The organism is Falsibacillus pallidus, assembly GCF_003350505.1.
In the GTDB taxonomy this organism is placed as follows: Bacteria; Bacillota; Bacilli; order Bacillales; family DSM-25281; genus Falsibacillus; species Falsibacillus pallidus.
Genome location: NZ_QQAY01000010.1, coordinates 1 through 57,671, shown reverse-complemented (window position 1 = coordinate 57,671; position 57,671 = coordinate 1). Strand labels below are relative to the sequence as shown.

General features: G+C 45.6%; 53 protein-coding genes (1 of these 53 running past the window's edge). 6 read left to right on the top strand and 47 right to left on the bottom strand.

Annotated features, from left to right (window positions below; genetic code table 11):
• The 14 genes from DFR59_RS14220 to hprK form a co-directional block, all read right to left on the bottom strand.
• Window positions 1–781, bottom strand: partial view of a tetratricopeptide repeat protein gene (locus tag DFR59_RS14220; protein WP_114746335.1) — the 5' portion only. It extends 725 nt beyond the left edge of the window; only the first 781 of its 1,506 coding nucleotides appear in the window; its start codon is at window positions 779–781; the stop codon falls past the left edge of the window.
• Between the two features lie 170 nt (window positions 782–951).
• Window positions 952–1,608 carry a bifunctional phosphoribosyl-AMP cyclohydrolase/phosphoribosyl-ATP diphosphatase HisIE gene (hisIE, locus tag DFR59_RS14215; RefSeq protein WP_114746334.1) on the bottom strand — a complete coding sequence of 219 codons (657 nt, stop codon included), beginning with the start codon at window positions 1,606–1,608 and terminating at the stop codon, window positions 952–954.
• Window positions 1,605–2,363 (bottom strand): imidazole glycerol phosphate synthase subunit HisF, encoded by a 759-nt coding sequence (hisF, locus tag DFR59_RS14210; protein WP_114746333.1) that lies wholly within the window; start codon window positions 2,361–2,363, stop codon window positions 1,605–1,607. Before hisF ends, hisIE begins: the two co-directional genes overlap by 4 nt.
• A complete protein-coding gene (hisA, locus tag DFR59_RS14205) occupies window positions 2,360–3,094 on the bottom strand; it encodes a 1-(5-phosphoribosyl)-5-[(5-phosphoribosylamino)methylideneamino]imidazole-4-carboxamide isomerase (RefSeq protein ID WP_114746332.1) in 735 nt (244 codons plus the stop codon). The genes hisF and hisA overlap by 4 nt, the downstream gene beginning before the upstream one ends.
• The gene (gene hisH, locus DFR59_RS14200; RefSeq protein ID WP_114746331.1) at window positions 3,091–3,729 is read right to left on the bottom strand and encodes an imidazole glycerol phosphate synthase subunit HisH; all 639 of its coding nucleotides are present in this window, start codon (window positions 3,727–3,729) and stop codon (window positions 3,091–3,093) included. The genes hisA and hisH overlap by 4 nt, the downstream gene beginning before the upstream one ends.
• Complete coding sequence (hisB, locus tag DFR59_RS14195; protein ID WP_114746330.1) at window positions 3,730–4,314, bottom strand: imidazoleglycerol-phosphate dehydratase HisB; 585 nt, start codon at window positions 4,312–4,314, stop codon at window positions 3,730–3,732.
• A gap of 14 nt (window positions 4,315–4,328) precedes the next feature.
• Entirely contained in the window at window positions 4,329–5,600 is a 1,272-nt protein-coding gene (gene hisD / locus DFR59_RS14190; RefSeq protein ID WP_114746385.1) for a histidinol dehydrogenase, read from the bottom strand.
• Between the two features lie 27 nt (window positions 5,601–5,627).
• Window positions 5,628–6,257, bottom strand: coding sequence for an ATP phosphoribosyltransferase (gene hisG / locus DFR59_RS14185; protein ID WP_114746329.1), 630 nt, complete (start codon window positions 6,255–6,257; stop codon window positions 5,628–5,630).
• Window positions 6,250–7,440: an ATP phosphoribosyltransferase regulatory subunit gene (locus DFR59_RS14180; RefSeq protein WP_114746328.1), complete on the bottom strand. Its 1,191-nt coding sequence runs from the start codon at window positions 7,438–7,440 to the stop codon at window positions 6,250–6,252. The genes hisG and DFR59_RS14180 overlap by 8 nt, the downstream gene beginning before the upstream one ends.
• 198 nt (window positions 7,441–7,638) lie before the next feature.
• Complete coding sequence (locus DFR59_RS14175; RefSeq protein WP_114746327.1) at window positions 7,639–8,175, bottom strand: acyltransferase; 537 nt, start codon at window positions 8,173–8,175, stop codon at window positions 7,639–7,641.
• Window positions 8,172–8,822, bottom strand: a complete 651-nt coding sequence (gene ppaX, locus DFR59_RS14170) for a pyrophosphatase PpaX (RefSeq protein ID WP_114746326.1) — start codon at window positions 8,820–8,822, stop codon at window positions 8,172–8,174. The genes DFR59_RS14175 and ppaX overlap by 4 nt, the downstream gene beginning before the upstream one ends.
• Window positions 8,819–9,763 carry a nucleoside recognition domain-containing protein gene (locus DFR59_RS14165; RefSeq protein WP_114746325.1) on the bottom strand — a complete coding sequence of 315 codons (945 nt, stop codon included), beginning with the start codon at window positions 9,761–9,763 and terminating at the stop codon, window positions 8,819–8,821. Before DFR59_RS14165 ends, ppaX begins: the two co-directional genes overlap by 4 nt.
• Window positions 9,764–9,789: 26 nt before the next feature.
• On the bottom strand, window positions 9,790–10,608 hold the full coding sequence (gene lgt / locus DFR59_RS14160) for a prolipoprotein diacylglyceryl transferase (protein WP_114746324.1): 819 nt from the start codon (window positions 10,606–10,608) through the stop codon (window positions 9,790–9,792).
• Between the two features lie 53 nt (window positions 10,609–10,661).
• Entirely contained in the window at window positions 10,662–11,588 is a 927-nt protein-coding gene (gene hprK / locus DFR59_RS14155; RefSeq protein WP_114746323.1) for an HPr(Ser) kinase/phosphatase, read from the bottom strand.
• A gap of 201 nt (window positions 11,589–11,789) precedes the next feature.
• Here hprK and DFR59_RS14150 point away from each other — a divergent pair, with 201 nt between their 5' ends.
• On the top strand, window positions 11,790–12,371 hold the full coding sequence (locus DFR59_RS14150) for an N-acetylmuramoyl-L-alanine amidase (RefSeq protein WP_114746322.1): 582 nt from the start codon (window positions 11,790–11,792) through the stop codon (window positions 12,369–12,371).
• Window positions 12,372–12,426: 55 nt separating this feature from the next.
• Here DFR59_RS14150 and DFR59_RS14145 read toward each other — a convergent pair whose 3' ends face one another.
• The 10 genes from DFR59_RS14145 to DFR59_RS14100 all read right to left on the bottom strand — a co-directional run bounded on the left by DFR59_RS14145 (window position 12,427) and on the right by DFR59_RS14100 (window position 24,571).
• Window positions 12,427–12,786, bottom strand: a complete 360-nt coding sequence (locus DFR59_RS14145; RefSeq protein WP_114746321.1) for a phage holin family protein — start codon at window positions 12,784–12,786, stop codon at window positions 12,427–12,429.
• Entirely contained in the window at window positions 12,786–12,986 is a 201-nt protein-coding gene (locus DFR59_RS14140; protein WP_114746320.1) for a PspC domain-containing protein, read from the bottom strand. Before DFR59_RS14140 ends, DFR59_RS14145 begins: the two co-directional genes overlap by 1 nt.
• Window positions 12,987–13,005: 19 nt before the next feature.
• Window positions 13,006–14,148: a DUF4097 family beta strand repeat-containing protein gene (locus tag DFR59_RS14135; RefSeq protein ID WP_114746319.1), complete on the bottom strand. Its 1,143-nt coding sequence runs from the start codon at window positions 14,146–14,148 to the stop codon at window positions 13,006–13,008.
• A gap of 27 nt (window positions 14,149–14,175) precedes the next feature.
• The gene (locus DFR59_RS14130) at window positions 14,176–14,490 is read right to left on the bottom strand and encodes a magnetosome magnetite crystal formation protein family (RefSeq protein ID WP_114746318.1); all 315 of its coding nucleotides are present in this window, start codon (window positions 14,488–14,490) and stop codon (window positions 14,176–14,178) included.
• Between the two features lie 259 nt (window positions 14,491–14,749).
• On the bottom strand, window positions 14,750–17,629 hold the full coding sequence (uvrA, locus tag DFR59_RS14125; protein WP_114746317.1) for an excinuclease ABC subunit UvrA: 2,880 nt from the start codon (window positions 17,627–17,629) through the stop codon (window positions 14,750–14,752).
• Window positions 17,630–17,636: 7 nt separating this feature from the next.
• Window positions 17,637–19,616, bottom strand: coding sequence for an excinuclease ABC subunit UvrB (uvrB, locus tag DFR59_RS14120; protein ID WP_114746316.1), 1,980 nt, complete (start codon window positions 19,614–19,616; stop codon window positions 17,637–17,639).
• Between the two features lie 241 nt (window positions 19,617–19,857).
• Complete coding sequence (locus DFR59_RS14115) at window positions 19,858–21,270, bottom strand: MBL fold metallo-hydrolase (protein WP_114746315.1); 1,413 nt, start codon at window positions 21,268–21,270, stop codon at window positions 19,858–19,860.
• A 129-nt stretch (window positions 21,271–21,399) separates the two neighbouring features.
• Window positions 21,400–21,624, bottom strand: coding sequence for a CsbA family protein (locus DFR59_RS14110; RefSeq protein WP_114746314.1), 225 nt, complete (start codon window positions 21,622–21,624; stop codon window positions 21,400–21,402).
• 94 nt (window positions 21,625–21,718) lie between these two features.
• Window positions 21,719–22,363, bottom strand: a complete 645-nt coding sequence (locus DFR59_RS14105) for an HD domain-containing protein (RefSeq protein ID WP_114746313.1) — start codon at window positions 22,361–22,363, stop codon at window positions 21,719–21,721.
• 108 nt (window positions 22,364–22,471) lie between these two features.
• A complete protein-coding gene (locus tag DFR59_RS14100; RefSeq protein ID WP_114746312.1) occupies window positions 22,472–24,571 on the bottom strand; it encodes a heavy metal translocating P-type ATPase in 2,100 nt (699 codons plus the stop codon).
• Between the two features lie 345 nt (window positions 24,572–24,916).
• Here DFR59_RS14100 and DFR59_RS14095 point away from each other — a divergent pair, with 345 nt between their 5' ends.
• Genes DFR59_RS14095 through DFR59_RS14085 form a run of 3 tightly spaced genes read left to right on the top strand, consistent with a single transcriptional unit; the run spans window position 24,917 to window position 27,267 of the window.
• Window positions 24,917–25,177, top strand: coding sequence for a FeoA family protein (locus tag DFR59_RS14095; protein ID WP_114746311.1), 261 nt, complete (start codon window positions 24,917–24,919; stop codon window positions 25,175–25,177).
• Window positions 25,161–25,895: a FeoB small GTPase domain-containing protein gene (locus tag DFR59_RS14090; protein WP_114746310.1), complete on the top strand. Its 735-nt coding sequence runs from the start codon at window positions 25,161–25,163 to the stop codon at window positions 25,893–25,895. The genes DFR59_RS14095 and DFR59_RS14090 overlap by 17 nt, the downstream gene beginning before the upstream one ends.
• On the top strand, window positions 25,867–27,267 hold the full coding sequence (locus DFR59_RS14085; protein WP_114746309.1) for a nucleoside recognition domain-containing protein: 1,401 nt from the start codon (window positions 25,867–25,869) through the stop codon (window positions 27,265–27,267). The genes DFR59_RS14090 and DFR59_RS14085 overlap by 29 nt, the downstream gene beginning before the upstream one ends.
• A gap of 68 nt (window positions 27,268–27,335) precedes the next feature.
• Here the strand turns inward: DFR59_RS14085 and DFR59_RS14080 are convergent, their stop codons facing one another.
• Together DFR59_RS14080 and DFR59_RS14075 are read right to left on the bottom strand one after the other, a co-directional pair.
• Complete coding sequence (locus tag DFR59_RS14080; protein WP_114746308.1) at window positions 27,336–27,845, bottom strand: GNAT family N-acetyltransferase; 510 nt, start codon at window positions 27,843–27,845, stop codon at window positions 27,336–27,338.
• 19 nt (window positions 27,846–27,864) lie between these two features.
• Window positions 27,865–29,409 (bottom strand): hypothetical protein, encoded by a 1,545-nt coding sequence (locus DFR59_RS14075; protein ID WP_147278277.1) that lies wholly within the window; start codon window positions 29,407–29,409, stop codon window positions 27,865–27,867.
• A gap of 166 nt (window positions 29,410–29,575) precedes the next feature.
• Between DFR59_RS14075 and DFR59_RS14070 the strand changes: the two genes are divergently transcribed.
• Complete coding sequence (locus DFR59_RS14070; RefSeq protein WP_114746306.1) at window positions 29,576–30,067, top strand: PTS sugar transporter subunit IIA; 492 nt, start codon at window positions 29,576–29,578, stop codon at window positions 30,065–30,067.
• A gap of 52 nt (window positions 30,068–30,119) precedes the next feature.
• On the opposite strand, the gene DFR59_RS14065 is transcribed toward DFR59_RS14070, so the two are convergent.
• The 14 genes from DFR59_RS14065 to DFR59_RS14000 all read right to left on the bottom strand — a co-directional run bounded on the left by DFR59_RS14065 (window position 30,120) and on the right by DFR59_RS14000 (window position 46,173).
• Window positions 30,120–31,715: an FMN-binding glutamate synthase family protein gene (locus DFR59_RS14065; RefSeq protein WP_114746305.1), complete on the bottom strand. Its 1,596-nt coding sequence runs from the start codon at window positions 31,713–31,715 to the stop codon at window positions 30,120–30,122.
• A gap of 31 nt (window positions 31,716–31,746) precedes the next feature.
• Window positions 31,747–32,028, bottom strand: coding sequence for a cytochrome C oxidase subunit IV family protein (locus DFR59_RS14060; RefSeq protein ID WP_114746304.1), 282 nt, complete (start codon window positions 32,026–32,028; stop codon window positions 31,747–31,749).
• 2 nt (window positions 32,029–32,030) lie between these two features.
• Window positions 32,031–32,639, bottom strand: a complete 609-nt coding sequence (locus DFR59_RS14055) for a cytochrome c oxidase subunit 3 (RefSeq protein WP_211318564.1) — start codon at window positions 32,637–32,639, stop codon at window positions 32,031–32,033.
• Complete coding sequence (gene ctaD / locus DFR59_RS14050; protein WP_170137282.1) at window positions 32,639–34,594, bottom strand: cytochrome c oxidase subunit I; 1,956 nt, start codon at window positions 34,592–34,594, stop codon at window positions 32,639–32,641. Before ctaD ends, DFR59_RS14055 begins: the two co-directional genes overlap by 1 nt.
• The gene (gene coxB, locus DFR59_RS14045) at window positions 34,584–35,639 is read right to left on the bottom strand and encodes a cytochrome c oxidase subunit II (protein WP_158538394.1); all 1,056 of its coding nucleotides are present in this window, start codon (window positions 35,637–35,639) and stop codon (window positions 34,584–34,586) included. Before coxB ends, ctaD begins: the two co-directional genes overlap by 11 nt.
• Window positions 35,640–35,831: 192 nt before the next feature.
• Window positions 35,832–37,124: an arsenic transporter gene (locus DFR59_RS14040; protein ID WP_114746301.1), complete on the bottom strand. Its 1,293-nt coding sequence runs from the start codon at window positions 37,122–37,124 to the stop codon at window positions 35,832–35,834.
• Between the two features lie 170 nt (window positions 37,125–37,294).
• On the bottom strand, window positions 37,295–38,566 hold the full coding sequence (locus DFR59_RS14035) for an Nramp family divalent metal transporter (RefSeq protein ID WP_114746300.1): 1,272 nt from the start codon (window positions 38,564–38,566) through the stop codon (window positions 37,295–37,297).
• Window positions 38,567–38,912: 346 nt separating this feature from the next.
• Window positions 38,913–39,761, bottom strand: coding sequence for an alpha/beta fold hydrolase (locus DFR59_RS14030; RefSeq protein WP_114746299.1), 849 nt, complete (start codon window positions 39,759–39,761; stop codon window positions 38,913–38,915).
• Between the two features lie 172 nt (window positions 39,762–39,933).
• Window positions 39,934–41,079: an ABC transporter permease gene (locus DFR59_RS14025; RefSeq protein WP_114746298.1), complete on the bottom strand. Its 1,146-nt coding sequence runs from the start codon at window positions 41,077–41,079 to the stop codon at window positions 39,934–39,936.
• Window positions 41,080–42,195, bottom strand: coding sequence for an ABC transporter permease (locus tag DFR59_RS14020; RefSeq protein WP_114746297.1), 1,116 nt, complete (start codon window positions 42,193–42,195; stop codon window positions 41,080–41,082).
• Window positions 42,196–42,212: 17 nt separating this feature from the next.
• Window positions 42,213–43,148, bottom strand: a complete 936-nt coding sequence (locus DFR59_RS14015; protein ID WP_114746296.1) for an ABC transporter ATP-binding protein — start codon at window positions 43,146–43,148, stop codon at window positions 42,213–42,215.
• A gap of 114 nt (window positions 43,149–43,262) precedes the next feature.
• The gene (locus tag DFR59_RS14010; RefSeq protein WP_114746383.1) at window positions 43,263–44,366 is read right to left on the bottom strand and encodes a sensor histidine kinase; all 1,104 of its coding nucleotides are present in this window, start codon (window positions 44,364–44,366) and stop codon (window positions 43,263–43,265) included.
• A 12-nt stretch (window positions 44,367–44,378) separates the two neighbouring features.
• Window positions 44,379–45,059 (bottom strand): response regulator transcription factor, encoded by a 681-nt coding sequence (locus DFR59_RS14005; protein WP_114746295.1) that lies wholly within the window; start codon window positions 45,057–45,059, stop codon window positions 44,379–44,381.
• 391 nt (window positions 45,060–45,450) lie between these two features.
• On the bottom strand, window positions 45,451–46,173 hold the full coding sequence (locus tag DFR59_RS14000; protein WP_114746294.1) for a DUF459 domain-containing protein: 723 nt from the start codon (window positions 46,171–46,173) through the stop codon (window positions 45,451–45,453).
• A 154-nt stretch (window positions 46,174–46,327) separates the two neighbouring features.
• Between DFR59_RS14000 and DFR59_RS13995 the strand changes: the two genes are divergently transcribed.
• Entirely contained in the window at window positions 46,328–46,864 is a 537-nt protein-coding gene (locus DFR59_RS13995) for a GNAT family N-acetyltransferase (protein WP_114746293.1), read from the top strand.
• 170 nt (window positions 46,865–47,034) lie between these two features.
• On the opposite strand, the gene DFR59_RS13990 is transcribed toward DFR59_RS13995, so the two are convergent.
• The 7 genes from DFR59_RS13990 to DFR59_RS13960 form a co-directional block, all read right to left on the bottom strand.
• Window positions 47,035–47,595, bottom strand: coding sequence for a lysozyme inhibitor LprI family protein (locus DFR59_RS13990; protein WP_114746292.1), 561 nt, complete (start codon window positions 47,593–47,595; stop codon window positions 47,035–47,037).
• Between the two features lie 130 nt (window positions 47,596–47,725).
• On the bottom strand, window positions 47,726–48,910 hold the full coding sequence (locus tag DFR59_RS13985; protein WP_245948494.1) for a PDZ domain-containing protein: 1,185 nt from the start codon (window positions 48,908–48,910) through the stop codon (window positions 47,726–47,728).
• A 148-nt stretch (window positions 48,911–49,058) separates the two neighbouring features.
• The gene (locus DFR59_RS13980; RefSeq protein ID WP_114746290.1) at window positions 49,059–50,519 is read right to left on the bottom strand and encodes a S41 family peptidase; all 1,461 of its coding nucleotides are present in this window, start codon (window positions 50,517–50,519) and stop codon (window positions 49,059–49,061) included.
• Between the two features lie 102 nt (window positions 50,520–50,621).
• Window positions 50,622–51,761 (bottom strand): trans-sulfuration enzyme family protein, encoded by a 1,140-nt coding sequence (locus DFR59_RS13975; RefSeq protein WP_114746289.1) that lies wholly within the window; start codon window positions 51,759–51,761, stop codon window positions 50,622–50,624.
• Between the two features lie 42 nt (window positions 51,762–51,803).
• Window positions 51,804–52,385 (bottom strand): peroxiredoxin family protein, encoded by a 582-nt coding sequence (locus DFR59_RS13970; protein WP_114746288.1) that lies wholly within the window; start codon window positions 52,383–52,385, stop codon window positions 51,804–51,806.
• Window positions 52,382–52,990: a hypothetical protein gene (locus tag DFR59_RS13965; protein WP_114746287.1), complete on the bottom strand. Its 609-nt coding sequence runs from the start codon at window positions 52,988–52,990 to the stop codon at window positions 52,382–52,384. Before DFR59_RS13965 ends, DFR59_RS13970 begins: the two co-directional genes overlap by 4 nt.
• Window positions 52,991–53,136: 146 nt before the next feature.
• Window positions 53,137–57,414: an EAL domain-containing protein gene (locus tag DFR59_RS13960; RefSeq protein WP_158538393.1), complete on the bottom strand. Its 4,278-nt coding sequence runs from the start codon at window positions 57,412–57,414 to the stop codon at window positions 53,137–53,139.
• Window positions 57,415–57,671 lie beyond the last annotated feature (257 nt).

Here is a 57,671-nt window from a genome sequence, read left to right as displayed (position 1 = left end):
CAAGCTTATATTGGTGTTCCTGCATCATCGGCTTCACTTTCGTTAAACCGTCCACGATTTTCTCCAACTCGTCCCGTCGTCTCTGATAATACATAAAGACGGCCAAATTGCATAAAGCATGCAGGTTCCCCGGGCTTTTTTCTAAAACTTCTTCTAACACTTCAGATGTTTTATCCATTTCCCCCAGATAGAAATAGGCAAGGGCAAGATTATTGTAGGCAGACCAAAATTCAGGATAGGTCTCCACAACCTCCTGAAGAAGTTCAACCGCCCGTTGAAAATTCCCGGATTCCAAAAGATTGCGCGCCTCTTCCTGCTTCAGGATGAGTTCATCCTGCTCATGAAGGGAGTCGATCACTTCTTCTGCATCCATGCTGATCAATTCGATCAAGTCTTCGGCATCCTCAACAAACTCTCCGTCCTCATCCTTCTCTAAATATAGAACAGAATATTTATAGGCTTCTTTAAAGAACCCGATATGTGCATAATTGTTCGCCAAAAAATAATGGCACTCCGTCATATATGGATCTATTTCAACTGTTTGATGCAATAGATCATTGGACTCGCGGTACTCCCCGATCTCCGTCAGCACCATCGCCAACTGGAACATGATCATCGGCTCCAGCGGCTCCAGCTGCATCGCCCGTGACAAATATTTTTTTGCATTCGAAAGATCCCTGCGGTGAAAGGCCTTCAAGCCTTTATTAAAGTAGTACTCACCAGTAGGAATAAAGGGTAATATTTTCGTTTTTTCATTTCTTGCTTTCGAGTCTTTTCTCATGAAAGTCCTCCAACCCCGTACATAGTTAACTTATGTAGTATATCACAGATAGAAAAAGACATTAACAGCCATTCGCCTGTTTTTGCAAAATAGCGGAAAGAAAATATTGTAAATTGGGTTGGATGAGAAGTTATATCAAAAGAAAAACACCCCGCCAAAGGGTGCCTCCTCTATTCCTGCTTCGACTTCTCTTCATGTCTCTTGGCCAAAACTTTCAGCACTTCATCAAATGCGAGGTCCTGTTCACGCAAGAGGACCATCACATGGTACAGCAGGTCTGCCGTTTCCCACTTAAGCTCTTCTTTGTCGCGATTTTTAGCCGCAATGATGACTTCTGATGCCTCTTCGCCGACTTTTTTCAAAATCTTATCTACGCCTTTTTCAAATAAGTAGGTCGTGTATGCGCCTTCTGGCCGTGTCTCTTCGCGTTCTTTGATCAGCTCTTCCAGCTTGGTCAAAATCTCAGCAGGCTGAATATCGCCCTCGACCTCGTCAATCGCTGACTTTTCTTCATATAAAGTCTCTTCGAAGCAGCTTGTCGTCCCTTTATGGCATGCCGGCCCATTCGGCAAAACCAGGACCACAAGGGCATCCTGGTCGCAGTCATATTTGATCTGGATGATGCGCTGCGTGTTGCCGCTCGTTTCCCCTTTGTGCCACAGCTCCTGTCTTGAACGGCTGAAGAACCAGGTTTCGCCGGTTTCGATGGATTTTTTCAAAGACTCTTCATTCATATAAGCGAGTGTCAGGACCTCTTTCGTCGATGCGTCCTGCACGATGGCTGGAACCAATCCTTTTTCATCATATTTAATGGATTCAATGGTCATCTCACGGCCACTCCTTTCTCCTTCAAGAATTGCTTGACTTGCTCAACGCTTGTTTCTTTATAGTGAAAAATTGATGCGGCTAATGCAGCATCTGCTTTGGCTTCATTAAAGACTTCCTCAAAATGCTGGGCGTTTCCAGCCCCGCCTGAAGCTATGACGGGTACAGAGACTGCCTCGCTCACTGCTTTTGTCAATGCGACATTGAACCCTGACTTCTCTCCGTCTGCATCCATGCTCGTCAATAGAATTTCGCCGGCTCCAAGTTCAACGGCTTTTTGTGCCCAGCCGACCACGTCCCAATCTGTGGCTTTCCGGCCGCCATGTGTGAAGACGCGCCATGTCCCAAGATTTTCATCATACTTTGCATCGATAGCGACAACGATGCATTGCCGTCCGAAATAGGCGGCACCTTCTGAGATCAATTCCGGATTCAAAAGAGCTGCGGTATTCAATGAAACTTTGTCCGCCCCTGCACGCAGAATCCGTTTCATATCTTCCAAGGAGCCGATCCCGCCGCCCACTGTAAATGGGATGGCCAATTGTGAAGCAACTTCCCGAACGACATCCGCCATTGTTTTCCTGCCTTCCTGGGATGCAGAAATATCGAGGAATACGAGTTCATCCGCCCCTTGCTCGTCATAGACTTTTGCAAGCTCGACCGGATCGCCGGCATCCCTTAATTCGAGGAACTGAACGCCTTTGACGACACGTCCTTCCTTCACATCGAGGCATGGAATGATTCTTTTTGTAATCACTTCGCCCCCACCTCTTTCAAGGCAGCACCTAAATCGATTCGATTAGTGTAGATTGCTTTCCCGATGATTGCTCCTGATACGCCTTTGTTCTCAAATTTCTTTAAGGCAAGCAAATCCTCAACAGAGCTGACTCCACCGGATGCGATAACGCTTTTTCCTGTTTCCGCCGCAAGGGCAGCGCATGTCTCAACATTTGGACCTGAAAGCATTCCGTCTGTTGCAATATCCGTGAAGATGAATGTTTCTGCCCCTGCATCTGCGAGCTCTTTTCCTATTTCAATCGCTTTGATTTTGGATGTTTCCAGCCAGCCGTGTGTCGCCACATATCCATCCTTCGCATCCAACCCGATTGCGATGCTTGCCCCGTATTTTTTTAGCCACGATTTCACAAGATCCGGATTGGTGACGGCCAGGCTTCCGATAATGACTCGATCCACACCGTTTTCCAGGTAGAAAGAAATATCATCCTCTGTACGGATTCCTCCTCCAACCTGCACCTTCACGTTCAATTTTTTTGCGGTCTGAATGACAAACGGATGATTCACCCGGCTTCCTTCTTTAGCACCGTCAAGGTCCACCATGTGGATCCATTCAGCACCTTGACCGGCAAATTGCTGAGCCATATCAAACGGGGAATCGCCGTAGACCGTTTCCTGATTGTAGTCGCCCTGGACAAGGCGGACGCACTTGCCGTTTCTCATATCGATTGCAGGATATAATGTAAAGCTCATGACTGACTCTCCTTTTCCAAAACAAGTTCCGTGAAATTTTTCAAAAGGGCCATCCCGAGACGGCTGCTTTTTTCCGGATGGAACTGCATGCCGTAGACGTTGTCTTTTTCCACCACTGCAGGCACCATTACACTGTATTGCGCAGATGCAATGAGGTCATTTTCATCTATACCATCTACAAAGTATGAATGGACAAAATAGACATTCTCTTCTTCAAGACCTTCCAACAGCTGCGAATCTCTTTTGAAAATCAGCTGATTCCATCCCATATGAGGAACTTTGAACGCTTCTCCCGCTTCATTTCGAGAAGGGATTTCCTTTACCGTCCCAGGTAAATATCCGAGTCCTTTAGAAAATCCGTTTTCTTCACTTTCTTCGAAAAGGAGCTGCATTCCGAGGCAGATGCCCAATAGAGGCTTGCCGGATTGGACGTATCCATCAAGGAAAGCCGCCAATCCAGTTTCTTTAAGTATGTGCATGGCATCCTTAAAGGAACCGACGCCCGGAAGGATTAAGCCATCCGCTGACTCAAGCTCCTCCCGCTTGCTGCTGATGAAATGCGGGACGCCGATCCGCTCGAGAGCTTTGTCGACGCTAAATAGGTTGCCCATCCCATAATCCACAATGCCGATCATTTATAACATTCCTTTCGTGGAAGGGACCCCCTTGACTCTCGGATCAATGGATGTCGCTTCATCCAAAGCCCTTCCAAGCGCTTTAAATACCGCTTCAATCATATGGTGTGTATTGCTTCCGTAATGAACGATGACATGAAGGTTCATCCTTGCCTCCAAGGCAAGCTTCCAGAGGAATTCATGGACAAGCTCCGTATCGAATGTGCCGACTTTTTGGCTTGGAAATTCTGCACGGACTTCGAGATGCGGACGGTTGCTTAAATCCACAACGACTTGAGCAAGGGCTTCATCCATCGGGACAAACGCATTCCCGTATCGCTTGATTCCCTTTTTATCGCCTAATGCTTCTTTTAAAGCATGTCCCAAACAGATGCCGATGTCTTCTGTCGTATGGTGGTCATCCACCTCTGTATCGCCATTGGCGTCGACATTCAAATTGAAATGTCCGTGCTTTGTAAAAAGATCAAGCATATGCGTCATGAACGGGACGCCTGTTGAAATTTCAGAAATCCCTTCGCCATCTAACTGCAATTCCAGCGATATATTCGTTTCATTCGTTTTTCGATCGATCGACGCTTTTCTCATTAGTCTGCAGCTCCCTATTCCTTTTTGAATCGTTCTTCTACTGCCCGCGCATGGGCTTCGAGTCCTTCAAGCCTTGCAAATGCAGCTATTTTTTCCGCGTTTTCTTCCAATGCTTTGCGGCTGTATGAAATAATGCTGGATTTTTTCATGAAGTCATCTACATTCAACGGACTTGAAAACCGTGCTGTCCCGTTTGTCGGAAGGACATGATTCGGTCCTGCAAAATAGTCCCCTACCGGCTCTGAACTGTATCGGCCAAGGAAAATGGCTCCCGCATTGCGGATTTGTCCGAGCAGTTCCATCGGTTCTTCGGTCATGATTTCCAGATGCTCCGGAGCGATGGAGTTAATGACTTCTATGGATTCTTGAAGGCTCTGCGTCAAATAAATGACACCGTAATCGTCAATGGCCTTTTGTGCGATTTCTTTGCGCGGCAGGCTTTCCAGCTGTTTCTGCACCTCTTTTGACGTTTCTTCGGCCAGTTCACGGGATTCTGTCACCAGGACGCTGCACGCGCGCATATCGTGCTCGGCTTGAGAAAGTAGGTCCGCTGCCACTTCGTTTGCTTTTGCTGTGGCATCTGCCAAGACCGCAATCTCGCTTGGACCTGCAATCATATCAATATCGACGTCGCCGAATACTTCCCGTTTCGCAAGGGCTACATATATGTTGCCTGGCCCGACAATTTTATCGACCGGCCGGATGGATTCTGTTCCGTAGGCAAGGGCTGCGATGGCCTGTGCTCCGCCTGTTTTATAGATTTCAGAGACGCCCGCTTCATTTGCCGCCACCAGCACCGCTGAAGGGATCTTCCCATTTTCATTCGGCGGTGTAGCCATGACAATTCTTTTGACCCCCGCCGTCTTTGCAGGAATGACATTCATCAAGACGGAGGATGGATAGGCCGCAGTCCCACCTGGAACATAGACGCCTGCTGAATCAAGCGGCGTCATTTTCTGGCCGAGTATGGTACCGGATTCATCCGTCATCATCCATGAATTCCGCACTTGTTTTTCATGAAAGCTCCTGATGTTTTGAATCGCTTCTCTTATAATCGAAATGATTTCCCCATCCATATTTTCATACGCTTCTGCTATTTCATCTTCTTTTACTCTCAGCTGATCCAGATCAGCTCCGTCAAATTTCTTCGTATATGTTAAAACTGCTGCATCCCCATTTTTCCGCACGTCGGAAAGGATGGACTGAACGGCTGCGCGCTGTTCCTCAGTTCCGCTGTCGATTGAACGCTTAATCGAGATGGTTTCAGTTACAGGTACAATTTTCAATGATTTCACCTACTTGCTTCTTTTTGATCAGTATTGGCTAACGACGGATTCCAGCCGGTCAACTAGCTCTTGGATACGTTCATCCTTCATCCGGTAGCTGACAGGATTGACAATCAACCTTGATGTAATCGGTACGATTTTTTCATATTCAACCAAGCCGTTTTCTTTGAGCGTCCTGCCTGAGGAAACGATATCGACGATTCGATCCGCCAGTCCAATCAATGGGGCAAGTTCAATCGAACCGTTCAATTTAATGATTTCGACCTGTTCTCCCTGTTCACGGAAATAGGAAGACGCTACCACTGGATATTTCGTCGCGATTTTCGGTGCGACGTCATTCATTTTTGTGTTCGGCAGACCTGCAACAGCGAGGTAGCAATGGCTTATTTTCAAATCAAGCAGTTCATAGACATTCCGCTCTTCTTCAAGCATTACATCTTTCCCGGCAATCCCGAGATCCGCGACGCCATGTTCCACATAGGTAGGGACATCCATCGGCTTGGCCAGGATGAAGCGCAGATTCTCTTCCGGCACCTCAATGATCAATTTCCTCGATTCCTCAAATTCTGGCGGAAGGTTGTACCCGGCCTGTCTGAGGAGTTCAAGGGCTTCCTCGAAAATCCTTCCTTTCGGCATAGCAATCGTCAAATCACTCATAACGGTCATCCTCCTTCCGTCCAGCACCAACGAGGAATGTTACATCCTTAAAAGATCTGGTAAAGGAGTCGACATCCGATACACCTGATATATCCTGAACAAGGACATTTTCCCCTTCTGTTCTTTTTTGTGCGGCCAGTTCATATGCTTTTTTCCTGTGTTCTGCACTGAACAGGATGCAGTGGATGGTTGGCGGCATTTGGCGTTCTCCAGCAGCTTCTATCATATAATCCAGACGCAGTCCGAATCCTGTTGCGGCGGTAGTTCGTCCAAATTTTCCAAGGAGGCTGTCATAGCGCCCTCCATTGCCGATTGGGGCCCCGACATTGCCGGTGTAGACTTCGAATAAAATGCCGGTATAGTAGCTCATGTGGCTGACCAATGATAGATCAAGCTTCACATATTTTTCTACGCCGTACTCTTCAAGGAGCTTCCATAACTCTTCAATTTCTTTGAGAGCTTTTTTCCCTTGATCGTTTTCTATTAAACTGTATGCTTCCTCAAGGATCTCGTCCGTTCCGCGCATTTTCAAAAATTTCAAAAGGCGCTCTTTATCGATGGAGGATAATCCAAGGGAATTCACATGGCTTCTGTAGCCGACAAAGTTTTTTTCATAAAGGAAGCGGCCCAGTTCTTCAGCGCGGGATGCTGTCCCAAGAATTTGAGTGAACAGCTTTTCCACAAAGCCGATATGCCCAACGGATATCTGGAATTCCTTTAATCCTGCGTTTTTCAGGACGGAAACCATCAAGGCAATGGCTTCAGCATCTGCACTGATGGTTGGGTCTCCGATCAGCTCAATTCCTGCCTGCTCGAATTCAGCGGGACGACCCCCTTCGTTTTGCTGGGCCCGGTACACGTTGGCGGAATACGCAAGACGCAGTGGGATTTGCTCTTTTAAAAGCTTAGATACGGCAACCCTCGCAATCGGGGCGGTCATATCCGGACGGAGAACCAATGTATGTCCCTGCTGATCCAACAATTTAAATAGCTGCTGATCTAAGGTGGCCGATGCAGCTCCCACAGTTTCGTAAAATTCAAGTGTCGGAGTTTCAATATAGCGGTATCCCCAAGTTTCAAGGGTGTGATGAATCTTCTCTTTTATATTTCGTTTTGTTTCATATATGGCGGGGAAAGTGTCCCTCATCCCCAAAGGCTTTTCAAACATGAATCGCTTCGACATCAATCTCACCTGCACAATCATTGTTTGGTTTTTTATTTAAAATTAATTTTCGAAATCCTTTAGTATGCTAATATGGTAGTAAGATAAAGAATAAATATAGTGTAACGCGCAGCTTTCCGTTCGTCAACTTTGAAAATTCGGAATCCGACATTAGTTTTAAAAATAATAAAAAAAGCCTGCGCTGCAGTAATGGCAGCATCAGGCTTTAGCTTTTCCGTATATGGGGTCGTTTACCCACCGTTGTTCGAGTTCTTCTTTACTGTAGATGGTTCGCATCGGGTTGCCCCCGACGAATGTCCCCGGGAGGACGTCTTTATGTACGAGTGTACCCGCGGATACGATGGCGCCGTCTCCAATTGTCACGCCGGGAAGGATGGTAGTATTTGCCCCGATCATGACATTTTTTCCGATTTCAACTGGTCCGAGGCGGTACTCTTTGATTAAGTATTCATGCGCCAAAATGGTTGTATTATATCCGATGACCGTATTATCACCGACCGAAATTTTCTCAGGGAACATGACATCCAGCATGACCATCAAGGCAAAGGATGTTTGATCTCCCACCTTCATCCTGAGAAAAGTACGGTACAGCCAATTTTTCATCCCAAGAAAAGGGGTATACCTCGCCGCCTGGATGACGACGAAGTTTTTGACAACCTTCCAGAATGGAACGGTTTTATAAACATGCCAAAGGGAATTCCCTCCTGAAACAGGGAAGCGCACCGTCTTTCTCATGGATTGACTCCGACAACTTTCAGGATATCGCTCATTTCATCCAGAATGAAATCAGGCTCGAATTGAAGCAGATGCTCCCTTCCTTTTGCCGTCCAAGCAACACCGGCTGTCAAAGTTCCTGCGTTCTTCCCGCCGAGGATATCATGGTGATTGTCCCCCACCATGATGGCTTCATCAGGGGACGATCCTAATTGGGAAAGTGCTAATAGGACCGGCTCCGGATCTGGTTTTGGCGCATTTACTTCATCAAGGGTCACGATGACATCGAAGAAATCGAACAAGTTCATCAATTTCAATCCTTTGATGACGCCGTTTCTTGACTTAGTTGAAACAATTCCTAGTTTAATCCCAGCTTCCTTCAATCCTTTTACAGCTTCATATGCCCCTTCGAATTCTTCCACCAAATCATCATGGTGCGTCAAATTGAAGTCGCGGTAGTGCTGAATCATTTCCTCCGTATTTTCAGGGTTCAACTCTCCGAAAGTCTCCGAGAGCGGCGGACCCATAAAAGGGAGAACGTCTTCCCGGGAATATTGATCCGGATAGTAATGGTTCAAGGTATGCATAAACGACGTGATGATTAATTCATTTGTATCGATTAGTGTACCATCCAAATCAAAAAGGACGGTCGTTATCCTTTTGTTCATGTGCTGATTCCACTTCCTTTAATTGCTTTTGCTTGTCTTCTGGACCAAATCCATCCCACAATGAGGGTCAGGATGGTAGCAGTCGCGAGCCTGATGCCGAGCAGCGGCAGGACATTGATTCCAAGCGGTACGAATATGAGGGTATCCTCAACAACCGCATGGCATGCCACCAGGAATATGAATGCAAGCGTCACATCTTTTTGGCTTACACCGTCCTCTTTGACCGCCTGGAACATAACGCCTGCTCCGTATGCCAATCCAAAAAGGAGTCCTGCAGCCAAGGTGGTTGATGTGTTCTCTTTCATTCCGAGCATCCTCGTAAATGGACTGACCCATTTCGAAAAGACTGCAAGCCACATTTTATCCTTCAAAATTTGAATGCCAATCATCAAAGGGACGACAATCATGATGAGCTGGCCGATCCCAAGAGTGGCTTTCTTCAATGCTAGCCATAGTATTTCCCAAAATCCATGGACATCTACTGCCTGCACCTTGGCAAATCCATATTGGGCAATTTCTCCTCCGCCGTGCCAAACGAGCTGGATAATGACTGCCGACAAAATGGCCAACCCAAGCCTTACAGTCAATACAATCCATGGCTTCACACCGACTTTTACTGCCACGGATGATTCAATAAGCAGATTATGGGCAAAAGATAGCATCACCGCAATGATGAAAACCTCTTTCACCGTCAAACTAAGCGACAGCACCCCTGCAATCCCTGCATATAAATTCAAAAAAATCCCCAATACAATGGGGATGGCCGCATCTCCGCTGAGTCCGAGCCATCCCATTAAAGGGGAAATCAATTTGATGATCCAAGGAAGCAATGGAGTGTACTGCAGAAAGACGACTATCAACGTGATGGGAAAAATAATTTTCCCGAGGGTCCAAGACGTTTTCAATCCAGCAAGGAATCCCCTTTGAATCGTTGCCCCCATTTGTACTCTCTCCCTTTAATGCAAGATTAATTCTCTAAATCTTTATAGCGATGACGAGCCATTCCTGTCGCTCGGCGTACAACCCATAGAATAATGCAAACGACGACAAGTACAATGGAAATGACCTGAGCCATTCTCAGTGTGTTTGTCAGCATAAGACTATCCGTCCTCATTCCTTCTACGAAGAAGCGGCCGATTGAATACCAGATGACATAGCTGAGGAATAGCTCCCCGCGCTTCAAGTTTACTTTTCTTAATGACATCAATATGATGAACCCAACGAAATCCCAGATGGATTCATATAAAAATGTTGGATGGTAGTAATGACCATCGATATACATTTGATTGATGATGAACTCCGGCAAATGGAGGTTTTCCAAAAAGCGGCGTGTCACTTCTCCGCCATGGGCCTCTTGGTTCATGAAGTTCCCCCATCGGCCGATCGCCTGTCCGATGATGATGCTCGGCGCTGCGATATCTGCCACTTTCCAAAAAGAGATGCCTTTTTTTCGGCAGAAAATAAGCGTTGTGATGATTGCCCCGATCAATGCACCGTGGATGGCAATCCCGCCATTCCAGATCTGAACAATTTCATTCGGGTGCTTCGCATAGTAGCCCCATTCAAATAACACATAGTACGCCCGGGCGCAGATGATCGAAATCGGAATAGCCCAAATGAGAAGATCTGCGTATGTATCTTTCGGAAGTCCTCTTCTTTCACCTTCACGGATGACCAGGAATAGCGCAAGTGCAATTCCGCATCCGATGATGATGCCATACCAATGAACTTCCAACGGCCCTAAATGAAAGGCAATTGGATTAAGCGGTTTTAAATTAGAATTCATTTCAAATGCTCCTTATTTGAATTTGGATAAGCAGCAGCCTTAACTAACAACAATTACTCGTCCCCGTCTTGAATGGCCCCTGCCAGCCTGTTCGTAAACTGCTCAGCGGCATTTACACCCATTCTCTTCAGACGGTAGTTCATCGCTGCCACTTCAATAATGACAGCCAAGTTGCGTCCAGGTCTTACTGGAATAGTAAGCTTAGTGACTTCAGTATCAATAATTTTCATTTTTTCCTCGTCCAGGCCGACCCGGTCATAATGTTTTGTTTTATCCCAGATTTCAAGATCGACAATCAAGGTGATCCGTTTATGGGTCCGTACTGCTCCGGCACCGAATAGGGTCATGACATTGATAATTCCGAGTCCCCTGATTTCAAGCAGGTGTTCAATCAATTCAGGTGAGCTGCCAATCAATGTGTCTGTATCCTCCTGGCGAATTTCCACACAGTCATCAGCCACAAGTCGATGTCCCCTTTTCACTAGTTCCAATGCGGTTTCACTTTTACCGACGCCGCTTTTCCCCGTGATCAGTACACCCACTCCATAAATATCTACCAAGACGCCATGGACAGCAGTGGTTGGTGCCAGCTTCCCTTCGAGATAATTGGTTAATCGGCTCGATAGCCTGGTGGTCTTCATATCGGACTTCAAGACAGGGACAGCGCATCTTTCCGAAGCTTCGATCAGCTCAGCTGGAACTTCGAGATCCCTTGTAATGATGATGGCCGGCGTCACATCCGCACATAGTTTTTCCATGCGGATTTTTCTATCGGAATCGCCCAGCCTTTCAAAAAAGGAAAGCTCGGTTTTTCCCAGCAGCTGAACACGCTCAGCAGGATAATAATCAAAAAAGCCTGCTACTTCGAGGCCCGGCCGGGATAAATCACTCGTGGTGATCGGACGGTCCACGCCTTCTTCCCCGCTGACCAGCTCTAAACCGAATGTTTCTATAATATCTTTCGCTCGAACTTTAGCCACGATGGAGACCTCCTAAATTTCAATGTTGTTTCTATGTACCCATTCTTGTTCTGCACTTTATCTATTTTAGCATTTACAGTGAAAAATAAGCCAGACTATTCACATTTCGTTTAAATTCTTTTTCACCTTGCAGAACAGAGGTGTCCTTATCCGCTTTGGATTTGTATATAGACAGTGAAAAACTTGAAAGGAGAATGATTGATGAAATTGATGCTCGATGCAGGACACGGATACGGCACCCCTGGTAAAAGCACCCCTGACGGATTCCCGGAGTATGCCTTCAATCGGAAGGTCGCCATGTATGCAAAGAATCTTTTCGAGACTTATGAAGGGATTGAAGTATATCTCCCCCACTCTGACTACGAAGATGTCCCGCTTTCTGAAAGGACGGAACGGGCAAATTCGCTGAAAATGGACTGCTATGTATCCATCCATGCCAATGCTTTTGGCGACGGCTCAGAATGGACCTCGCCTGAAGGAATTGAAACCTATGTTTATGTAACCAAACCGAAAGAGGCAATGATGCTCGCAAATGCTGTCCAATCTAAGCTGGTGAAAGAGACCGGCAGGCAAAACCGAGGTGTTAAAACAGCCAACTTCCATGTCCTTCGTGAAACGAAAATGACAGCCATTCTGGTGGAGTGCGGGTTTATGACAAATAAAATAGAAGGGTACCTCCTTCAAATGGACCCTTATCAGCAACAATGCGCCACAGCCATAGCAGAAGCCATCGCTTCCTTTTACCATTTATCAAATAAGCCAGGAACCTGTATTCCAAATTAATAAGATCTAAAGAAAAAAGCCTTGTTCGGTCAAATTCTAACCGGACAAGGCTTTTTCATTTTCGTTCTTTCCAAGGTTCCATGACTGCCTTTTGAATGATGATGTTGGCGACGGACAAAATGACTGCTGCCAATATAGCCATGCCAAAACCGTCAATTTCGAAGGCACTCCCCATGATTCTCTCCGTAAGCACCAGCGTGATGGCGTTGATGACAAATAAGAAAAGTCCCAGGGAAAGTATGGTGATCGGCAGCGTCAAGACAATCAGTATAGGACGGACAAGCACATTCAATAAGGAAAGAATGATGCTTGCTGTCACAGCTGCGCCGAACCCCGAGACATGGAATCCTTCAAAGAACCCCGCTAACGCGATAAACAATAGTGCGTTCAATAATATTCCTGCAATCCATCTCATTACCTAATGACATCCTCTTCATTCGGAAGTATAAAGACAAGCAGCCCATAGGTGATGGCCATCGGGAAAAAGCCGGTCGGGAAAAGCAGGATGATGAAAATCACCCGAAGGACGTTTGCATCGATTCCGACAGATTTGGACAATCCCCCTAATACCCCTGCAATCTTGCGGTTAGAACGTGAGCGTGCCATCTTTTTCATTACTTATCTCTCCTTCATCTTATGCTTGTTTAGGATTAAGATTCGTCGAATCCACTTTTTTTATGAATATGGATCCAGTTTTCGCATCTGCTAAGATGTGAAGAGGAGATTCTGTCAATCCTTTGCGCTGGAAGCGAAGCTGCTTTTGAGCCATTTCACTTTTCTCCTCTAGTACATTCATTCCCTCCAGCTCAAGTTTGAAACTGCCCAGATTGGTTTTTAATTCACCCTCCATGGCCAATTCATCAGGAACATAAATATCCACATTCCCAGTGACCGTTTTCACGCTGATTGAATCCGCATCCTGATTGGACAGTTTGCAAACGACGTTTCCATTGAAGGATTGAAGATCCAGCTTTTGATATTCCCCATTGACTTTCAGCGCACCATTGATGGTTTCTGCCTCAAGCTTCGCTGATTTGCTTTCTTCAATGGTAATATGGCCATTGGCTGTTTCGACCTCAAGGTTTTCGGTATGAAGACCAGTCAAATTGATTTTCCCATTGGCAGATTTAGCTGTGAAATCTTTGGCATTCAAACCTTTGCTAGAAAACGCTCCATTAAAGATGCGTACATTCAATTTTTCATATTCAGCTTTTGGAACAAAAATGGTTGTATCCACTTTCATCCATTTTAATTGCGTCGAGTAGCGAAGCTTCCCATTTTCCACAGAGAATAAGGTGTTTTTCAAGAAAGTGGTTTTCGCCTCTTCCTCATCTTCAGTCCGATAAACTTTCGCTTCACATTCGATTCGAAGATCATCCTGATCCCAGGATTGAATGTCCACCTTTCCATTTGCCACATCAATATCAACATAAGAAATGACCGCATTTTTCTCTTCAAATACATGCGAAACCTCAGCTGACTGGCCGAATTGGAAATCGAACTCGAAATCTTTTATTTTTTGAAGGGCTGTATTCATAAAATCCATTAATTTATCTTTTGCCCCGTTAAACTGCTGAGAGTATTTATCTCGATCATAGGAACTGCGTGAATCTCTTCCTTTTCTATCTACTTCACGGGAAATTTCATTGATAATATCCGATTCTTTCTGCTCACGGACTGTTTCAGCTTCTTCAAGCGCCTCTAAAAGCAGCAGTGCTTCCTTGGCAGACAGCGTTCCCTTTTCAACCATATCCAAAATACGTTTACGTTCGTTCATGCTAAATTCCTCCTCAGTATTGTCTTTTTAAATAAGTACTTTTATCCCTTTATACACATTCCAAACCACAACAGATACTGTCAGAATAAACGATACAATCAGAGAAACGATGATAAAGACTGGAAATCCCCCGTCCGGCTGAAATGCCTGCTGATCAAAAATCAAAGCGGCCAGCATAAAAGGAACAGCTGCCAGCGGAATGATATGCGAGAGAAACGATGATTTTGCATGTTTTTTCACTTCAGGATCGCTTGATACAAAAAACACAATCAGCGGCAGCAGAAAGCCTGCAAAGAAAATGCTGAAGTAGCACAATGCCGATAATGCCTTATTTGATTCCATATTTTCAACTCCTTGGTCTATATACGTCTCCCTTCTTAAAAGGTTTCAGGTATATTTTTAAAAGAGCCGCATTCCTAATATTATTCACAAACTCATTATGTCATACACTATTAAGCTCTCCATCCGCCTCGAGATGTAGTTGATAATGGACCAGAAATGTATTTCGTTTTTATACACCGCTGTTGATTTCCGTTTAACAGAGCAATTTATTAAAAAGCACCCTAAAGGAATGCGGATGCATCCTCTAAGGTGCTTATATTCAGGAAGTCACTTTATCTTTTTCTTGGGCTTCGAGCCTTTTTTTCATTCTGTCGCGATCACGCTGAAGGATCGGAGCCAGATACTTTCCGGTATACGATTCAGGGCTTTTCGCAATCTTTTCCGGTGTGCCGGTTGCGATAATGGTGCCGCCTTTATCGCCGCCTTCCGGACCAAGGTCGACAATGTAGTCAGCCGCTTTGATGACATCGAGATTGTGCTCGATGACTAAGACGGTATCTCCATTTTCGACCAGGCGCTGAAGGACCACAAGCAAACGTGCAATATCATCGACATGCAGGCCGGTCGTTGGCTCATCTAAGATATAGAGGGACCGTCCGGTTGAACGCCTGTGCAGTTCAGACGCAAGCTTCACCCTTTGGGCTTCCCCACCTGAGAGCGTCGTTGCGGGCTGGCCCAGTGTCATGTAGCCTAAACCGACATCATATATCGTTTGGAGCTTACGGCTGATTTTTGGGATATTCTCAAAGAATTCAACTGCATCCTCAATAGTCATCTCAAGAACATCTGCAATATTCTTCCCTTTGTATTTCACTTCCAGGGTTTCGCGGTTATAGCGTTTCCCATGGCAAACTTCACAAGGGACATAGACATCCGGCAGGAAATGCATCTCGATTTTGATGATTCCATCCCCGCGGCAGGCTTCACAGCGGCCGCCTTTTACATTGAAGCTGAAACGGCCTTTTTTGTAGCCCCTGACTTTCGCTTCATTCGTTGAGGCGAATACGTCGCGGATATCATCGAATACGCCTGTATAGGTCGCCGGATTGGACCTTGGCGTGCGTCCAATCGGGGACTGGTCAATGTCGATGACTTTATCCAGATGTTCAATCCCTTTAATTTCTTTATGCTCGCCAGGCTTGCTCTTAGCATTATGAAGCTTTTGGGCAAGTGACTTATGAAGAATATCATTGATCAGGGTGCTTTTTCCTGAACCTGATACACCCGTAACAGACACAAAGCTGCCGAGCGGAAATTTCACATTCACGTTTTTAAGATTGTTTTCCTTTGCACCTTTGATTTCAATGAATCTTCCATCATTCTTTCTTCTTTCGATTGGAAGAGGGATGAATTTCTTCCCTGAGAGATATTGCCCTGTCAAGGAATTATCGTCATTCATGACTTCTTCAGGCGTCCCGGCAGAAACGATCTGTCCGCCGTGCACCCCTGCCCCTGGTCCGACATCTATCAAATAATCCGCCGCAGCCATCGTATCCTCATCATGTTCAACGACAATCAGCGTATTTCCGATATCCCTCATATTTTTAAGGGTCTCAATCAGCCTGTCATTGTCCCGCTGATGTAGACCGATGGATGGTTCATCAAGGATATATAGAACCCCTGTAAGCCTAGATCCGATTTGGGTTGCAAGCCTGATCCGCTGTGCTTCTCCACCGGAAAGCGTCCCGGCAGCCCTGCTGAGGGTCAAATAATCGAGCCCGACATTCACGAGGAAGCCTAAACGCTCGCAGATCTCTCTCATAATAAGATTGGCAATCTTCATTTCTTTTTCAGATAGCTGAAGTCCTTTGAAAAATTCTTCTGCTTCTTCAATAGAGAAAGAAGTCACTTCACCAATGTGCTTCTGATCGACTTTTACAGCCAAACTCTCAGGCTTCAAGCGGTGTCCTTTACAAGACGGACAATTTTGCTGAGCCATATATTTTTCCATTTGCTCGCGGATGTAATCTGAACTTGTTTCTTTATATCGGCGCTCAACATTTGGGATGACGCCTTCAAATTGGATGTAATTTTCCCGAACCTGTCCAAAATCGTTTTCATAGCGGAAATAGATTTCGTCTTTGCCAGATCCATATAAAACTTTATCAAATAAGGACTTTGGAATATCTTTCACTGGGATGTTCATGTCGATTCCATAATGATTGCAGACCGCTTCCAGCAGCTGCGGGTAATATTGAGAGCTTGTCGGCTCCCATGGAGCAATCGCGTGTTCCTTTAGCGACAGGTCCCAGTTGGGAATGACCAATTCTTCGTCTACTTCCAGTTTTGTTCCCAATCCGTCGCAGCTTGGACATGCGCCAAACGGACTGTTGAAGGAAAACATCTTCGGTTCCAATTCCCCGATAGAGAATCCGCAGATCGGACATGCATGATGTTCGCTGAAAAGCAGCTCCTCTTCTCCGATGACGTCGATGATGACGCGTCCATCCCCGAGTTTCAAAGCCGTTTCCAATGAATCTGCAAGCCTTGCAGAAATGCCTTCTTTGATCACGATTCGGTCAATCACTACTTCTATTGAATGTTTCTTATTTTTCTCAAGTTCGATTTCTTCCCCAAGGTCACGGAGTTCGTTGTCAATCCGGACGCGGACATATCCCTGCTTTTTAATCTCTTCCAGCGCCTTGGCATGAGTGCCTTTTCTTCCTGAAACCATCGGCGCCAAAATTTGCAGTTTAGTGCGTTCAGGATGTTCCAGGATCCTGTCCACCATCTGCTCGACGGTCTGGGAAGTAATCTCAATTTCATGTATAGGACAGATTGGCCGCCCCACCCGAGCATATAGCAATCTCAAATAATCATAGATTTCTGTCACAGTCCCGACTGTGGACCGCGGATTCTTGCTCGTCGTTTTTTGATCGATAGAGATGGCCGGAGAAAGCCCTTCGATGGAGTCTACATCCGGCTTGTCCATTTGCCCAAGGAATTGGCGGGCATAGGCAGACAGGGACTCGACATAGCGCCGCTGACCCTCTGCATAGATCGTATCAAAAGCAAGCGAGGATTTCCCTGATCCGGAAAGGCCGGTCAATACTACAAGCTTATCCCTCGGGATGGTAATATCAATATTTTTAAGATTGTGAGCCCTTGCTCCTTTAACAATGATTTTATCTATTCCCATATATCGGTCATCCTTCCGCTTTCAGTTCAAGTATCGTATCACGAAGCTGTGCAGCACGTTCGAAATCCAATGCTTTGGCTGCCTCTTTCATTTCTTGCTCCAGATTTTCGAGGAGTTTTTCCCTCTCTTTCTTGGTCAGCTTCGCTTTACGTTCTGATGGTTGATATTCTTCCGTATCTTCTGCTGCATGGGTGGCGCGGATGACATCACGGATTTCTTTATTGATGGTCTGTGGTGTTACGCCATGCTCTTCATTATAGGCAATCTGCTTTTCCCGTCTCCTGGTGGTTTCATCAATGGCTGCCTGCATGGAATCAGTGATCTTATCGGCATACATGATGACGTGTCCATTGGAATTCCGGGCTGCCCTTCCCATCGTCTGGATGAGCGAGCGCTCTGAACGGAGGAAGCCTTCTTTATCTGCATCCAATATCGCCACGAGGGAAACCTCGGGGATATCAAGACCTTCCCTTAAAAGGTTGATTCCGACAAGCACATCGTACTTTCCTACCCGCAGGTCGCGGATGATTTCAATCCGTTCGAGTGTCTTGATTTCAGAGTGGAGATATTCGACTTTCATTCCGATTTCTTTTAAATAGGCGCTTAAGTCCTCTGACATTTTCTTCGTCAAGGTCGTTATGAGTACACGTTCATTCTTGGCGATTCGCTCATTGATTTCACCGATCAGGTCATCAATCTGCCCTTCGATCGGACGGATATCAATGAGCGGATCCAACAGTCCGGTCGGGCGGATGATCTGCTCGATCATTTGCGGCGTATGCTCCAGTTCATATGGACCCGGAGTCGCTGAAACGAATACTGCCTGATTGACTTTGCTCTCAAATTCGTCGAATTTAAGCGGTCTGTTGTCCATAGCGGACGGCAGACGGAATCCGTGCTCCACCAGGACATTTTTCCTCGCCTGGTCACCATTGAACATACCCCTTATTTGAGGAAGTGTAACATGCGACTCATCGATGACGATCAGGAAATCCTCCGGGAAGTAATCCAGAAGGGTATATGGAGTGGAACCCGGCGGCCTTAGGGTCAAGTGGCGGGAATAGTTCTCGATACCTGAACAGAATCCCATTTCGTTCATCATTTCAAGGTCATAGCGAGTCCTCTGCTCAAGGCGCTGCGCTTCTAGAAGCTTATTATTATCCCTCATGACTTTCAGCCGCTCTTCTAGTTCTTCTTCAATATTTTTTATGGCAACCTTCATCTTTTCTTCGCGGGTTACGAAGTGGGAAGCCGGGAAAATGGCAACATGCTCACGTTCGCCCATGATCTCGCCGGTTAAAGCGTCCACTTCACGGATCCGATCGATTTCATCGCCGAAAAATTCGACTCGCATACAGTGCTCATCCCTTGATGCAGGGAAGATTTCAACGACGTCGCCTCTTACACGGAAAGTCCCGCGGCGGAAATCGATGTCATTCCGCTCATACTGAATGTCCACGAGCTTCCTTAATAATTGGTTCCGTTCAATTTCCATCCCGGTCCTTAAAGAAAGGACGAGGTCTCTATATTCTTCCGGGGAACCTAAACCATAGATGCAGGATACGCTGGCAATGATGATGACGTCCTTGCGTTCGAATAACGAAGAAGTCGCAGAGTGGCGCAGCTTATCGATTTCATCGTTGATGCTGGCATCTTTTTCGATGAAGGTATCCGTTTGAGGTACATAGGCTTCCGGTTGATAGTAGTCATAGTAGCTGACAAAGTACTCGACAGCATTATCGGGGAAGAATTCCTTGAATTCACTGTATAGCTGTCCGGCCAGCGTTTTATTATGGGCAATGACCAAAGTAGGCTTGTTTACTTCTTTGATCACATTTGAAATGGTGAAGGTTTTCCCCGTTCCGGTTGCACCTAGTAATGTTTGGTGCTTCTTTCCTTTATTGATTCCTTTCACGAGTTCTTTTATTGCTGCCGGCTGATCGCCCTCGGGCTGATATTTGGATACAAGTTCAAATTGATCTTTCAAAACAAAGCCTCCCATACTAACCGATTTTCTTGCTTCTATATGTGTATCTAATCGTTCATTTTAAATGTAATTGACAATTTTTAGCTCCATTTCATTCTACCACAAAGCCATAGTTTCTAACCAACAAAAAGCGAACAAATTTTCGCCTTTTTCATTTTCTTCCCATTCCCATAAGGTTTTGAAGTTCATTCCCGAAGAAAGAAAAAGATCCTTCCGAAATCATGGAAAGATCTTTTTTCAGTTATCCTTTTTGGATGGGGCCGTTTTGCTCTTTCCACTCTGCGATGCCGCCTTTTACATTGATGAGGTTATTGAATCCGTTTGCCATCAATAGACCGGATGCGATTGCTGAGCGCGCACCTGATTGGCAGTGCACCAGTAATTTTTGATCTTTTGGCACTTCATCAAGATGTTCGTCCAGATGACCGAGCGGAAAGTGATGGGCTCCAGGGATATGGCCGTCTTCCCATTCCTGGTCATTCCGGACGTCTATGATAAAATATTCGCCATTTTTGGCTGGTTCTATCAGTTCACCTGCAGGGATAGATGCATACCCTTCCAACGGAGCATCCTCCCCATTTGAAATGACATCAGGTTCAACGAATGCGGCGATACGATCAAATCCAATCGATTGAAGAGCATGCTTAACTGAAGACTTTTGATCCGTCAGTACCACTAAATCTTTTTCATAATCAAGGACCCAGCCTGCCCAGTTTGTAAAAATCTTGTTGTAAGGAAGATTGATGAATCCTTTGATGTGTCCGTTCGCATATTCTTCTGCAGCACGTGCATCGATGAAGGTGGTGTGGTTATTTTGCAGCAGCTGCTGCATTCTTTCTTTTTCAGTAATAACAGGAGTCTTGGATTGTGAAAGAAGATCAGGTCCTGCTTTATTGATTTTTTTCATCATGGCGAAGTATGGCGGCGGTTCAGGCTGCCCGCTTAACAGCTTCTCGATGAATTCCTCCTGGTCTTTTATCTTCAATGCCCAGTTATTCTTCTTTTCATATCCGACGCTAGACTGCGGAACCGCCCCAAGCGATTTTCCACAGGCACTTCCAGCCCCATGCCCCGGCCAAACGAGCACATAGTCCGGAAGCTCCTTGAACTTCTTCAGGGATTCAAACATTTCTTTAGCCCCCTGTTCAGAAGACCCTTGCTGTCCCGCGGCTTTTTCAAGCAGATCAGGACGTCCTACATCTCCTACAAAAACAAAGTCGCCCGTAAAAATTCCCATCGGCACTTCGGATCCGCCCCCTTTATCAGTCAAAAGGAACGAAATGCTTTCAGGAGTATGCCCGGGGGTATGCAGCACTTCAAATTGCACATTGCCAATCGAGAAGGAGGAGCCTCCTTTTAATCCTTGATGGGAGATGCCTTCCACATATTGATATTTCCAATCAGCATTGCCTTCATCTGAAAGATAAAGCTTAGCGCCATGATTTTCAGCGAGTTCCCTGGCTCCGGATACAAAATCCGCATGAATATGAGTTTCTGCCGCTGCTGCTAGATGAAATCCCTCTTTTTTTGCCGTTTCAAGATATGGTGTTATATCCCTTGCCGGATCGATGATGATGGCTTCCCCTGTTCTTTGGCAGCCGATCATGTAGGAATATTGAGCAAGCTGTTCGTCAAAAAAAGTACGTAAATACATATTGTATTCTCCTCCCTTTATGTACCCTATCAGGTATTACACTTTGTTTTATTGTTCCCCACATGTTTCACATCAAACATATGATTTCATAAATAAAACGCCTGATCGGGATCCGATTAGGAACCTTCATCAGGCGTCTCTTTTTAATATTTTTTCTGCATAGTAGAATCCGAGGGTCAATGATGCCGCATCAACTACAATCAGCGGCAGGGTATGCGTATACCCTTTGTACGCGGATGCTGCTATGAGTGCGACCGTCAGTGCGAGTCCGATAATCCGGTTATAAGTAACCCTGGAAAACAATATGACAAGCAGACCGGGCAGAAAAATGGCGGAAATTACTTTGTCGAACATAGAAGCTCCTCCTCTATATTGACTATATTCTGGCAATCCTATTTTTTCACATATTGGAAGGAAGAAGCAACAGAATTTTAAGAATTTTTTCGTACTAGCCTTTCAACGCATCTTTGATCATTTGATTTGTGATGATATTCAATTCACTCTGCTCAATGAAACGTTCATGCTGCATGTCCGGCAAAATGCTTGTCAGGAAGTACTGGACACTGTCCATTTCCTTGAACCGCAGGATAGTCTGAAGGGCTTCCTGATAGATTTCCAGGAAGAGCGGCTCCGGATTTCCTTTTTGAATCTCCCCGAATGATTCATATAAAAGGTCAATTTTATCGGCTACGGATAAGATCTTTCCTTCCAGCGTATCATCTTTACCTTCCTTGAATCGTTCGAGATAAATGGCTTGATATTCTTCAGGAAACTCTCTTTCGATAAATTTCTTTGCCATTTCTTCTTCCACCTGGCTAAATAACTCCCTTAGTTCTTTTGAAGCGTATTTCACCGGTGTTTTGATATCCCCTGTAAAAAGCTCTGCATAATCATGGTTCAGCGCTTTTTCATACAAAGAGCGCCAGTCCACTTCATGACCATATTTCTCCTCGACAGTACCAAGAAATTGAGCAATCTTCGTCACTTTAAAAGAGTGGCTGGCAACTGAATGTTCATGATATTTAAATTTCCCCGGACAGCGGAGAAGCTTTTCCAAATCTGATAAACTCTTAAAATAATTATGCACACCCATGTTCCATCACCTATTCTCTCAGAAGTATTTCGGAGGATTTTATCACTTTTAGACATTTCTTGCAATAAAAGAAGATGCCGGGCCTTCGCACCCAGCATCTGTTCATGTCTATTTTTTCCGATCAATCATGACGGTCAAGCTGATGAGGGTGACCAGGATGGTGGCGCCCATATCGGATAGTATGGCAATCCACAACGTCAGCATACCAGGTATCGTCAACAAGAGGGCAATCAGCTTCAAAGCAAGGGCAAGCGAGATGTTCAATTTGATCACGCGATTAACCTTCTTGGCAATGGAAATGGCTGATGGCAGTTTGCCGAGATGGTCCTGCATGAGGACGATATCTGCCGTCTCGATGGCACTATCGGTTCCTTTTCCCATCGCAATTCCGAGGTCAGCAATGGCAAGGGCAGGTGCATCATTGATTCCGTCGCCGATCATGGCCGTTTTTCCACGCGCTGTCAATTCTTTAATTTTGTTTACCTTTTCATCTGGAAGAAGGTCGCCGTAATAGTCTGTTAAACCAACCGTATCGGCTACCTTTTCAGCGGTCTTGCTGTGATCCCCTGTCAGCATGATGGTTTTGATACCCATGCTGTTCAGCTGGTGAATCGTCTCTTTGCTTTCTTCTCTAAGTTCGTCTGTCAATCCGAACATCCCAAGTACACGTGTTTCATCCGAAACCACGACTAGTGTATATCCTTGTTGTTTCATCGCATCGATATCGGACTGAACTTCTTGCGGCACTTGCAGGTTTTCTAATGTTTTTTCGTTCCCGACACGGTATTCTCGGCCCTCAATAGTAGCAATTACTCCCTGGCCGGCAATAGTTTGGATATGGTCTGGCTCTGCGAAAGATGTTTCCTGCTCAGAAACTTTCCTCATGATGGCATCAGCAATTGGATGAGAAGAATTCTTCTCGATGCTTCCGGCAATTTTCAAGAAGGATGCTTCATCATATACCTTCATTTGCTCGACGGCAGGCTTTCCTTTTGTCAGCGTCCCTGTCTTATCAAATGCAATGGCCTCAATTTTACCAAGCTTCTCCAGGAATACACCGCCTTTGACCAGAATTCCATGTCTGGCGTTTCGGGTGATTCCTGAAATGATGGCAATCGGCGACGAAATGATCAAAGCACATGGGCAGCCGACAATAAGGACGGCAAGCCCTTGGTAGAACCAGCTTCCCCAGTCTCCATTGAAAAATAACGGTGGTACAACCATCACAATGACGGCAATGATCATTACAATTGGTGTATAGTAGCGTGCAAAACGGTTGATGAATTGTTCCGTCGGTGTCTTCGTTTCCTGCGCTTCTTCTACAAGATGAAGGATTTTTGAAAGAGATGAATCTTTATAGGCTTTTGTAATTTTAACTTTCAATACACCTTCATTATTGATGCTTCCGCCGAAGACAGACTCTCCTGCGAATTTTTCCACCGGCATTGATTCCCCTGTGATCGCAGCTTCATTGACGGAACTGATTCCTTCGAAAATCAATCCGTCTGAAGGGATTTTGCCGCCGGGCTTAACGAGGACAATATCGCCTTCCTGCAGTTCCTCAATGGAAACCACTCTTTCTTTCCCGCCTTCATACAAAATGGCTTCTTTCGGTGCTACTTTCAACAGCGCCTCCATGGAACGTCTTGCTTTTTCCATTCCAAGCCCTTCGAGGTATTCATTGATTCCGAACAGAATGGCAACGATCGTTCCTTCCCGCCATTCACCGATCCCGAACGCACCTGCCAGCGCAATGGTCATGAGCGTATCGATATTGAATTTGAGTCGAAAAAGGTTCTTGATCCCTTTCACGAATGTCTTATACCCACTCAATGCAGCTGCCACCAGGTAAAAAATGATAGCGACAAAATCATGCCATTGGTAGTCGATATAGATCGCAGAAGCAAAAAAGATGACAGACAACCCAATCAGGATTTTCAAGTTGTCTCCATTTGCATGGGAATGATCATGGTGGTGGGCGTGGCCATCCACTTTCCCGTGTTCATCACCGGAGTCCACAACGAGCCGCGCTCCGTCGGATGCAAGAATTTTCTCTACACGTTTTCGATCGATTTGATCATTTATGACAAGCTTGCTGCTGTTGAATAAAATCTTGGCATCTTCGCCATGTTCAAGGCGATTGATTTCTTCTTCCATCTCCCGTGCACAGTTCGCACAGGAAAGCCCCTGTATTTTATATTCAGCCATGTCCTTCCCTCCCGAAAAATGATTCTTTCTCTAGATTGTGTTTATTGATATGAAAAAATGGAATCTGATGTCCATCCATTAACTCAAAATAGTATTCCCTAACTTTTTGGATATCTCCTATATGAATATATGCTCATATTATGATTGTAGTAAAAAAAACGTGCGCAGTCAAAGGCTTTCTTTATTCGACAATAATCGAGGCTCGACTGTCACCCCACTTGTTACTACACGAATTTTCTTTGTTGACATTTTGAGTTTAAGCGCATAGGATATTGTCAAAGATGGAAGTTGGTTTAGTGCAACTTTTATGATTCGGTCTAAAATTATTAGAGGAAGTGAAAACACATGGAGTCATTGAAGCTGGTCCCTCTTAGCGAAGCAGGAACTGGAGATTTGTTTATCATTAAGAAGCTCCACTTGGAGGGCACGATGCGAAGACGATTATTGGATTTGGGGTTTGTTCCGGAGAACACAATCAAAGTCCTTCAAAGAAGCCCTTTAGGAGATCCGGTTGCTTTTCATGTGAGCGATACAACCATCGCTCTCAGGAAGGAAGAGAGCTCAAAAATCTTAGGGGAGTTGATCACTGATGGAACATCAAAATGAAGTCACCATTGCACTCGCAGGCAATCCGAATACCGGAAAAAGCACCTTGTTCAATCTCCTTACAGGATTGAAGCAGCACACCGGCAACTGGCCGGGGAAAACGGTCATCCATGCAGAAGGATTTTTCCAGCATAAAGGGGTGTCGTACCGCATGATTGACCTGCCCGGCACCTACTCCCTTTTTTCAAACTCAGCCGATGAAGAAGTGGCCCGGAATTATATCATTTTTGAAAAGCCCGCCGTCACCCTTGTCGTATTGGATTCGACTTCCCTGGAGCGAAATTTAAACTTGGCCCTGCAGGTCATTGAAATGACATCCAATGTCATTGTCTGCCTTAATTTAATGGATGAAGCAAGAAAAAAGGGAATTCGAATCGACGAGCAATTGCTGAGCAAAAAATTAGGTGTGCCCGTCCTGAAGATTTCCGCTCGAAACAAAGAAGGTATCACCGAGCTCCTCGATGCCATCAACGCTATGGCAAATGGTGATATCCAAACTATTCCAATCAGCGTGCAATATTCGAAGGAAATCGAGGAAAAGGTAATGAAGCTGGAACCGAAGATCAAGGAAATCTTCCACGATGAATATCCTGCCCGCTGGATTGCCCTCAGGCTCCTTGACGGCGATGAAGGATTGATCAATGAATTGAAACAGAGAATTTCTGCACCGAATAAAAGGGGGCTTTCACATGGATCATCACTTAGCATCCAAATATAAAGATTTTGACAGCCTTGTCCTTGAAGCCAACAGCTTGGCAGACAGCCATACACGCGATGAGATGGTCGGCCTGATTTTCCGGAACACCCGCCAAATATGCAAAGCAGCTGTTTCGGCATCAAGCATGGATAAAGGAAAGAGAAACGAAAAACTCGATAAGATTTTCACCTCGCCGATTTTCGGCTTCCCGATTATGCTCGCCATGCTGGCCGTTGTGATTTATTTGACCATCGCCGGCGCCAACGTTCCATCCTCCATGCTCGCTCAATTTTTCGGCTGGGTGGAAGGATATTTAACCGCAGGGTTCCAATATATTCATGCACCTGAATGGCTGCACGGAATTTTAGTACTGGGCTTATACAGAGGCACGGCATGGGTCGTGAGCGTTATGCTCCCGCCGATGGCCATTTTCTTTCCTATATTCGCCTTACTCGAAAATTACGGCTATTTGCCTCGTGTGGCTTTCAATATGGATCGGCTGTTCAAAAAATCCGGTGCACATGGAAAGCAGTCATTGACGATGGCAATGGGATTCGGCTGCAACGCCGCTGCCATCATGTCTACAAGAATCATCGAATCTCCACGGGAACGGATGCTGGCGATCTTAACGAACAATTTTGTTCCTTGCAACGGAAGATGGCCGACGCTCATTCTGCTTGCTTCCCTGTTCATGGCTGCAGGATACACAGGCGGTTTTGAAACGCTTGTAACTGCTGGTGTCGTAGTCGGAATGGTCGTGTTTGGCATAGTGGTTACGCTATCCGTATCCTGGATATTATCCAAAACGGCTTTGAAAGGGATTCCTACCCATTACACACTGGAACTCCCTCCGTATAGACGTCCAAAAATCATCAATACAATCGTACGTTCAAGCATCGATAAGTCGTGGAGTGTTTTGATGCGCGCCGTCAAAGTGGCTGCCCCGGCAGGCGTCGCCACCTGGGTGCTTGCCAACATCTATATCGGTGATGCGAGCATCTTGATGCATTTTGTCAACTTTCTGGATCCCTTCGCTCAAATGATTGGTTTGGACGGCTATATCCTGATGGCGTTCATCATCGGACTTCCCGCCAACGAAATCGTCCTTCCCATCTTGCTGATGGGATACCTCTCAACCGGCGCCTTAACGGAGGTAGATGATTTAAATTCACTAAAGCAAATTTTTCTCGATCATGGCTGGACTTGGCTGACAGCGCTGAATATGATGCTGTTCTCCCTCCTTCACTTCCCATGTGGTACGACGCTCATCAACATTTATAAGGAAACAAAGAGCAAAAAATGGACGTTTGCTGCATTTGCCATTCCAACAGGCATCGCGCTGATTGTCACGTTTGCTGTAGCACAGATTGTGCGGGGATTGGGACTACTATAATTGAAAATAAAAAAACAACGCCCTGGAGAAGGCACAATTTTCGCTTCTCCAGGGCGTTTCCATTCAATTTATTTCAAAAACATCATCATATAGTCTTCATCATAATAACTGCCGTCTACCTTCATGGCATTTTTCTCTGTCCCGAAGCTCTCGAACCCCAGCGATTCATACAATTTGACCGCGGACTGGTTGGATGAAACGACCGTGAGCATAATCTGCTCGAGCCCTTCCACTTCGTCCAGCTTCTTCAATAACTCCTTGAACAGGGCTTTGGCAATTCCTTTCCCCCTGTAGCTTGGGGTAGTAAAGACGGCGAAAATAGAGCCTTTATGCATCATCTTGCTGGGAGACTCCCTCATAAATGTTACGACGCTGACAAGGGCATCCCCGTCGAATGCCCCCATGGTGAAAGAAAAGTTGGTCGGCTTCAGCCGGATGGCGGTCTTGTTCAAGGCATCTTCCTCTGCAACTTTGTCCTCATAATTGGAAGCAAATGCTTCCGGATTCAGCTTCAAGCTTTCCAGCCGGATCCTCAAATATTCTTCTGCATCTTCTGAAGTCAACACACGATAGTCCATGATTCTAATCCTCCGATTTTTAAATAATATATGGTCCAGCAATCAATGCTGCGATCCAGGAAATGACCCCTACAAAATAAAACACTTTTCCTTCGTCTTCCCAGTCTTCATTTCTCGTGAGTCTATATCCTCCCGCCGCCAGTATGCTGATGATGGCCGGCAGCCAGATTCGGCTGGCATCCGTTTTCATGAAATCTGGCGCCATGAACAGAAACTGATCCGTCATAGTCTTTTTCAAGAGGACGAATAATAAGCCAAACACCATGAGAATGGAAAGGTAAAACAGCCACTTGCCATTTCGGATTCGAAAAAAGAACGAAATGCAGATCATCACGATGGCCGGAATGAGAAGAATCAAGCAGAACAGAAGGAAGACGAATGAGCTCGTTGCGAATGTAAACGTATCTTCGAGCGCCCGCATGACATCCGATTTCCTGATGTGTTCATTCGCCTCTATCACCTGCTTATTTCTGCTCGCTGCCCAAATTTCATACTTTTCGCCGTCAAAAGCCATCCACCCTGCACTTTCCCCGTCATACCACAGCGGCTGCATGGCTTGCGCATAGTGGGTGCTGATGCGGCCAGCCTTCCAAAGTCCCTTCTCGAGGTGTGCTTCATACATATTTACATTCGTTCTTCCTTTTTTCAAAGGACCTTCTGCATGAAATAAAAGCTGGAGTTCCCCATTATTTTGATAAAATTGAAATTCCTCCATTTTATCTATCGGAAGTCCATGCTTCTCATAAATATCGAGTTCGATCCCTTCTAAATGAACTGGCGGTTTTTCAACCGGAAATACCGCATAATAATTGGCCGTATTCCGCCCACCGCCTTCCTTGATGATCGTCGAATAAATAATATGGACCATCTCATTGTCCTTCGCCACTTCCACATTCGACAATACTGCAGTGGAGTATGCTGAAACACTCATGCTAACCGGTTTATATCCATCTCCATCCGGAAGGAAATACGTAAACGTATAATTATTTCCTCCTTCATCAGTTGCGATGAGGAAAGAAGCAGATTCCGGATCAAAGGCAGCCATCTTCACTTTTTTGGCTGCTGCAGCATCCATGAGAGGATCCAATTCCCCAGATTCGGTCTTCACTAAAAAGACGCCATATTCTCCTGAAAGAATCAGCAATTTCTGGCTTGTGAAAAGCTGATCGACATTGCGGGCAACCGTGTCTTCTTTTGCGTCATCTTTTCGGATCAACTCTTTATTTTTTAAATAATAGACGGTCCCGCCATCGGACGAAACCCAAAATGGATTATAAGGGCTTAATTCAAGTCCTTTCACTGTCCCCTGTTTCATTGAAAAATTGCTTTCCGTCAATGTACCAGTCTGCAGTTTATTTTCATTGGCACCGTAGACTTTCCATTCCCCGGTTTCTTCAGTCGCAAATACCCGTTTATGGCTTGCCGCCACGCCAAGATTCACACTGCGGCTCCAGCCATTTTCATTCAGCTTCAGTTCATTAAATAGATTTATAAGATAAAAGGCAATAAAAAAAGCCAAACCAGTCCCTATAAAAAACAAGCCTATTTTATATTTGGTTTTCAAGTCCATTCCCCCTGCCAATCAATTCTCCCTTTTCTCCTTAATTCCCTTCTTTGAAGCCAATCTTTTCGACAAATTTTTCCACACCGACTCTATTTTCAAAAAAACAGATTAGGCTCATTCCAGAAAGGGTATTTCATTGGTAAATGCTAATTTTGAGGTGATAAGGATGACGGCACAATTAAATGTACTCTCTCCCTTTACGGGGAAGCCATTTCCACTGGAAGATGTAAAGAAAACTAAATTTGCAAATGGGATGATGGGAAAAGGTATAGCGGTCATTCCTGAAGAAGGCAAGCTCGTTGCTCCATGCAGCGGGGAGGTCATCCAGGTATTCCCTACAAAGCACGCCATCTCCCTACAAACAGAATCTGGGATTGAAATCCTTGTTCAGATTGGCCAGGATACTGAAAGACTCGAGGGAAAAGGCTTCGAGGTCCATGTAGAGGAAAAAGATAAAGTCAAGGGAGGAGACCTCTTGATCAGTTTCGATTTGGACGCTCTTCATCAAAAAAGCGTGCCCATCGAATCCCCGGTTGTCATCATCAATGCAAACCGGATTGATTCTATGAATCGCACAACAGACCCAACCGTCACTGCAGGCTCCAGCGTTCTATTGGAACTCGGAGTAAAAGAGGAAGATGAAAAACAGGATGCTTAGACACAAAGAAGCACCTATCCTACTAATCATTCAGTAGGATAGGTGCTTTTTTTCATCCCGAAACCATTTTCATCACTTCGGCCTGCTTGAATAAATCGTCAACAGGATACACTCTTCCAAACTCATCTTTATAGATGAGATGCTTTCTCTCAAATTTAGTCGGTGTATCGATCCCTGCTGCCGCAGCCAGATTGAACACCCCTTCTCTTAAGGAAAGGAGATAGTTGCACGTACGGAAGGATTTCTCCTCGACAATCAACGCACGCTGAAGCTTCGGATCTGTCGTTGCCACCCCGACAGGACAGTTATTCGTATGGCACACCTGTGCTTGGATGCATCCAACTGAAAACATCAACCCGCGGGCAATATTCACTAAGTCCGCTCCCATCGTCATTGCCATGACAATTTTATCCGGAGTCAACAGCTTCCCTGATGCGAAAATTTTCACACGGTCGCGCACGCCATATTTCGTAAGCATGTCATGTACGAGTGGAAGTCCAGCTCGGATCGGAAGCCCCGCAGCATCGGCAAGCTCTTGGAAAGAAGCACCGGTACCGCCTTCTCCACCATCAACCGTAATGAAATCAGGACCTTTTCCAGATTCCTTCATATCCTTTGCAAAGGCCTCGAGATCGTCTAAATTACCAACGACAATTTTGATCCCGACAGGCTTGCCGCCAATTTCGCGAAGCTTTTCAATGAACTCAAACATCTCATGGTTGTTATTGAATTGTCGGAAGCGGTTTGGACTGTCCACTGTTTTCCATGGCTCCACATTACGGATTTCAGCGATTTCCGGCGTCACCTTAGAACCATCGACATGGCCGCCGCGCGTTTTGGCGCCTTGGGCAAATTTAAGTTCGAACGCTTTGACTTCCTCAATCTCGCTTTTTCGTTTAAATTCTTCCCAAGAGAATTCTCCATCCTTTGTCCTTACACCAAATAATCCGGGACCGATTTGATAAATGATATCGACGCCGCCTTTTAAATGATGCTGGGACAAACCGCCTTCCCCTGTATTCATCCATGTACCGCCGGCCATCCCCAATCCAGTGGACAAAGCGGTAATCGCTTTTTCACCAAGGGCGCCGTAGCTCATGGCAGACTGCCCGACAAACCCCTTCACTTTAAATGGCTTGCGGCAAGTGTCGCCGCCAATGACGATCGCATCATCATCGCGGAGATAAAAGGGATCCGCTTCTGTATATTCACGGTGCTCCTGCCTTCTGAACAGATTGTCTTTATCAATCTTATAAATCTTCGTCCTGATTTTTTTCTCGTTGTCGACCTTCAGTTCATCACGCTGCACAGGATACATCGCATTTCTCACATAGTAGCCTGGCCCGTCGAAATCCCGCTCAGATCCGAATCCCATCATTCTATTTTTATACTTGGCCGAAATGACCGTATCCTGGTATTGCCTTCTGGAGAATGGCCTTGCTTCGTTATCATTATGAAATAAATATTGCCTTAGCTCAGGACCGATTTTCTCCAGGATATAGCGCATTTTCCCAAGGACCGGATAGTTCCTCAGAACGGAATGCTCCTCCTGCTTCTCGTCTTTCAACCAAATGATTCCGAATATTACTAGCGGAACGATAATGATTAAAACTACTAACCCTACTAATATATAGGAAGCTACTGTCATTTCTTCACTCTTCCTTTCTATTTTATTTAAATTAATTTAAAAGCCAGAGAAATAATATGGCCAATGCGGCTACCATTCCCCCGCTTGCAAGCGCAATCATGCGGTACATTTTCTGACCTTTCCCCGCATGCATGAAGATGAACAGCTGCAGGAAAACCTGGACGACCGCCATCCCGATCAAAATCCACTTCAGAACGACCGGCCCAAGCTGCAATCTCCAATCCATCACCAAATAAAAGGCAATGGCCGTAAAAAGAATCATCAAGGCAAAAGATACATAATAGGTCACTTTCGTTCTTTTTCCCCCTTCCATCGTCACCCCGCCTTTCCAAATAAATAAACGACGGTGAAAATAAAGACCCAAACGACATCAACAAAATGCCAATAAAGGCTGAAGACCTTTATTTTCAAGGAAGTATCTTCATTCAAGCCCTCTCTGAGCAGATGAAAAAGCAGGACGAGCATCCAGATGCAGCCTGCCAGAACGTGGCTTCCATGGGTGCCTGTCAAAAGGTAAAAAGATGCTAAAAAAGAACTATCCGTTATCCTATACCCTTTTTCCACATACGTTAAAAACTCTTTTATTTCCAATCCAAGGAATCCCATCCCCAAAAGAAGCGTAAAAAGCAGCATGAGGATCATTTTCTTCTTAGTTTTCCCCTGAAGAAAATAACCAGCCATGGCACAAGTGAAGCTGCTTGAGAGCAGGACAATCGTTGATACCGCCGTTTCTTTCAGTTCAAAAAGACCCTCCGGCGATGGACCGGACCCCGTATGACTTTTCAATGTCAGATAGACGCCGAATAATCCGCCGAATATCACCACTTCTGCTGAAATGAAAAACCACATCGCCAGCACTTTGTCTTTGGCTTTTTCCCTTTGCATCTCCTGTAGAGGGGATGACCCGGTTTGAGTTGTCTCCATCATCGGCCCCCCTTCCTTTCTTCCCGCTCTGCCAATTCTTCTGCGGTGATGAAATGTCCGCCTTTATCAGTGAAGGAGCGCCAGATGAGCATCCCGAGAATCAATATTCCTCCCCCGATTTTCACCAGGTTCCAGTCAAAAATGAACCCAAACGCTGTCATAAAGAAAATACCGCTCAGTATCATCGGCTGGACATTGGAAGGCGGGATATGGATCGGCTTCAGTTTTTCAGCAGGCTGAAATGTTCCGTCGCCCTCCATCTTTTCTTTCCAAAAAGCATCAACTCCCCTGACAAACGGTCTTCTGGCAAAATTGTATTCCGGCGGCGGAGACGGTATTGCCCATTCGAGCGTCCGCCCGTCCCATGGATCTCCTGATGCATCTCTCACGCCGTTTCTGCAGCTCCAATAAACCGTATAAATAAAGAAAAGAACACTCAGTCCCATCAGGAAAGCCCCGATCGTACTGATCATATTCAACGTGCCGAGGCCACTATCTTCAAGGTATGTGTACACCCTTCTCGGCATGCCCATTAATCCCATGATGTGCATCGGGAAAAATGTGAGATGAAACCCGATGGCAAACAGCCAGAACTGCCATTTTCCCCTTTTCTCATCCAAAAGGAACCCGAACATCTTCGGCCACCAGTAATAAAGCCCTGAGAAAATCCCTAAGATAGTCCCTCCGACGATGACATAATGAAAATGTCCGACAACGAAGTAGCTGTCATGGTATTGATAGTCTGCAGGCGCCGCTGCAAGCATGACGCCGGTCACCCCGCCCATCACGAACGTCGGGATGAAAGAGAGTGCATAAAGCATGGCGGTATTGAATCGGATCACTCCGCCCTTCAACGTGAACAGCCAATTGAACACTTTAATTCCTGTCGGGACGGCAATCGACATCGTCGAAATGGCAAAAATCGCATTGGATGCAGGACCAAGCCCCACTGTGAACATATGGTGCACCCACACCATAAATCCTAAGAACCCGATAAGAACGATGGCAAAAACCATCGAGGTATATCCAAAAAGCTTCTTTTTGGCAAAGGTGCTGATGACATCGGAGAAAATCCCAAATGCGGGCAGAATCAATATGTAGACCTCCGGATGCCCAAATATCCAAAACAAATGCTGCCAAATCAATGCGTTTCCTGCATCAGCTGACAGAAAGCTTGTCCCGAACAGCCTGTCGAAAGATAACAATAAAAGAGCGACAGTCAGTGCAGGGAAAGCAAATAAAATAAGAAGAGAAGTGACAAGGGTCGACCACGTGAACAAAGGCATGCGGGTGAGCGTCATCCCCTTCGTCCGCTTGTTCAAGATCGTCACAAGGAAATTGATGGCCGTCAGCAGCGTACCGATTCCCGCAATCTGCAGACCGAGGGCATAGTAGTCATTTCCCGGCCCTGGCGAAAACTCCTTCAAAGCAAGAGGGGCATATGCTGTCCACCCTGCAGTCGGAGATCCCCCTAGGATAAAGCTGATATTTACAAGAGACCCGCCTGCAAAAAACAGCCAGAAGCTGAGCGCATTCAAATAAGGAAAAGCAAGATCCCTCGCGCCAATCTGTAAAGGAACAGCCACATTCATGAGTCCAATCAATAGTGGCATGGCCACGAAGAATATCATCGTGGTGCCGTGGGTCGTCATCATCTGGTTGTATTTTTCCCCTTGGAAAACCCAAAATTGATTCTCCGGAAGGGCGAGCTGGACCCTCATGATCAAGGCATCAAGACCCCCTCTTAAAAAGAAAGCCCCTCCAGCAGTCAAATAGAGAATGCCTATTTTGCTGTGATGGGTGGTTGTCAGCCAGCCCCACAGCCACTTCCATTTCTTAAAATAAGTGAGCAATCCCACGCCGATCAATAAAAAGAGGAGGATAGACATGTCAGCAGCCAAAATATCTGAAGGGAAGGTTATCTTTTTCCCCCATAGCGTGTATTTAAGATCCATGACCGCCATCTCCTTTTCCACTGATTCCATCAAGCTCTAAGCTCTGAACGTGCTCTGCCAGCTCCTCTTTCTCCTTCGCGGAAAGGTGTTTGAAAGATGGCATTTCTGTACCAGGCTTATATTTCTTGGGATCATTAATCCATTTCACAATATTTTCTTTCGTATTCGGAAGTACGCTCGCAATCCGGTCATGGTCTGCAAAGCCGGTCAAATTCGGAGCATTCCCACGGCTGATGGTTTCACCGCTTCCATTGACGGCATGGCAGGACAAGCAATTCTTTTTAAATACCTTTTCGCCGGCAGCTGCACTTTCCGTCTTTTGGTTGCCGCTTTCTTTTTGCTTCATAGCCTGCTTCCACTTTTGAAAGTCTTGTTTCGACTCTGCTTTCACGGTAAACAGCATATAAGCGTGCGCTGCTCCGCAAAGTTCTGCACACTTTCCTTCATAGCTGCCTGGTTCATCCGCTTTCACCCATAATCGATTCGTTTTGCCTGGAATCGCATCCATCTTGCCTCCGAGCTGCGGCACCCACAAGGAATGAATCGTGTCATCCGACCGGATCACCAGCACCACATCCTGGTTTGTGGGGATGTGCAGAACATCCGAAGTCTTGATGTCCCCATCCAAATAATGAAATTCCCACCAGAACTGATGGGCCGTCACTTCAATGACCGTTTTCCCTTGGAGATTCTTAGCATCTGCTGCATCTGATAAATGATATGTACTCTTCACCGTAGGAATGGCGATGATGATCAGGATCACAATCGGAATGACCGTCCAGGTGATTTCCAGCTTCTTATTCCCGGAAGGTCCATTCGGAATATGATTCTTTCTCTCCGGCGTGATGCGATATTTCCATAAAAAATAGAAAAACAAAATAAAGACCGTTGCCAGCACGAGAAGCATCAAGTAAATGGTGAGCTGAAACAAATCAAATTCCTCGCGGGCAGCAGGCCCCTTTGGATCCAACACATCAATCCCGCTGCAGCCGGAAAGCGCTGCAATCATGAATATTAAAAAAACAGGCAAAAACCTTTTATACAAAGCCGCTCCTCCCTTCCTCATTACAAACCCTTAATAATATGTTCCATACCACTCCAGTTTTAAACTAAACTTTATTTTTTGTGGAATTGTGGAAGGTGGATAAAATCGGGAGAGCACAGTCACGCCCCGATTTTTGTCGAATGCAAAAAAACCGGCCCGCCAATAAAGGCAGAACCGGTTTCAAACTCAAGTTTATGATAGGAGCAGCAGCCACAGATATAGGCCGGCCAATGTGATGAACAGCACTGGGAGCGTCAGGATGACCCCCACTTTGAAGTAGTAGCCCCATGTAATTTTGACTCCTTTGCCCTTCAATACATGCAGCCACAACAAAGTTGCGAGGGAACCAATCGGCGTCATTTTTGGACCCAAATCCGACCCGATGACATTGGCGTAGATCATCGCCTCTTTAATCACCCCTGATGCATGAGCGTCCGTGATGGCCAGCGCATCAATAAGGACCGTCGGCAAATTATTCATGACGGATGATAGAACCGCGGCCAGGAAGCCCATCGCCATAGTCGATGCAAACAATCCGTGGTGAGCAGCACCCTCCAGGACATCCGCCAACAAGTCGGTCAATCCGACATTCCGCAGTCCATAGATAACAACATACATCCCAATGGAGAAAAAGACGATGGCCCACGGAGCCCCTTTAATGACTTTGCGGACATGCACCGCCTGGCTCCTTCTTGCCATGAGCAAAAAGACAATGGCGATGGCCCCTGCAATGAAGCTGACTTTGACATGAAAGAAGCCGCTGGAAAAGTACCCGATGAGCAAGCCGGCCAGCACAATCCAGGACAGGATAAACAGATCTTTGTCTTTGATCGCTTCTGCAGGCTTTTTCACTTGGGAAGCGTCATAAGAAGCGGGAATCGATTTTTTAAACAACAAATATAGGACCGCCATACTTGCCGCTAGGCTGAATAAGTTCGGAATGATCATCCTTGAGGCATATTCCGAAAAGGAGATATGGAAGTAGTCGGCCGAAACGATATTCACCAGATTGCTGATGGTAAACGGCAATGATGTGGTATCCGCGATGAACCCGCTCGCCATGATGAATGGCAGGAGCATCTTGTCTTTCCAATTGAGCGCCCTGACCATGGCTAACACGATCGGGGTCAAAATAAGCGCAGCGCCGTCATTGGCAAAAAAGGCTGAAACGACAGCACCGAGGAATGTGACATAGAGGAACATTTTCTTCCCGTTTCCATCGGCCAGGCGCGCCATATGCAAAGCCGCCCATTCAAAAAATCCAATTTCATCTAAAATTAACGAAATGATGATGAGTGCAATAAACGTGAGCGTCGCATTCCAAACTATATCTGTCACTTCTACGACATCATGCAGAGATACAACCCCGGCAGCCAAAGCCAAAAGCGCTCCTCCGCATGCCGACCACCCAATCCCCAGGTTTCGGGGCTGCCAGATGACCAGTGTGAGAGTGGCGATAAAAATCAAAACGGCAATCCAAACCAAATGTGTCTCTTCCCTTCGATGAAGCACTTTTTATCTATTATCATTTAATATTCCTTCCCCATTATATAAACAGCTGAAGACGCAGGCAATCTTTTTGAAAAAGGCCCTTTTCTGCAAAAAAAGAGTACAAATCCCATAGAAGGATTCATACTCTTTTTTCGCAAATGTTTTTATAAGCTCTGCGTCAGCAGGAATATATTCAGCACAATGATGACCCCTGCAATGACCCATGCAATGTTCGTGGTCCATTTTGCATTGACGAGGCTTCCCATCAGCTTGCGGTCGCTGGTGAAAAGAATGAGCGGTACAAGGGCGAAAGCAATCCCGAATGAGAGCACCACTTGGCTCAGTACGAGTGCATGCGTCGGATTGACGCCTAAAATGATGATGACGAGCGGCGGCAGCATGGTGATGAATCGGCGCAGATAAATCGGAATCCTTTTTTGGATGAACCCCTGCATCACGACGTCGCCGGAGAGTGTACCTACAGTTGAACTGGATAGCCCTGCAGCCAATAAACCTATTCCGAATAATTGGGCAGAAAACGGACTGATCAACTCGCCAAACTTTTGAAATGCTACATCAAGGTCGGATACATCCAATCCATTTTGGAAAAACAACGCACTCGCTACAATCAGCATGCTTGCATTGATCACGCCAGCCAAGGCCATGGCAATGATGATGTCGACAAATTCAAATCGGAAGATCTTTTTCTTTTCCGAGTCGTTTGTGCCGACCACCCTTTTTTGGGTCAAGGCAGAGTGAAGATAGATGGCATGCGGCATGACCGTAGCCCCTAAAATCCCTGCCGCCAACAGGATGCTGTCGACTCCTTCAAACTTTGGCGTCAATAATCCGGCAACAAGCGGTCCCGCTTCCGGTCTTGAGATGAATACCTGTATACCAAAGGCAACGACAACAATGAGCACCATTCCCGTGATGCCTGCCTCCAGAGAGCGGAGCCCCCTTCTTTGAAGCTCGAGGATGGCGAACGACCCGGCTGCCGCAATCAGAGCAGCGGCAATCATCGGGATATCAAAGAGTAGATAAAGTCCGAGGGCCGCTCCGATAAACTCTGCCAAATCCGTTGCGATGATGACGATCTCCGCCTGGATCCAAAGGAAAATCCGGACCGGGAACGGAAAACGATCCCTGGCCACTTCAGACAGGTTTCTGCCTGTGGCAATCCCAAGCTTGGCAGACATCGTCTGGATCAAAATAGCCATTAAATTAGAAAATAAGATGACCCAAAGCAATAAATAACCGTATCTTGAGCCCGCTGCAATGTTGGTCGCGAAATTCCCCGGATCGATATAGGCGACGGAGGCTACGAAGGCAGGGCCAAGAAACGGCAGCACCCTTTTCCACCCTTTCGTCTTCCCGCTGAGTACCGCTGCAGCCGACGACGTAAGATCTTTCCTTTCAATTGTTCTGTCTTTCATGAAGTATTTCCCCTTTTATATGGTGACTATTTCCGTAAAGATTAATGTTAAAACCCGAACCGATTTCAACGTAAAAATAGCTATGTTTAAATGAAACAAGCATTTTCCTTAGTATAAAAATGTTTCCCGAAGCAAACTTTTATTGTAAAAAAAGTAAGAACCCTATGATTCCTACACTCAAATTATATGCGGTGAAGACCAATTTTGCAATCAATGAAATGCAAAAGGGGCAAGGTCTCTACTTGGCCCCTTTCCCGCCATATGCCATCGTGCCGCGATTTCAGCCATGTAATTTTCTATTCAATTTTTTATGGCTGTAAGAGGCTTTTTCGGAGAAATAAATCCGTCATTGGGGACATTTCTCTTGCAGTTCCTGATAAAATGCCTGTGCTGCCTCTGCGATTTCCCTGCCCTGATTCATCATCATCAAATGGGTGCTTTCCGGGAGAATGACAGTTTTTGAGTATGGAAGAGAGGCACTTTTTGCCTCAATCAATTTAAGCTTCCACTCCAGCCTTTCTTCCTTCTCGGCTGGCATGAATAAGACCGGACATGTGAGGCCCTCATATTGTGACGGGATATCAATATCACATCCTGCAGCCAGCAGTTGTGCAGCGATTTCATTGTTTTGCTGGAACGTGACGGTCCCATTCGGGAGATTATACAGTGGAATTTGATGGGCAATCTTGGCGAACTCCTGCCAATGCTCCTTTGCAAAATAAACAAAATCCTCTTTCGAAATAAACTCCGGATATGGACGCTCAAGCCTTTCCTTCACAAGTTCTTCTTTGGTCCCTTCCCTTTCACCATTCGGACCGATCAAGTTGAGCATGCCTCCATCCACCAGCGTCAACGAACGGACATATGCAGGGAATTTCGCGGCAAGCACAAGCGCCGTTTCGGCTCCGAGCGAGTTCCCGATGAAATGGGCTTTCTCAATTCCCATTGCCTTTATGGCCTCTACTATATCTTTTGCCAGATTCTCCAGTTCATATCCTGTTTCCGGTTTTCCCGATGCCCCGTGTCCCCGAAGGTCCATTGCGATTACATGATAATTCTCTTTTAATAATTCAGCCGTATCCTTCCACACAAATGATGCAAAGATTCCCCCAGGATGAAGGAGAACAACCGGCTCCCCTTTATGGCTGTATTCAAATACAGCAATTTCTGTTTGATTAACATTTATTAGATTCATAAGTTGCTACCCCTTCGCAAAAACGACTAGTCAGTTTATAAAAAGTATAATTTGCACCTTCGCATTATGTCAATATTTTCAGAAAAATGGGACACAGGGACAGGTTCCTTGTCCCACCCCACCCATATGTACAAACAAAAACCCGCCTGAATAGACGGGTTAAGATTCACACTTAAATGAAGTTTCTTGCATTGTTGTTTCGGCCAAAGCGATAGATGGCAACAAGGAAGAAAGCTGCAGCGAATGCCAATAGGATCAAGATGTTCAAATAGATGCTTCCGATGCTGATGCCCTTTTGCAGCTTATCGATGGCTGATAGTGCCCAGTGCTGCGGCAGGAATTCTGCGATTTTCTGCGCAGCATCCGGCATGATGGCAACCGGCCAGAAGCAGCCTGAGAGCATGCAGGTCGGGATGACCAGGAAGTTTTGCAGCGCCCCGAAAGAAGCCGTGCTGGACGTGAATGCGACGATAATCAATCCCAACCCTACTGCGACAAGGGCAAAGACAAGAAGAATGAACAGCATTTCTCCGAACGCCATATTGGTCTCGATATGGAAGACGTTATTCATCATGTAAATCGTAAAGGAGATTTGAACAGCCATGATGATCATATTGACCAAGATATTGGAAAGCACATATTTCCTGGCACTGATCGGTGTGGAAAGCAGCCTGAAGTACGTTCTGTTTTCTTTTTCCTTCAATATGATTTCGGACAGGTTGCCTGCGGACATCAGGAGGAACATCAGCAAGAATCCAATTGTTTGGGACGTCATATCCCGATTTTTCGAAAGGTCCTTCAAGGAAACGGTCTTCATGCTGAAGTTTTCCTTCTGGTAGTTAGCATACATCTCATGAAATGCCTTTTGATCGCCATGAGCCGTTTTTCCGATGGCTGCGACATTATCCAAATACTGATACAAGTACGCTTTGATAAACGAAGTGACCTGCGCCCCTTTAATGGACACCATTTGGATGCCGGATGGATTTCCGTCCATCAGGCTCTGAGTGAAACCTTCGTCAATTTTGATCACAACATCCAGCTTTCCGGATGAAATTTGATCAGCGATGGCAGAATCCTTAATCTCTGTAACTTTTACATGATCAATATTTTTCAAAAAGGAGATGGTTCCTGAAGAAGCTTCTCCTCGATCTTGGCTGGCGATTCCGATATGGATGGTTTGTACGTTTGAACCTCCATACGCCGCGAAGGCAATCAGGATTCCAATCAGCGGCATCCCAAAATAGATGATGAAACTGCGTCTCGTATTGAACGTAACCTTTAACGTATGTCGGATGAGCCAAAGAAGTTCTTTCATTTACAGCCTCTCCTTTCTTCTCATGGCTGTGACTGTCAATAAAAGCAGGACAGCAGCCAGGCCGAAATTAAGCATCATGGCATGATAGGCACCATCGAACTGATTCATGTAAATCGCTCGATTAAGCCCTTCCCTTACCCATGTAATCGGGGATAATTCTAATAAAAAGTGCAGGAATCCATCTCCTTCGATGACAAAATAAGCGCCTCCGAAGAATGAGGAAAGCTGGATAAAAAGTGTGAGAAAGCTGCGAGTGCTTGCACCCGTTTTCATAAGGAAACTGCAGCCGAGCCCCAGACTGATGGCGAAAACAACTTGGGATAGAAGTATAAGTATGACAAGTCCAAGGTGGTCACCCCAATTTGCTTTAAAGACATATTTGCTAAATGCCATGACGGCCAGGATGCAGATTCCGTTCACCGCAATGCAGCCCAACAGTTTTCCAAGGAAGATCTCCCCTTTTGAAACCGGTGAAGCAAGCAGGCGGTCTGCCGTATTTCTTACCCTCTCGCCCCGAATGAGCGTACTAGCGCTTATGGCTGAATACATGGCAATCATGGAAGTCATCGCAATTGCATAATAATCCATCGATCCGACTTGGCGGTCCGATTTCAAGGAAGACTCCTTGATATAGTCATCCTTGGATGGGGCCATGACAGTTGAGATCCCGCTTGGGTCCACTTTGCTGATTTCCGCCGCGGCATTGTACTTTCCGGCATACGAGGAAAGGGCACCGCTAATCATGGATCCTTCAATGCTTGCCCGGTCATTTTCATAAAGGGTGATGCCGTTGTCGTTCAACTCCACATATCCTTCGTAGTTCCCTTGTTTGACTTCTTTCTTCCCGTCCATACCGGACTTTATTTTCTTGAACTCGATTCCTTCTTTTTTCATTGCACCGGCAAACTGCTGGAATGATTCAGAAGCCATTCCTGTGCTGTTATCTTTGTAAAGGACGCGGATATCATCGACGGAAATTTTTTTATCGAAGGCACTGGATAAAGCCGTACCCAGTACAAGCATGAGCACAATGGGAAACGCCAGCATAAATGAAAATGTCCGGACATCCCTGAAGATTGTTTTGAATTCTTTTAGAGCAATATTGAGAATATTCACTTTGCATTCCGCCTCCTTTAGTCTCTTAAATTTCTTCCTGTTAATGTTAAAAAGACCGTTTCCAAATTCGGTTCCTGCTCATCCAGTGATCGGATTTCGAAACCGTTGTTGATGAGGAAGCCGATGATGCTGTTCAAATTATTGATGCCTGTATCGGAATTGACTTTAATCATGTTATCTTCGATTTGCACAGTGTTCACGCCGTGGATTTTCTTCAGATCTTCCAATGGAAGGTTCTCGGCAGACTTTACTTCGATCCAGACATCCTTTGTATCAGTGATGATGGATTTCAGCTGCTCCTTCGTTCCCTCCGCAATGACTTTCCCGTGGTCGACGATGGCGATTTTCGTACAAATTTCCTCGACCTCTTCCATGTAGTGGCTCGTATAAATGATGGTGCATCCCATTTCGTTCAGTTTTTTCACCGATGTTAGGATGTAGTTCCTTGACTGTGGATCAATTCCGACTGTTGGCTCATCCATGATGATGATCGATGGCCTGTGGGCGATGGCGCAGGCGATATTCAAACGGCGCTTCATCCCGCCGGAGAAGTTTTTCGGATAGCTTTTATGCTTATCGCTTAAGCCGACGAATTCAAGGGCCTCTTCCACTCGATCCTTTAATTCCTGGCCGCGGAGTCCGTACAGTCCGGCAAAGAACCTGACATTTTCGTAGGCAGTGAGATCTTCATAGATGGCGAGATCCTGCGGCACCATCCCAATATTCATCTTGGCGAACTTCTTGTGTTTCCGGATATTTTTCCCGAGGATTTCGATGTCGCCATCGTTGCTCTGCAGAAGTCCTGCAATCATATTGATGGTCGTGCTTTTTCCTGCCCCGTTCGAACCGAGGAATCCGAAGATTTCCCCTTCCCTGATGTTTAATGACATATGGTCAACTGCGATGAAGTCCCCAAATTTCTTCGTTAAGTTATTGATTTCTAAAACGTTCATTTTTCCACCCCTAAGTTCTTTATGTTCTCATTATAAAAAAAAGGGGAACTCCCCGGCAGTGCAAGAGTTCACCCTTTTCATATGAGAATATTCACTTTTCATTTATGAGAATCTTCATTCGAGCGGCAGGAGCGTCGTTACAGAGAATCCGCTGCTGCCATCGACGATGATCGTCCCTTTCACAGCAGCCGTCCGTTCCTCCATCCCCATGATCCCGAGGCCCTTTTTCACCTTTTCCGCACCTTTTCCATTATCCTTCACTTCAAAGCGGATGAATTTATTCAACACATTCAGATCAATGGAAACCGCAGTGCCACGGGAATATTTCAGCATATTTGTCAATGCTTCATACACATTCTCATGAATCACTTTCCATTGAATGGGTGTGATCAAATCAATGTTGCCTTTATGGACAAAAACGGTCTGCACATCATTCTTTGCAGCAAATTCATCAAGCAGCAGCTTGATCCGGTGAATCCCCATCTGCTCCACAGGCGGCTTCATGTCTTTTAACGTCAATCGGATTTTTTCAATGCCTTCTTTGGAAATGTGAATCGCATTTTGCAGAAGCTCGACGGCTTTTGTTTGATCCGTTGCAATCAGGCGCTTGGAAGCTTCCATTTGAATAAGGGCCCCCGTCATGGCATGTCCGATGTTATCGTGGATTTCCTGCGATATGCGGTTTCGCTCCTCCAGCTTCACGGTGTATTGGGACTGCTTCAGGAACTCATTGCTGTCATTCATATTTTTGGTCATTTTCTGAAGGGCAGCCCGCTTGGCATCCAATTCCTGATCGTAGATTCTCAACTTTTCCGCAGCTGTACACATCCCCTCAAAAAATAGGAAACTGACTCCTGCAATGAATCCATAGTCCACCCAGATTGATGAATGCAAAAAAAGAATCGGAATAGCAGCACCTAATAACAATGGCCATTTCTTCTCCGTATAATAGCTTAACAGTTCAAACTGATTCACAGGCAGCAAAAAAATAATGGAAGGATGCACTTCATGTGCGGCACCTGCAGCAACAAGCAATGAAAGAACATGCCCGGCTTGAATGGCTTTCGTGTTTTTCACAATATAAACTGCCAGATTGATGCACACATAAAGCAAGAGGGCGAACACTACCCACGATAAATTCTCTTCCTTGGATTGAACCAGTTTGAACATGATAAACAGCAAGATGAACAATTTATTGAAAATCAGCCAGACATCCATAGACATAGCCCTTTACTTCCCTTTTCCCGTCAGATAGTAGATGGCAATCTGCGTCCGATGTTCGAGGCCCGTCTTTGATAGGATCGTCGAAATATAGTTGGCGATGGTCCCCTCTGAGATATAAAGCGTCTTGGAGATTTCCTTATTGGACAGCCCCTTGGCAATCTGCTCCATGATGCTGATTTCCCGCTCCGTGAACATACTTCTATCAATCTTCGACTCTGGCTCTATAGCCTTGGCTTCCTGCAGGTTGGCCCTGATTTTATCAAGCACCACATCCTGCATGACCGTATTCCCATTATGTACACTTTTGATGGCATCCCTTATTCGTTCTGGATCTGTATTTTTCAGGAGGTAGCCTTTTGCCCCATTTTTCACGGCGTCCAATATGTATTCATCATCATCAAATGTGGTAAGGATGAGCGGCTTGGCCATCGTCTGTTCACTGATCAGCTTCGTCGCCTCCACTCCGTTCATGTTCGGCATCCGGACATCGAGCAGGGCCACATCCACCTCATTGGCAAGGCAAAAGTCCACAGCCTCCTTCCCGTCATCAACGGTAGCAAGGATCTCACACTCTTCATACGTGGAAAGAATGATCTTCATCCCCTCCCGAATGAAAGAATTATCATCCGCAATAATAATTTTGATTTTCACAGAATTCCCGTCCTTTAAAAGTTGCTTTTTTACCATTATATACTATCTGAAGGAGGGAAAACGCAAAAAAACAGAGAGGCGAACTCCCTGTTTTTCTTAATTCTGATATGTAGCTGATTACATTCCTACGAAAATTCCCATTAATCCAAGGATGATCGTCACGCCTGTACTCATCCAAACAACATCTTTAAAGTCTACCTTCATCTTAGCTTCTGCCTTTTGATTATCAAACATGTTAAGCATCTCCTTTTTTAATGTGTTTTTCCGTGTCATCCGTGTCAATTGTTATAGTACATATATACCCGGGAGGTAAAAGGCTAAACCATAAAAATGGGAAAAAATCAAATTAATTGTGTGAGGTGCTTTTTGGTGCCTGGTGTCCGGTTTTGTTCGAATGAAAAAGGCCCCTGAAATCAGGGGCACCGTGTTATTTGAAGTTGTATTCCTTCAGGATTCTTTTCGCAATCAGGTCATAGCCTTTTTTGTTGGGATGCAGCGAATCGCTGAAATATTGTGCTGATTTTTCTTTCAAAATGCCATCTGTGGCAATGAATTTTACATTTGGATATTTATCAGTGAAGGAGCGGCTCGTATCATTCCACTCATCAACAACGCTTTGGATTTTCTGTGAATCCGGATATGGGTTATACAAACCTAAAAACAAGATCGGGGCATCTGGATTTTTGTCCCTGATGATTTTAAAAATGTTATCCAAGTTATTTAAATAGTCCTTCTTCCCTTGATCGATTTTAGCTTGATGGATTTCCGAAAGGTTCCCGCCGTTGCTTTCGATTAAGTCATTCGTTCCTATGAACATAATGATATAATCTGCGTTACTTAGGCTTTTGCGCGCCTTTCCATATTTCAATTGATGGAGGAGTCCATCTGTCTGCTGGTCAGGAATCCCGAAGTTCGAGACTTTTACGATTCCCTTGTGTTTTTTCGAAAGGACTTTTTGAAGATCGCCCGCATATCCTCCCTCTGGCCTGTCATTCAACCCATAGGTCAAGGAATCGCCGAGTGCTGTAACTCTAGATGTTGTCATTTTCTCTTTTGCTTCTTTATCCTTTTTATTACTCAGCGCCATCGCCCAGGAAAGGATCGCTCCAGCAATGACCACAATTAGTATAATCGTGATGAATTTTTTCATAATACCCTCCTATGTCTATGATAGTTGCTTCCCTCTTGCAGCATATTTCAAACTGGAAACTATAGGTTCTTCGACTCCATTTAAGTTCGTCATTGTCTATTGTTTGTTTTAAAATGGATTTATATGAACATTCACTACATGAGGAGGGAAAATAATGAATCTAACTTATGAAGTTTTATCAGCAGACGACGCGGAAAAGTGCAGGGATTTGTGCAACGAATTGATGGTCTTTCAAAAATCAAAAGCTTCTATCACCCCTGAGCTGTTCGACAGCATGAACTTTGAAACAAGGATGATCCCTTCGGTTGAAAAAGCCATCCATAATTATATCGTGCTGGTGAAAGATGGCGAGAAACCTGTCGGCTACGTCTATTCCAACATTTCGCCAAAAAAAGCCTACGACAGCAACTTTGCCGTTTTCTTTGACATGGATTCCGTCAGCCGCCAAAATGTCGGCTGCCTATCCCAGTTCTACATCAAAGAGGAATATCGGAAATACGGCGTGGGGTCGAAGTTGTTCAACATGTCCATGGAATGGCTGAAGCAATTCGAGGATGTGGAAGATTTGTTCATTTTTGTGTCGAACGGAAATGAAGATGCCTTGGAATTTTACAATCGAAAGGGTTTTGCGGTGAGTCATCAAATATTGGATGGGTTTATCACGGTTTTGAGGAATAAATCTGCGGGGTAACTCCTCTCACTATTTTACATATTTTGGATTGCTGAGCGGTTATCGCCGAAAGTGCGGCGGTCGAGCCCGAAAGTTGAGCGGTTAACTCAAAAAGTGCGGCGGTCAAGCCCGAAAGTTGGGAGCAAACACCCCGAACCCCGGTCGACCACCGCACCTCAACAAGATAATGATTATTTCATATATTTTTCAACCAATTCAAAGCATCGATCAGCTGTCAGGTTGTTTTCAACTGCGACATACTCTAATTGTTCCTGCGTGCCGCCTTTGTATTTCAAGGACGCCTCTTTCGCCGTCTTATCCCTGTACTTGATCCATTCACGCTGTTCTTTTCTGACCTGGTCCATCTTATCGGAAGGAAGCTGTTTGATTAAGACTTGATAAATTTCATTCAGCAATCCGTCCCATTTATCGAACAAGTTCCCTTCTATGTTCTTTAATGCATATGTACTGCTGTCTGTCGGGTTTTTACGCATTTCTTCCGTTTCTTTTTTGGCTTCGTTTAGTTTCTTGAGATAGTCTTCCTTTAGACTCCCCGTGTTCGCGGAGGAGTCTTTTTCGGTTTGTTCAGTTGTATCATTCTTTTCATTATCTTCTGGAGGATTTGTGTTTTCAGCAGATTGAGTTTCTTTCTGCTGGTTGTCAGACTCTTCATTTGATTTTTCCGAGGAGTTTCCGCAGGCGGCCAGGAGCAAGATTAATACCATCGCCATTCCTATGAATGATTTTTTCATTTACAACTACCTTTCTTCTAAAATGATTTATATATATTCACCTTAACATATTTTCCCTATTCAAATCTCCCCATATAAAAACCGAGCATGGAATCATTGCGATTCATGCTCGGTTTCGGGATCAAAATTTTTAAATTGCATCCTCGTGCCAGCGCTGGTTCTTTTCAATAAACAAAACGCCGAGTTCATGATGCTCGCCTTCGTACAAGGCGCACTGGGTGAAGCGGATCTGTCCGTTTACGTCGATGACGACGAGCTTGCAGTGGGCGCTGTTCTGCTGCAGCGCCTGGTAGAAGCCGCGTTCATCCGACACTTCCATGCCGTTGACCTTTTGGATGGTTTCCCCGATTTGCAGGGCCATTTTGGCTGCCGGCGAACCTGGAAGAACGCCGAGCACAGTCAATCCGGTAGATTTCGGAGAGAAGTAGAACGGATGACCCTGTTCATGAATTCGATGGCGGTAAGAAATGATTTCCCTTCCCAGCAAGGCTGCTGCGGAAGCAATCACAGCCAGGATTGGCACCCATAATGCTCCAGCGGCAATGGCCAATACGAGAATTCCAAGCCACAAAACGTTTTTTCCGACCTGTTTGATGGCGATCACAGGAAGGGTGCTTTGAATGCGAAGCTGGAATCCGACCATGAACGGGACGAGCAAAATCGAATAAGTTTCGGATCCCCAATGAACGACGGGCCACCAGCTGAATGGCGGCGTGATATCTCCTGTCGGAATGAGCAGGAATAATGGGACAACCCACAGTCTTCTTGCCTGATGAGCACCGACCGTCAATCCCCTAGGACTTTTGCGAAGCCGCGGCGACGTGTTGTGCGCACCGTTTCGGAAAACAAAAAGTCCTTCCGCAATAAGCAGGAATCCTAAAAGAAGCGCAATCCCAGTGAGAAAGGCGCCATCCATGTTTGAAAAATCAAGGAATGGGATGGCCCAGTTAAAATAGCTCCCCGCAAGCAGCAGGAAAAAGGAAAGACCGATCGTATAAGCCGGCGACAGTAGACGAAACCCCATCGGGAGACTCATGAGAAATGTCATGACTCCGATCACGATGATTGCCGTTGTCGGCAGCGAAAAGCCTGTGCCGATGGAAATGATAGAGTAAATCAGACCAATCAGCAGGCTGAGCGGAAAGACATAACGCAGTTCGAGGAAAATATCGTAGACCCGGACATGGAAATCCTTCCGTTCCCTCTTGACCCTGAGGACACCCGCAGTTACTGCAAGAATAATAGAATAATAAAACAAAGGATTGAGAAAGAACTTCCCGAACCCTTTCAAAAGCTCGACCAACCAAACCTGCACCAACGTAAAATCACCATCCCTAACACCAGCTATGTAAAACACTCCGATTATATTACTATCTATTCTACCAAATACCCGGCGATAAACCTATCCATAGTTTGGCCTGAAAAAAAGAAAAATCGGGAGGCGCCTCCCGATTTTTGTCGATTTATTTGGTGATGATGCGGAGTGCTGCCTGGAGCTGGATGTCGTTGTCATCCTTTTGCATAGCGTCGGCGATTTTCTTTTCAAGCAGTCGAGCGGTTTTTTCATCCAGGACGCCGGTGTCTCTCAGCTTATTCTGGATTTGGAATGCAGCAACGGCTTTTTGAGTCTGCTGGCTGTAGTAGCCGTCGATCCGGCCCGGTCCGTACCCGAGTCCCTGCAGCATTTCCTGCGCATTTTTCACCTGTTCGCTGTTCATATCAAGCTTGAGCGGCTCCTCGATTTGGAGCGGGTGAGCCGAGAAGTATTCAGGCTGCCTCACGGTGATATTCGGCTCGATCCCTTTATGATGGATCCAGTTTCCATTCGGCGTCAGCCATTTGTACATCGTGAGTTTGATATTGCTTCCGTCCTTCATGGAAACGGCTTGCTGGACGGTTCCTTTTCCGAATGTTTTTTCTCCGACAAGGGTGTAGCCTTCCGCTTCTTTCAAGGCTCCTGCCAGGATTTCAGCAGCGGAAGCACTGCCTTTATCCACTAGCACGACGATCGGATAGGGCTTGCTTTTTTTCAATGTAGAGAAATAACGAAGCTTCTCGCCATTGCGCTCTTCAATTTGGACGTATGGCTTCGTATCGGTCACAAATTGCTTCAGGATTGCCTCGACACTGGACAGAAAGCCTCCCGGATTGCCACGGACATCGAGAATCAAGCCATCGATTTTTTTCTCTTCCAATCCCTTTAATGCTTCGGAAAAGTCCTCTGCCGTATGCTCGGCAAATGAAGTGATTTCGATATAGCCAATTTGTTTTCCGTCTTCTTTTTTCATCTTGGCATGGACCGTTTCAACCGGAATTTCGTCCCGCTTCACGGATATGTTCAACGGTTGGGCTGCACCTTCCCTGGCAATCTCCAATTTTACTTCTGTCCCTTTCTTTCCTCTAATCTTCAATGTTGCTTCATATAAATCGAGCCCTTCGACCGATTCCCCGTTCACCTTCAGGATTTGATCCTTCGCCTTCAATCCCGCTTTTTCTGCTGGGGAATTTTTGAAAGGGGACATGATCATGATTTTTCCGTCCTGCATGGTGATTTCCGCTCCGATTCCTTCAAATGAAGAAGAAAGGGAGTCGTTGAACTGTGCGGCCGTTTTGGCATCCATATAAACAGAATATGGATCCTTAAGGGTTTCGACCATTCCGGTGATGGCCCCCTGTATGAGCTGATCCGGCTCCACTTTTTGAACGTAGCGGTCAAGGATCAGGTTATAGGCTTGTTCGAGTTTTCCCCATTCTGCATTTGCAGTAAGGTCTTTTCCGACTGCTTTCTTCTCTGTCTTTTTTTCCTCTTTGGCAGCCGGTGATCCAGTTTTTTCGTATCCTGCCAACATCAATCCTCCATAAGCTCCCCCCGCTCCGATCAGCAGACAGCACGATGTCCATATTGCCAGCCATTTCCGATTCATATTCATCCTCCTTTGCCATTGAATATAAAAACACCGCACCAAACGAAGTGCGATGTCGTGGTAGTTCAATATATGCAAGGGATGGACGAGTTATGAGAGGGTTTATGCTTCGAGAGCAGTATCCAGAGCTTTTTCAAACTGAGCGATGATATCGTTGGCACCCTCGATCCCGACAGAAATCCGAACGACGCGCTCATTGATCCCGAGCTTCTCGAGTGCTTCAGGCGGCAGTGCGCGGTGGGACGTTCCGAGCGGGTAAGAAACGGTTGTTTCAACGCCAGCAAGGGATGGAACGATTTTGATCCAATCAAGCGCATCAAAAAACGTGCGGTGATTTCCCTTCTCAGAAAGTTCTATCGTGACGATTGCGCCTTTCCCTTCAGGGGACACTACCTCCGGATAATAAACGGTTTTGACCCCATCATGCTTTTTAAGTGCATTCGCAAGGGCTTCCGCATTGGAAGACTGGCGCTCCATTCTCAGCGCAAGGGTCTTGATCCCCCTGCAGGCAAGCCATGCTTCAAATGGGCTGAGATTCATACCATAGTTGACCACTTTTTCGCGCGCCTTCTGGATCAATTCTTCATCCCCCGTAAGCACACCCGCCGATACATCACTGTGCCCGCCGATATATTTCGTAGCGCTGTGGACGACCAGGTTCACGCCAAGCTGATATGGCTTGAGAAGTAAGGGCGTTGCAAATGTATTGTCGATCATGGTCTTTAGCCCGAATTCTTTCCCTAAAGCAGCGACCATTTTCAAGTCCTCTACCCTTAAAAACGGATTCGAAATGCTTTCAGAGAATAATAGCTTTGTATTCGGTTTGATGGCTGCACGAATCTCTTCTTCATGGCGGAAATCAACAAATGTCGTTTCCACACCCATGGATTTCAATTCATGATTAAGCATATGATAGGTGCCTCCGTACACATCATCCGCCGCTACAATGTGTTCCCCGCTTTGGACGACAGACAGGAACCCGGCCAAAATGGCGGACAAGCCGGATGAAGCGGCAACCCCTGCAGGCGCTCCTTCAAGCTGCGCAACAGCTGTGCCCAGTTCATCTGTATTTGGATTCCCTGTGCGTGTATAAAGATATGGAGACTTCCCTTCATAAAAACCTTCCAATTCATCAAGAGAATCGAAACGAAAAACGGACGTCTGGTAAATCGGAGATGTTTTGCTTTTGATCGGTTCGCGTTCTTTGGATGTACTATGTACTGATTTTGTATGAAAATCCATGGTCAAATCCACCCCTAAAAGTTTATGAGACCATTATACACCCTACTCGATATTTTTCAGCAAATCACTCATCATTTCTTCATTCATCGGCCCAACGATTTTTTCCCTGATCACACCTTTGGAATCAATGATGTACGAAGTTGGGATCGCAAATGCCCCGTATTTGGAACCGATATCTCCAGCAGAATCCAGCAGCACTGGGAACGGCATTTTATATTCTTTAACAAAATTCCTGATTGTCTCCTCGCCCTTGTCCTGTGCAGTCAAATTTACAGCAACAATTTCTACGTTGGAAGACTTTGCGTTCTCACCATAAAATTTCACCATATGAGGAATCTCAGCTTTGCATGGCGGACACCATGTCGCCCAGAAATTTAAAATGACCTTCTTCCCGCGAAAATCAGACAAACTTTTCTCCTTGCCCTCCAGCGTCTTCAAAGTAAAATCAGGCGCCACATCCCCCTTACCCAGCCCGGAAGACTGCAGTTCAGATGAGGGAGAAGCCTCTTGTACCGGAGTAGAAGGTTCATCATTCGCCCGATCTTTATATGTATTCAAAACAAGAATAATGGCAATGCCCAGCAGCAGTACCATGACGATCATCGAAAATAGCCTTTGATTCATATCTTGACCTCCTTTTTTAATAATATGGCAAACACACCAAATAAGACGAGGTAAACGAGCATGCTAAAACTGGCCAGCTTTCCTTCTAATGCATAAATGATTCCTTGGAGCAAAAGGAATAAAATGGACATCTGGAACATCCACATTCTATCGTTCCACTTCCTCCAAACGAACAGAGCCACTACCACAAAAACGGCTAATGATGCGTAAAATCCAATGCCGGTCTGATTGTTCAAAATCCGGCTTGCCAATTCGTAAAGCATGACCTGATAAACAGTGATGCCGAAAAGGATTGCAGTAGAGAATCGCTCCTTTTCGATTTTCCGATAAAGATAGAGCATCGTTAAAGCCAGTCCAAAAATGAACCCTTTCCTCCCGCCATGAAAATAAAGCAGCGAAATCGGATTCGAAACAGTTCCTTGGAAATCGAAGATCAGTTGGCTCAGCTTCCAGGAAGCAAGCAGCAGCAATAACGCGTTGCTGTATATATCCGCCAGCTTTCCTTGCTTGATCAAATATGTCAAAAGTACAGCCAGGACGCCTGAAAAAACAAAGGCACCCCATGTTGCAGGGAACGTAAAAGCCCCGATATGATACCATTCCATTCGCACTCATCAACCCGCTTTATTCGAGATTATGAACATAGAAAATCCGCCCCATATTGGAACGGACTTCAAATACCGTTATAGGTATATTTAGTTTACCTTATCGCTTACTGAAAAGAAATGGACAAGTCCTGCTACGGACGATTTCAAGAAATCATCGGCATGTTTTCGCATACCGGCAATCTGATTTCAACGATCGTGCCTTTTCCTTCTTCGCTTGAAATGTGGATGGCCCCTTTATGTTCCTTAATGATGCGGAAGGACACCATCAATCCAAGGCCTGTACCTTTCTCTTTATTGCTGTAGAAAGGCTCGCCCAGACGATCGATGCGTTCCTGGCTGATGCCCAATCCATTGTCCTGTATCCTGATCACCAATTCTTCTCTTTCCTGAAGGGTGGAAATCGTTAATAGCCCTCCATTCGGCATGGCTTCCATACTGTTCTTGGCCAAATTAATAAAGACCTGCTTAATTTGATTTTGATCGCAGATGACAAGAGGATTTTCAGCGTTTTCCATGAGAACAATCTCAACCTGATTCAATAGGGCCTCAGATTCAATGAAAGCAGCCATATTCCGAATTAGCTGGTGCATATTCGTTTCTTTCCATTCAATGGCCTGCGGCTTCGCAAGTGTCAGGAATTCCTTGATGATTTCCTCCAGGCGATTGAATTCTGCCAAAATGACATCGAAGTATTCATCCTTCACCATGCCCCGCTGAAAAAGCTGGACAAAACCCTTGATGGACGTAATCGGATTTCGTATTTCATGCGCTACGCCTGCCGCCAGTTCACCGACGACCGACAACTTTTCTGATTTCCAAAGAAGCATTTCCGCTTCCCTCTTTGCTGTTATGTCACGAGAGACAATGACGACATTCCGGATTCGTCCTGCTTCATCCATGATCGGGGTGCCTGTTGCTTCAATCAAGATCCAGTGGCCATCGGCATGGTAGGAGCGGTACTCAGCCTGAACCGTGGCCCTTTTATGGAAAATTTCTTTGAAACTTGCTGCCACGGATTCAAGGTCATCCGGATGGATATAGTCCCAAACTCCCTGCCCTGTTATTTCACTTGGCATGATCCCGAGTACATTTTGATGGGAAGGGGAAGCATAGAAAATTTCTCCCTTATCATCAACCAGGGTGATTAAATCCGTCATATTTTCCGCGATGAGGCGATATCTCTCCTCACTATCCATCAAAGCTTTCTCAAAAAGCTTCTTCTGCGTGATATCGACGCACGACGCAATGACTTCTTTAATTTCTCCATTACGCCTTAATGGACTTAATGCTGCAAAATAGACAACCCCTTGCATTTCGCCTTCATAAGCCACATTTTCTTCGCCATTCCAAGCACGTTCGTAATACTTGGTTTTTCGGATGGCGATTTCCTCAGGAGCAAATTCGATTAATTCCTTCCCGATTACTCTCTCCGGGGTCAGACCCAGCTTATAAAGCAATTCCCCATCCGCCAGTGTATGTATGAATTTCCCGCTCACTTTTCTAATCTTAAATGTCATCCCCTGCTGCAGCCTTACCGTTTCCTGAAGCTCCTGGCGCGCCATACGGAGGGATTCCTCGTACCACATGCGGTTATTCACGTCCTGTGAAATGCCGTATTCCGTAACAATCTGCTTCATTTCCTCTACTTTAATCAGCCACTCATCACCAGGAAGCGGCCTTGAAAACAGGAAGCCCTGGCCGCTGTCGCAAAGATTATTTTGGAGGAACATCAATTCATCGATTGATTCCACCCCTTCTGCGACCACATTCAGGTTTAAGTTATGCGCCATGGAGATCATCGTTTTAACGATCGTTTCGTTTCGCGGATTCACCCTCAGGTCGTGGATGAACGATTTATCGATTTTGAGTGTATCGACAGGGAATTCCTTGAGATAGTTCAAGGAACTGAATCCGGTTCCAAAATCATCGATGCTGATTAAGATGCCAAGCTTCTTGAGCTCTTTCAGGATAAAGATCGCGCGTTCAATGTCCGTTGTCATGCTTTCGGTGATTTCAAGCTCTAAAAACTGCGCCGGCAGACCCGATGCATCGAGTGCTTCTTTCACCGTCTGAATAATGCTCAATTGAGAAAACTGCCTTGCGGAAAGGTTGACGGATACGACAAGGTCGGTAAATCCTTGATCATGCCATTTTTTATTGGCTCTGCAGGCTTCGATCATCGTCCATTTCCCAATCGGCAGAATTAATCCTGTCTCCTCCGCAATCGGAATAAAGTGATTCGGCGGAATCATATCTAGGACCGGATGCATCCATCGAATTAACGCCTCGACGCCTTCTACTTTCCCTGTCTTCAAATTGATCTTTGGCTGATAATGAAGGATAAGTTCTTTTTTCTCCAACGCTTTATGAAGATCCATTTCAAGTTTTAAAGGATTGTAGAGTTTCTCGTTCTCAAGAGATGAGTAGAAGCGATACGTGCTTTTTCCTGCTTTCTTCGCTTGATACATGGCAAATTCGGCATGTTTCATCAAGGTTTCAAACGCATCCCCATCCTCAGGGAACAGACTGATCCCGATGCTTGGGGAAGTAAAAATATCATATTCCTGTATCTTGAAAGGAGCTGTGATTTCCTCAATCAATTTCTCTGCAAGGTGAAGGGAGCTCTCCCGGCTGCCCGAGTCAAAGAGAATGATAAATTCGTCGCCGCCTGGACGGAAGATCACGTCCTTCTCTGTGAGGCAAGATTTAATCCTCACCGTCACTTCTTTCAAAAGCTTGTCCCCTACCTGATGCCCCATCGTATCATTGATGACTTTGAAACGATCGAGATCCATGCAGAATAAGGAGAATGATCCATTTGCCTCCCTGCTCTTTCCTATCGCTTCTTCAATTTTTGTTTCGAGCATATTACGGTTGGGCAAACCGGTGAGGTAATCGTGGAAAGCCAGCTGCTTAATGAGTTTCGATGCTTTTCTCTGCTCGGTGATATCCTTTGCGATTCCATAGACTCCAACGATTTTTTTATCCACAATAATCGGAAGGCTTGTCACATGCAGGTAGATTTTCTCTCTATTTTTATTTATTATCGCAACTTCTGCTTTCAAAGGATTCCCTTGCATAGTGCCTCTAAACAAATCGATGCAGTCTTCCAGGTTTTCTTCACAAACGAGTTCCTTGAAAGAATGCTTAAGGAGTTCATCCCTTGTATAGCCTGACAGCGTTTCACATGCATTGTTGACACTGGTGAAAACCCCTTTTTCATCTAAGGAGTAGACAGCATCTGCATTATATTCAAACAACGATTTGTATCGCTGCTTATTTTCCATGAATTTTTTCTGAAGCCTGGTTCTTTCTGTAATGTCCCTTCCAATGACCATGAAAGCTTTCTTGCCTTCAAAATCAACAGATGTAAACGTTCCTTCTATCAGCAGTTCACGCTTGTCCAATGTACAGATGGTAAATTGATAACAAGTGGTTTTCTGGCTGGTTAGCCTTAGTTCATCCATGAATTGCCGGAATCTTTCATTGTCTACCATGTGAATGAACTGCCCGATTTGGCAATGAAGGAGATCTTCAGCCTTTTCTGCACCCAATCCCTTGATTGCAGAAGGATTAGCCATGACGATTTTTTCTTGTTGAATGACGATGACTGCGCTCGGCGTTACATTTACCAAGTGGCTGTAGCGCTCTTCGCTTGATTCGTAGTCTTGCTTGATCGCGTCTAATTTGACGCGCTGGATTTGAAAACGGTCAGAGATAAAGAAGCTGAAAATAAAAATGAATAATATCAGGGTTGTGAAAGTTCCTAAAGCCAGCGAAAGGAAAACGGTGCTCCCTTTCGTACCGGGGTGCATGGAAGCTTCAATGGAGGTTCCGGCCATCGCCGTAAAATGCATGACGAGAACGATTAACGCCAATAGACTTCCGGCAGCCACTTTCAGTCTGAAGGATGTGGGAGCCTCCTTCGACAGTGTCATCTTATGTATCCATAAATAGAGAATGGCACATCCGAGTAACGGAATCAGGACAGAAACCCCCGTATAGCCCGGCGAATAGATTACATCTCCTTTAACTGCTTCCATGGCTAAGTAATGGACCAGGACAACCCCCACACCTGTCCAAAGACCGGCTAAAAGCTTGATGTCCCCGCGATCCCCCGCTTTAATACATAGGTATAAGGTGATCCATGCAGCTGCAATCGACACAACCAGCGACAAAAGAACGTACTCCCAGTAGTAATAAATGTCGTATGAGTCCATAGCCATCATCGCAAGGAAATGGGTGGTCCAAATCCCGACTCCGATGACAATCGCTCCGATTCCCATCCAGATTGGCTTGTTCAATTCTTTTTTACTATAAAGTCGAAAATAGATATCTACCCCTGTGTAGCAGGATAAAATGGACACGACTACAGCTAGAAGAAGCAATATACCATTGTAGTGGCCTATGAATAAATGCATGGGCATCACACCTTTTCCTATTGATTGATGCATGATTTGCAAGTTACGATTCTACAGATAGATCATGTGATTGATATTTTAAATATCGGCTTATTATCTCTATTTTAAAGAAAAAACGACTCCTTTACATCATAATTTTCAGACTTTTCTATGATTTAATAAAATCGAGTAGGCGCATGAATGATTCATGCGCCTCTCACAGATCCGTACGTGCGGGTCATCGCATACGGCTCCTCCATATTATCCCCGCTGGGGAT

Excerpts from the sequence above, each read along its gene's own strand:
- DFR59_RS14055 (WP_211318564.1), bottom strand. The coding sequence starts at position 32,639 with ATGGAGACAACTCAAACCGGGTCATCCCCTCTACAGGAGATGCAAAGG.
- DFR59_RS14100 (WP_114746312.1), bottom strand. The coding sequence starts at position 24,571 with ATGGCTGAATATAAAATACAGGGGCTTTCCTGTGCGAACTGTGCACGG.
- hisIE (WP_114746334.1), bottom strand. The coding sequence starts at position 1,608 with ATGACCATTGAATCCATTAAATATGATGAAAAAGGATTGGTTCCAGCC.
- hisA (WP_114746332.1), bottom strand. The coding sequence starts at position 3,094 with ATGAGCTTTACATTATATCCTGCAATCGATATGAGAAACGGCAAGTGC.
- DFR59_RS14085 (WP_114746309.1), top strand. The coding sequence starts at position 25,867 with ATGGATCATCACTTAGCATCCAAATATAAAGATTTTGACAGCCTTGTC.
- DFR59_RS14145 (WP_114746321.1), bottom strand. The coding sequence starts at position 12,786 with ATGAGATGGATTGCAGGAATATTATTGAACGCACTATTGTTTATCGCG.
- DFR59_RS14165 (WP_114746325.1), bottom strand. The coding sequence starts at position 9,763 with ATGGGGGCAACGATTCAAAGGGGATTCCTTGCTGGATTGAAAACGTCT.
- DFR59_RS14150 (WP_114746322.1), top strand. The coding sequence starts at position 11,790 with ATGAAATTGATGCTCGATGCAGGACACGGATACGGCACCCCTGGTAAA.
- DFR59_RS14070 (WP_114746306.1), top strand. The coding sequence starts at position 29,576 with ATGACGGCACAATTAAATGTACTCTCTCCCTTTACGGGGAAGCCATTT.
- lgt (WP_114746324.1), bottom strand. The coding sequence starts at position 10,608 with ATGAATTCTAATTTAAAACCGCTTAATCCAATTGCCTTTCATTTAGGG.
- ctaD (WP_170137282.1), bottom strand. The coding sequence starts at position 34,594 with ATGGATCTTAAATACACGCTATGGGGGAAAAAGATAACCTTCCCTTCA.
- uvrA (WP_114746317.1), bottom strand. The coding sequence starts at position 17,629 with ATGGGAATAGATAAAATCATTGTTAAAGGAGCAAGGGCTCACAATCTT.
- DFR59_RS14095 (WP_114746311.1), top strand. The coding sequence starts at position 24,917 with ATGGAGTCATTGAAGCTGGTCCCTCTTAGCGAAGCAGGAACTGGAGAT.
- DFR59_RS13970 (WP_114746288.1), bottom strand. The coding sequence starts at position 52,385 with ATGAATCAAAGGCTATTTTCGATGATCGTCATGGTACTGCTGCTGGGC.
- DFR59_RS14065 (WP_114746305.1), bottom strand. The coding sequence starts at position 31,715 with ATGACAGTAGCTTCCTATATATTAGTAGGGTTAGTAGTTTTAATCATT.
- DFR59_RS14030 (WP_114746299.1), bottom strand. The coding sequence starts at position 39,761 with ATGAATCTAATAAATGTTAATCAAACAGAAATTGCTGTATTTGAATAC.
- hisG (WP_114746329.1), bottom strand. The coding sequence starts at position 6,257 with ATGAGTGATTTGACGATTGCTATGCCGAAAGGAAGGATTTTCGAGGAA.
- DFR59_RS13965 (WP_114746287.1), bottom strand. The coding sequence starts at position 52,990 with ATGGAATGGTATCATATCGGGGCTTTTACGTTCCCTGCAACATGGGGT.
- DFR59_RS14140 (WP_114746320.1), bottom strand. The coding sequence starts at position 12,986 with ATGAAAAAGATGGCACGCTCACGTTCTAACCGCAAGATTGCAGGGGTA.
- DFR59_RS14105 (WP_114746313.1), bottom strand. The coding sequence starts at position 22,363 with ATGGGTGTGCATAATTATTTTAAGAGTTTATCAGATTTGGAAAAGCTT.
- DFR59_RS14010 (WP_114746383.1), bottom strand. The coding sequence starts at position 44,366 with ATGGATGTCTGGCTGATTTTCAATAAATTGTTCATCTTGCTGTTTATC.
- DFR59_RS13975 (WP_114746289.1), bottom strand. The coding sequence starts at position 51,761 with ATGGATTTTCATACAAAATCAGTACATAGTACATCCAAAGAACGCGAA.
- DFR59_RS14110 (WP_114746314.1), bottom strand. The coding sequence starts at position 21,624 with ATGTTCGACAAAGTAATTTCCGCCATTTTTCTGCCCGGTCTGCTTGTC.
- hisB (WP_114746330.1), bottom strand. The coding sequence starts at position 4,314 with ATGAGAAAAGCGTCGATCGATCGAAAAACGAATGAAACGAATATATCG.
- DFR59_RS13960 (WP_158538393.1), bottom strand. The coding sequence starts at position 57,414 with ATGCATTTATTCATAGGCCACTACAATGGTATATTGCTTCTTCTAGCT.
- ppaX (WP_114746326.1), bottom strand. The coding sequence starts at position 8,822 with ATGAACAAAAGGATAACGACCGTCCTTTTTGATTTGGATGGTACACTA.
- DFR59_RS13990 (WP_114746292.1), bottom strand. The coding sequence starts at position 47,595 with ATGAAAAAATCATTCATAGGAATGGCGATGGTATTAATCTTGCTCCTG.
- DFR59_RS14000 (WP_114746294.1), bottom strand. The coding sequence starts at position 46,173 with ATGAAAAAATTCATCACGATTATACTAATTGTGGTCATTGCTGGAGCG.
- DFR59_RS13980 (WP_114746290.1), bottom strand. The coding sequence starts at position 50,519 with ATGAATCGGAAATGGCTGGCAATATGGACATCGTGCTGTCTGCTGATC.
- DFR59_RS14135 (WP_114746319.1), bottom strand. The coding sequence starts at position 14,148 with ATGAACGAACGTAAACGTATTTTGGATATGGTTGAAAAGGGAACGCTG.
- DFR59_RS13995 (WP_114746293.1), top strand. The coding sequence starts at position 46,328 with ATGAATCTAACTTATGAAGTTTTATCAGCAGACGACGCGGAAAAGTGC.
- DFR59_RS14015 (WP_114746296.1), bottom strand. The coding sequence starts at position 43,148 with ATGAACGTTTTAGAAATCAATAACTTAACGAAGAAATTTGGGGACTTC.
- DFR59_RS14130 (WP_114746318.1), bottom strand. The coding sequence starts at position 14,490 with ATGGAATCAAATAAGGCATTATCGGCATTGTGCTACTTCAGCATTTTC.
- DFR59_RS14180 (WP_114746328.1), bottom strand. The coding sequence starts at position 7,440 with ATGTCGAAGCGATTCATGTTTGAAAAGCCTTTGGGGATGAGGGACACT.
- DFR59_RS14035 (WP_114746300.1), bottom strand. The coding sequence starts at position 38,566 with ATGAAAGACAGAACAATTGAAAGGAAAGATCTTACGTCGTCGGCTGCA.
- DFR59_RS14005 (WP_114746295.1), bottom strand. The coding sequence starts at position 45,059 with ATGGTAAAAAAGCAACTTTTAAAGGACGGGAATTCTGTGAAAATCAAA.
- DFR59_RS14025 (WP_114746298.1), bottom strand. The coding sequence starts at position 41,079 with ATGAAAGAACTTCTTTGGCTCATCCGACATACGTTAAAGGTTACGTTC.
- DFR59_RS14175 (WP_114746327.1), bottom strand. The coding sequence starts at position 8,175 with ATGAGAAAGACGGTGCGCTTCCCTGTTTCAGGAGGGAATTCCCTTTGG.
- DFR59_RS14115 (WP_114746315.1), bottom strand. The coding sequence starts at position 21,270 with ATGTATTTACGTACTTTTTTTGACGAACAGCTTGCTCAATATTCCTAC.
- DFR59_RS14080 (WP_114746308.1), bottom strand. The coding sequence starts at position 27,845 with ATGGACTATCGTGTGTTGACTTCAGAAGATGCAGAAGAATATTTGAGG.
- hisH (WP_114746331.1), bottom strand. The coding sequence starts at position 3,729 with ATGATCGGCATTGTGGATTATGGGATGGGCAACCTATTTAGCGTCGAC.
- DFR59_RS14090 (WP_114746310.1), top strand. The coding sequence starts at position 25,161 with ATGGAACATCAAAATGAAGTCACCATTGCACTCGCAGGCAATCCGAAT.
- DFR59_RS14060 (WP_114746304.1), bottom strand. The coding sequence starts at position 32,028 with ATGGAAGGGGGAAAAAGAACGAAAGTGACCTATTATGTATCTTTTGCC.